The organism is Mucilaginibacter sp. P2_A4 (assembly GCF_056405015.1).
Genome location: NZ_JBFUCX010000006.1, coordinates 1 through 57,671, shown reverse-complemented (window position 1 = coordinate 57,671; position 57,671 = coordinate 1). Strand labels below are relative to the sequence as shown.

Here is a 57,671-nt window from a genome sequence, read left to right as displayed (position 1 = left end):
ATTACAAACCGGCAGGTATTGGGAGGCAATCTCCGTATTAAATAAAGATTTGGCTATTCACCCTAATAATGGTTGGGCATTGACCGGGCTTAAGCTGGCTTATCAGAACACAGGTGATGACTTCGCTTTGAACAAAGTAGAAAAGCAGTTAACAGCCGCCTGGAAAATAAAAGATGCGGCCATTGACAAACCTGTATTTTGATCAATTAACTAAGCTTTAAAAATCAAGACTGTATAACTATATAGCACACAGGTACATTTTTGCTGGAAACACCGGTGACTTATTTTTACCCAACAGTTATTCATCGTGGGAACCAAAAAAACAACGAAATTACTTTCAAATAGTAATATAAAGCATAAATATACCGAATGGTTTTATTTATAAAAGCCTGATATCATGATATTTATAAAATAAAACAGTGATTTTTATTTTCTGTTTTTAGCTTACAACTAATTGAAAATCAATAAGTTACTCCGACTATTTGCCGATACAAAACTTACTAAATATATTCTCCAGCAGATCATCGGTAGTTACCACACCAGTAATTTCGCCCAGGTAATGCAGGGCTTGCTTAATATCCATCGATAGGAAATCAGAAGTGATACTGCCATCTATGCCACCCAAAACTCTTACTAGTGCTTCTTCGGTTTTTTGAAGAGCCTCCAGGTGGCGAATATTGGTTACAAGGGTTTCGTCTCCGCTGAGCTGATCTTTGATAGCGGTGGTGTAGATCTTGTTCTTGAGGTCGTCTATATGCAGTTTTTCCTTGGCCGATATAAAAGTGGTTTGCATATCGGGCAATCCCGAGGTAGTGAAAAAAGCCTGGATGTTTTCCAACTTCAGTATATCCTCATCTAACAGGTCCATTTTATTGGCCACCATTAACATGCCCACGCCTGGTTTCTGCAGACTTTCCAAATCACTTTTAAGTTCGTCTAAGGTGATAAGTTCGGCATCAAACACATAGATCAATAATGCCGACTGGCTTATTTTTTCCATAGTGCGCTGTACTCCTATCTGCTCAATAGCATCTGTAGCTTCGCGGATACCGGCTGTATCTATCAACCTAAAATTGATGCCTTGTATATTTAAAACTTCCTCAATGGTATCGCGGGTGGTGCCCGGGATATGACTTACAATAGCTCGTTCCTCGTTTAGCAAGGCATTAAGCAAGGTTGATTTACCTGCATTTGGCCGGCCTGCAATAACCGTATTTACGCCATTTTTAATGGCGTTACCCAACTCAAACGATTGGATGAGCCGGCCTACTATTTTGGTGATTTCATGGATTAGGTGTTTCAGCTGGTCGCGGTTGGCAAATTCAACGTCCTCTTCGGCAAAGTCGAGTTCCAGTTCAATCAGCGAGGCAAAGTTTACCAGCTGTTCGCGCAGGGTTTGCAGCTGGGTGCTAAAGCCGCCCCTAAGCTGTTGTAGTGCCACCTGTTGCGATGCTTTGGAGTTGGAGGCTATCAAGTCTGCAACAGCTTCGGCTTGCGACAAATCAAGCTGACCGTTCAGGAACGCCCTTAGGGTAAATTCACCGGGCTTTGCAGAGCGTGCCCCTTTTTTGATAAACAACTTGATAATACTCTCGATAATGTAACCTGACGCATGGCAGGAAATTTCAACCACATTCTCGCGGGTGTATGATCGCGGCGCCACAAACAATGATGCCAGTACCTCATCCAATACCAGGTCGCCATCTACAATATGACCAAAATGAATGGTATGCGAAGCCTGCTTTGTTAAATCCTTACCCTTCCAAACGCTGTTGGCTATAGCAATGGCATCCAGCCCCGAAAGGCGGATCACCGCGATAGCGCCAATTCCGTTTGGCGTTGCAAGGGCAACTATTGTTTCCTGTTGTGGGTGGTGAGTGACTGCTGAGTTTTGATTATCCATAGCTAATTATCTGAACCTAAGTTTTCAGAATTATAGAATTTTCAGAATTTTAAATTTCTTATAATTCTATAATTCGATGAATTCCGGTTCAGAATGCAAAAGTAAAACAAATTACCATCAACTATGAACCATCCCAAATGAACTACTTTTCAATGACTTAATGACGCTTCAACAAATGACGAATGAACAGTAACCAATGGCTAAAAAGCTTTAGCTTTGCGCAAATTATGGTAACTTTTTTTGAAGCTTCGCTCGATACTATTTCGGTACATCATGTTGGCAACCCATTGCAGGATGAGATGTACTCTTTATCAGATAATCCGCTGGAATTGAAGGATGATATTATCCCCAACCTGCTGATGCAGTATTTTTTAAAACCGTTTGAAAAGGTTAACGAGGTTTATCACCTGATGCACAGCAGCGGCGATCTAGCCCTTAACGAGCTGCACCATTTTGCCACACAGGCATTTGATGATAAAGAGAAATTTCATGAGGCATCTGAAAAGATAGCCAAACACTTGTTTAAAGTAACCACCCACCCTAACATTAAAGGTGGCGAACTTTACGTGGTATACTTTAACAAGGTTCAAATTGAGGGCAACCCGCTGGATGCCATCGGCATATTTAAATCAGAAAATAAAGAAACTTACCTGAAAGTTTACCCGGATAAGGGTGGTTTCCAGGTTGATTATGAACAGGATGCCATCAATATCAACAAACTGGATAAGGGCGTTTTGATCTTTAATATCGAAAAAGAAAACGGTTATAAAGTAGTAGTGGTTGATAAAACCAATGGTGGCCAGGATGCCGCCGTATACTGGAAAGATGAGTTTCTACAGCTCAAGATCCGGAACGATAGCTATAATCAAACCAGTAATACACTGGGCATCTACAAAAACTTTGTTACCCAAAAACTCGACGACCAGTTTGAAATGAGCAAGGCCGATAAAATCGACCTACTTAACCGCTCCATGAAATATTTCAAAGAAAAAGAAACCTTTGATATGGATGAATTTGGCAACGAGGTAATTGGCAACCCGGAAGCCATAGAATCATTCAAAAACTTCAAAAATCAGTATGAGCAGGATTTTGACAGCCCAATCGCCAACACCTTCGAAATATCAGGCAACGCCGTAAAGAAACAAGCCCGCGATTATAAAAGCGTATTAAAGCTTGATAAAAACTTCCACATCTATATCCATGGAGATAAAGAACTCATTGAAAAGGGCTTTGATGATGGCAAGAATATGAACTTTTATAAGGTATTTTTTAAAGAGGAAGCGTAGGAATACGCTTATCAAATAAACTAAACTAAAACCACAAAGGTTTATCAGAAAAATATCTAATCTGATAAACCTTTTTTGTTGTTCCAAGTCCTACCCATAATACCGAAACAATTTTTAGTTAACCAAATCACAACATCTCAATGAAAAAATCACTTTTTATTTTATCACTGCTATTTATTATTGCAAGCTGCAAAGTCCCCAATTACGCTATAGGAATGAGTGAAAATGAATTTACCGCTTCTCAAAAATACAATTTAGCCTTAGTTGAGGCATCCCGGGGAAGATCCATTTATAAAAGGGCTGTTGAAAGTGACGGTAAAACAGTAACAGCAAACATGTACTACTATTTTGTAGATGGTAAATTAGTACGTATGGAACGGGTTGAAAACAACCCGGATATTATTATTGAACAAAGAAAAAGCTAAACATTTGTATAGCCTTAATGAACCAGGCTTACAGAATATCATATCCTGTAAGCCTGATTTATGTAAAGGTCTATTCTACCTCAACCAAACTACTTGCTCCGTAAGTAACGGGCTCCACCCTTTTCAAGTGTAAATTACTCACCGGCTTCACCACCAACGGTATTTTCTCAATCCGGGTTTCGCTGGTATCAAGACCAAATGCTTTAGCTTCTGACTGGGCCAGCTTTTTGATGGCGAAGTAGCTGTTCAAAATAAAGCCTTCGCTCACGCTGAACAGGTTGTTATAGCTCAGGAATTTTTCCATGATCACAAATCTGAAATCGGCCGCTATTTTATATCTATTAAGCGACGCATACTGACTGGTAATATCTATCTCCTGACGCTTCACCATATCCTCCACTACATTACGGAACAGCACGTTCACCCTGGGTTGTATCCTGAAACCTAAGCGGTACTCAATGCGGATCACCTTGCCGGGCTCTATCTGGTCTACGCTATACTCCATGGTGTACGGCTCGTCGGTACGTTCAATGTGCACAAACCAGTAGGTATCAGCACGTTTAGGGCGACGGCTCATTATAGAGTAAATGATCTTTTCTTCAATCTGTTTGCCGTTGTTGGCTTTAGTAAGGTAAATAAGATGGGTAGCGTATTTATTAACGGTAGTATCGGCGCTAAGCGCGTTTAACAGGGGTAATTGCTCTTTGATATCAATAAAATTCAGGAAACGGTTATTGATCTTACGGGCTCTAAACCAGATGTACATCGTAAATATCAATCCTACCTCAAACCCAACAAAGAATAAACGTTTTAATATTTTAACCGCGTTGGCTACAAAAAACGAGAATTCGACCGTTAAAAACACACACAATATAATAGTTACCAGCCATACAGGCCAGTGCTTTACATAGCGCATAAAATAGTACATTAAAATAGTGGTGCTCAGCATGGCTATAGTGATACTAAACCCGTAAGCAGCTGTCATGGCGCTGGAGGTACGAAAGTACAGCGAAACTAAAATACAGCCAACACACAAAATCCAGTTAATGCTGGGGATATAGATCTGCCCGCGAATGTTTGATGGGTACTTAATGGTTATCCGCGGCCAAAAGTTCATGCTCACAGCCTCGCTGATCAGGGTAAACGATCCGCTGATTAAAGCCTGGCTGGCAATGATAGTAGCCATAGTAGCCAGCGCAATGCTCGGTATCAAAAACTGGTGAGGCACAATCTCGAAGAAAGGATTCACCCCGGTAAAGTTTTTGCTTGGTGCCTGCGACAACACCCATGCACCCTGCCCAAGGTAATTGAGGATAAGGGTAGTTTTAACAAATATCCAGCTTACCTGGATGTTCTTCCGGCCGCAATGGCCAAGGTCGGAGTATAAAGCTTCGGCACCTGTGGTACATAAAAATACCGCGCCCAGCAACCAGAAACCTTTAGGGTGATCCATAAGCAAATGCGCCCCGTAATAAGGATTTAATGCTTTAAATATACTTGGGTAATGCATTACCTGGATGGTACCTAAAACTCCCAGCATTAAAAACCACATCAGCATCACCGGCCCAAAAGCCGCACCCACCACCTTGGTGCCAAACTGCTGAAAAAAGAACAGCAATATGATGATAACGATAACTATTAATAAAATAAGGTTATTACCCGGCACAATAACACTTGAAAAATACGGAACCAGGTTTAACCCCTCAATAGCGGACGTTACTGATATAGGCGGGGTAATAATACCATCGGCCAGTAAGGTGCCTGCTCCAATAATAGCCGGGATAGCCAGCCACTTACCATATCGCCTTACCAGGGCATACAGGGAAAAAATACCGCCCTCGCCTTTATTATCGGCTTGCAGGGTTATCACAATGTATTTAAAGGTGGTTTGTAGCGTAAGTGTCCAGAAGATGCAGGAGATAGAGCCTAAAACCAGATCCTGGTTAACCTTACCACCCTCAACCAGCAGGGTTTGAAAAACATAAAGGGGGGATGTACCGATATCGCCAAAAATGATACCGAGGGTAACTATCATACCCGCAAAAGTGAGGTGCTTAACGTGCGAATTCATTTAATAAGATAAAAAATAGGGGATTGGGAACGTGGCGATCCCGCTGCGTATTGAGCAATTGCCAGCCTTTCTGGTTTTTTTGCAGCAGCAACAGGAAATATTATCACCATAAACTAATTTTATTGATGAAATCGCTTAGCCAAAACACATGCCTGCCGCGGTTTTATTTTTGTAAACATCTATATTACAAATACTTGCACATTTAAAAGCAATTATAACTGAAATGATAAAACCTATCATTTTGATAGGTTTTATCATTTTGATACGAAAGTTTTGATTGAGAAATTAATTAAAAAACCCGTCATTTAACGTATGTACATTCTAAAAAAGGCTTGTCACCCTGAGCCTGTCGAAGGGTTGCGCGCAGAGGCCTTTGCCCGCATGCTTCGACAGGCTCAGCAAGACAGCCTTTTTAGAACATCATTTCTCCTTCGGAGTTTCGCGAAATTTCATCACTCGCAACGACGCATGGAGAGAAAGAGATGAAAACTGCTCCTAAAACTGCACTCCCCACCGCTCTTCAATACCTAATCCAAATAAAGCGAAATCATACTTCACCGGGTCGAGCGGATCAAACTGTTTTAGCCTTTGGGTTAGTTCAATGGTGGTTTGCCAGTCGGTTTGTTTGCGGGTGATAAGGAGGAGTTTGCGGGATACACGGTCGACGTGCAAATCAAGCGGGCAGATGAGATCGGCCGGATTAATGTGATTCCAGATACCGAAGTCTACACCGTTATCATCCTTGCGTACCATCCAGCGTAAAAACATGTTAAGCCTTTTACAGGTAGATTTTTGCGAGGGCGATGATACGTGCTTTTGGGTACGATGAGGGTAATCTGGCAGAGAGAAGAAATATTTCCTGAAATGGTTGAGATAATCTTCGACCCCCAACCCTCCCGAAGGGGGAGTTTCTTGATTTACCAGGAGTTTCGCTTGCTCCCCCTTCAGGGGGCTGGGGGGCTGCGGTAAAAAAGCATCCTCCAAAGATTCAAACTTTTCATAATGGTACCTGAAAAACGCTATAAAATACAGCGTATCGATATCATTAAACGTGCGGTGCTTAAAGTGCAGCAGCTTTTTAAGGTCAGTTTCTTCGTGGTTGATGATGAAATCATGTGGTGCACCATCCATCAATGTAATCAATTCCTTACATTTTTTTATGATGGTAACCCGCTGGCCCCAGGCCAGGGTAGCCGCCCAAAAACCCATGATCTCGATATCCTGCTTTTTGCTGAACAGGTGAGGGATCACGATAGGGTCGTTCTCAATAAACTCCGGGCGATTATATTGGGCAACTTTGGCGTCGAGAAAGGACTTAATGTTTTCTATCATAGTTACAAAGAATCAGGAGTCAAGAATCAAGAGGTAAGATTTTTCCCTTCTTGATTCTTGACTCTTGTCTCTTGATTCTAACTCAACGCTTGTTTCAAATCTTCTAATAAATCCTCAATGTCCTCTACCCCTACGCTGAGGCGTAAAAGATTATCTACCACACCAGCCTTTTCACGTTCCGACTTGGGGATAGATCCGTGCGTCATGCTTACGGGGTGATTGATTAAAGACTCCACACCACCTAAAGATTCTGCCAGTGAGAACACTTTGAAAGATGACGCTATGCGGAAGGTTTCCTGCAGATCGGCTCCTTTTAGCACGATGCTGATCATGCCGCCAAAATCAAGCATTTGTTTTTTGGCAACTTCATGATTTGGATGATCGGTAAAGCCAGGCCAGTAGATCTTTTCTACTTTTGGATGCGTTTTTAAAAATGCTGCTATCTGGCGGCCATTTTCGCAATGGGCTTTCATACGCAAATGCAATGTTTTTATGCCTCTAAGCACTAAAAAGCTGTCCATAGGACCTGGTGTAGCACCGCAGGCATTATAAATAAACCATAGCTTTTTGTACAACTCTTCATCGTTCAGCATCAGGGCGCCCATGACCACATCACTGTGGCCGCCAATGTATTTGGTTACCGAATGCATTACTACATCGGCACCAAGATCTATAGGGTTTTGCAGGTATGGCGAAGCAAAGGTATTATCAACTACAAAAAGCAGGTTTTTCTCTTTGGTTATTTCGCCGATAGCCGCTATATCCACAATTTGCATGGTGGGATTGGTAGGCGTTTCTATCCAAACCAGCTTAGTTTTATCGTTGGTGTACTGGCGGACGATCTCGGGATCAGAAAGATCAAGGAAATGAAATTTGATGCCGTAGTTGGCGTATATCTTGGTAAAAATACGGTATGAACCACCATAAAGGTCGTTCCCGGTTATCACCTCATCGCCCGGTGCCAGTAATTTCATTACCGCATCGGTAGCACCCATTCCACTTGAAAAGGCCAGGCCAAACTTTGCATTCTCCAATGCTGCCAAACAATCCTCAAGCGCCTTGCGGGTTGGGTTGGTACCACGTGAGTACTCATAACCCTTATTATCGCCCGGCGATTTTTGCCAGTAGGTAGATGTCTGGTATATCGGCGTCATGATAGCGCCTGTAGTTGGATCGGGCTCCTGCCCTGCGTGTATAGCTTTAGTTGCGAATTTCATGTTTGGTGAGTGGTTGATTGGGTTGATTAGGTGAGTAGTTGGTGAATGGTTGATTAAGTGAGTGGTTGGTTTGGTAAGCCACGTCATAAACCATCCACTACCCTTCTAATTTCTTACTTTTTAAATATTGAATATAACCGCTTATCAATCTCAAACAGCTTTCATATTCTGCTTGAAATGATTGCATTATCTCGTTTGTTATTATTTTTTCATCAAGTGCTATAATCAAATGATCAAGTGTTTCGGTTAACGAGCCTCTTGCCATTATACAAAAGCGAATATTATCCTGGTAATGAAACCGACCGTGTCCTTCGGCCAGATTATTACCATTAGAACGTGAAGACCTTATGATCTGGTCTGTTAATCTATACTTTTCTTCAACAGGGAACTTCTTTGCAAGATCAGCAACTGATACTCTGATTTTTCTTGATTGCTTCCAAACTTCAAGATCTGTAAATGAAGCCATGTTTTAAGTTAGTTGGTAAATAGTTGATTAGGTTAAGTAGTTGATAAAGTTATAAGAAATTTAATTCATAGGGATAAATAGCTCAAAAGCAACTTTCTCCAAAAAACCACTCACCTAATCAACCCAATCAACCACTCACCAGCCTTAATATGCCCGCGCAAACAGAACCCTCTGCGTCGATGGTTTACCGGTCAAAATGCATTTACCTTCTTCCAGTTTGTTATCCAAAGGTATGCAACGGATTGTCGCTTTAGTTTCCTCTTTTATCCTTTGCTCCGTTTCAGGCGTACCATCCCAATGGGCGCTCAGGAAACCAGGCTGCTCATCAAGCATGCGTTTAAACTCCTCGTAGGTGTCAACCTCGGTGGTATTCTCCGCTCTGAAATTGAATGCCTTTTTGTAAATATTATTCTGAATCTCTTCTAACAGGGCTTCAATATGCAGCGCCAAACCATCCTGGTTTACAGTTTCTTTGGTTTTGGTATCGCGGCGTGCAAGCTCAACGGTGCCATTCTGCATATCACGGCTGCCAATGGCAACGCGCAACGGAACGCCTTTTAATTCATATTCTGCAAATTTAGCTCCGGGGCGGTGGGTATCGCGTTTATCAAATTTAACCGATACTCCTTTGGTTTTTAATTCCTTAGTTAAGCCGGCAACAAATGTTGCAATGTTATCCAGCTCTTCCTGATGTTTATATATCGGCACAACAACTACCTGAATAGGAGCTAACTTTGGAGGCAATACCAGGCCGGCGTCATCGCTATGGGCCATAATAAGCGCACCAATTAAACGTGTTGATACCCCCCATGAGGTTGCCCAAACAAAATCTTGTTTATTATCGCGGGTTGTAAACTTTACGTCAAAAGCCTTAGCAAAATTTTGCCCCAAAAAGTGCGATGTACCTGCTTGCAGGGCTTTACCATCCTGCATCAATGCCTCTATGCAATAGGTATCCAAAGCACCTGCGAAACGCTCATTAGGCGTTTTGCGACCCTTTACTACAGGCAAAGCCATCCAGTTCTCGGCAAAATCCGAATAAATCTCCAGCATTTGCTCCGTTTCGGCTATAGCTTCATCTGCGGTAGCGTGAGCGGTATGGCCTTCCTGCCATAAAAATTCACTCGTACGCAAAAACAAACGGGTACGCATTTCCCAGCGCATTACGTTGGCCCACTGGTTAACCAGGATGGGCAAATCGCGGTATGATTGGATCCAGCCCTTGTAGGTGTTCCAGATAATGGTTTCTGATGTTGGGCGAATGATCAGCTCTTCTTCCAGTTTAGCATCTTCATCAACTATAATATTTCCGTCGCCATCGTTTTTTAGGCGATAGTGTGTAACAACAGCACATTCTTTAGCAAAACCCTCAACATGGCTGGCCTCTTTACTAAAGAAGGATTTGGGTATCAACAACGGGAAATAAGCATTGCTATGCCCTGTGTCTTTAAACATCTGATCAAGCACGGCCTGTATCTTTTCCCATATAGAATACCCATATGGTTTAATGATCATACAGCCCCTAACCGGCGAATATTCGGCCATGTCAGATTTAATTACTAAGTCGTTAAACCATTGCGAATAATCTTCGTCTTTACTAATAACACCTTTGCTCATATTGATTGGATAGAATTTGACTTTGCAATTATTGTATATTGCGCTCAAATTTATAAATTTAAAACTTATTCGAACCCGAACTTTTACAACCTGTATATGAAACGGAACATTGCAATAGGAATTTTTCTCATCAGTGCCCTTGCACTGAGTTCCTGCTCTACTCAAAAACTGGCTACTACCGCCAATAATGATGACGTTTATTTTTCAAATGCCAAGGCGGGCGATGAGCCTATCTACGCTGTACAGCCTGTTTACAATCAAAATGGGGATGAATATCAGCAAGATCAGCAGGATGATGATGATTACTTTTACTATGATGATTATGCATCGCGCATAAACCGTTTCAGTTACTACTCTCCGTTTAGTTATTATGATAATTTATATTACGGTTACAGTAATCCATATTTCAATAACGGCTTTAGCTTAGGTTTTAATTACGGCCCTTATGGCTATGGCTACTCTCCTTATGCTTACGGCGGCGGCTATGGTGGCTGGGGCTTAGGATATGGTTATGGTGGCTGGGGCTTAGGTTTTGGCTCTGGATACGGCGGATACGGTTATGGAGGCTACGGTGGTTTATACGGCGGCGGCTTTTATGGTGGCGGCGGTTACGGCGGCGGTGGTTATGTATCATCGGGTACGCCACGCCCGGTTCGTGGCACAGGCAGCCCTTTAAGTGGCCGTGGTACACCGGCAAATAGTGCTTATGGTCGTGGCACCCGTGTTGGCGGCCCGGCGCAAAGCTCAAGAACAGGTATAGGCTATATACCAGGTGGCCGAGCAAACCGGACTACTGACGGCCTCACCCGCGGCAATTCAAATAACAGCAATAGCAGTTACTCACGCGATTCGCGCCCGGTAAGGCAACAAGATACCAGGCCGGCAACACAAAGTGTTGAACGTTCACAACCTGCACAATCACCTTCGCCAAGTTCAAGCGGTGGCTCAAGCAGCGGTGGTGGCTCAAGCAGTGGCGGCGGTGGCGGCAGACCAGTTAGACCATAATTTTATCAGCTTATATCTATGAAGATTAAATATTTACTCAGTGTAATTGCTATAGTAGCATTTACAAAAGATAGTTTTGCGCAATATTCGCAGGATGCCATCCGCTTCAGCACCTTTCAAACGGGGTCAACTTCGCGCATCAAAGCAATAGGCAATGCAGGGACAGCTGTTGGTGGCGACCTAAGCTCGATAAGTGGAAACCCTGCAGGCCTTGGTTTTTTCACCCACTCGGAAATAAGCATAACGCCCGAGTTTAATGGCTCAAAGGTAAACTCAACTTACCTTGGCCAGTTTGGCACCGACAGCAAAAGCAACCTTAATTTCAATAACGCTTCGGTAGTAATTTACCAGCGATTGAATACACCAAAGGGCCGCGACAAAACAAAAGGATGGTTAAGCTTTAATTATGGAGCTGCCTACAGCCGCACCAATAACTTTTACGAAAACATAACCTATGGCGGTAAAAACGCATCAAACTCTATTGGTGATTACTATGCCAGCCTTGCCAATGCAAATGGCCAGGTAAACCAGGGCGGACTTGACGATTGGGCTTACCAGCAAAACCTGATAGATAGCTATAGTACTACCGGAGGCGGATCTGAATACCGCAGGAATGCATTTGGCACGGTTGACCAGTTAAGCAATACCATACGTTCTGGAGGCCAGTCAGAAGTAAACCTTGCATTTGGAGCCAATTACAGCAACAAGCTGTATTTAGGTTTAGGTTTGTCGTTATCAGATATCAGGTACAACTCATACAGCGTATTTAACGAAACCGGTAACGCAAACATACTGGTGAATAATATCGGCACAAATGTTGGCTTTAATTCGGGCTTTGTTCAGGACCAGATCACCAAGGGTTCTGGCGGTAATGTTAAGCTGGGTTTAATTTATAAACCGGTTAATACCCTCCGTTTAGGCTTTACAGTTACTTCGCCAACGTTTTATAGTATCGATGACTCTTACGATGAAAGCCTTGCAACCAAATTTAATAATGGCAGCGCTTTTGCAAACGGTCCGCAGGATTATTCTTTATCCTACAATATGCGTACACCCTTTAAATTTACCGGTGGTGCCGCTATCTTTATTGGCAAATACGGCTTCATATCCGGCGACGTAGATTATATTGACTATAAAACCACCCACATCAGCAGTAATGATAGTTATACTGCCGATTTTGACAATGGCAATATTAAAGCGCTTTACCGCTCAACCATTAACGCGCATGTTGGCGCCGAAGCCCGTTTAAACAGCATGCTTTACCTGCGTGGTGGTTACAGTATACAGGGAAGCCCGCTTAAACAAAATGGTAGCGATATTAAAACAGTAACCGGTGGTATTGGTGTAAGGTTTGGTAATTATTATGTAGATGCAACCTATGCACATTTAAGTGGTTCGCAAACTGTTTACCCATATGAGATAGCCGCTGCAAGCCCATCTGCATATTTAAAAAAGACAAATAACAATGCCTTCCTTACTTTAGGATATAGCTTTTAATTATCCAAAAATATTTTTTTTTAAAAAGCCTTCCGGTAATCCTGGAAGGCTTTTTATATTTAAAACTGGATAGCCGACCGGCGTTTTGATGGATAAAATACTTTAAAAAAGACAATTAATATCCCCCAATAATAGTTTTTTCATTTTGTAAAAGGATAGTATTAAATTGCTCTTACCAATTATTCAATTCCATTATGAAAAACCTGCATGTTACCTTAATCATTGTTTTTATGCTGATGGGAGCTGTATCCAACGCGCAACAGCAACCCTTAACGGCCAAAGCCGCACATCAATGGGTTAAAAGTGGCATATGGAAAAATGGGCTAAAGATTTCACTGCATTCAACGGCCAACGAACTTGAATTTGCCAAACAATATAAAGCCAATAAAGCTGCCTGGGATAAGGCGATTGATTTTCTACGCGATCGTAACCTCGATCTCATAGCTCCAGGCAAATACTCCATTGATGGCGAAAATGTGTACGCATCAGTAACCGAAGCACCTTCAAAAACATTTGAGCAATCGGCATGGGAATCCCACAAGAACTATATTGACCTTCAATATGTGATCAGGGGTAAAGAAAAAGTAGGAATAGCGCCTGTTGATAGCGCCGCAGTAACCGAGCCTTACGATGCTGCTAAAGATATAATTCATTACAACTTTGAAGGCAAATTTTATACTGCCGCGCCAAATGCGTTTTTCCTGTTTTTTCCGGGTGATGCACACCGCCCCAACGTCAAAGTTAATGGTTATGATACCGTTAAAAAGCTGGTTATCAAGATCAGGGTAGTAAATTTACCAGATTAAAAGCCCGATAGATCACCTATCTGCTCTGTCTTTTCCAGGTGCCTTACATCAAACCCTTTGTTGGCTGCGCGTACCACCAGTTGGTTATAAGTTTGATCATCCAGTGTTGGGCGGCGGCTCAAAATCCAAAGAAATCTGCGGTTTGGATGCCCGACTACAGCATAGCTGTAATCTTTTGCCAAATCAATTATCCAGTATTTGCTTTTACAAGGCCAGGAAAACTGAACGGCCAGCTTGGAGTTAGTGCCCTTATCAGTAACAAAAGCTTTTCCTTCAGTTACTTTAAGGCTATTATTTTTTATGCAGCGATTTTTTACAATGATGCTGCCATCTTTATTTAATCCGTAAGTTGCCGAGGTACATGAGCACCCCTTCTCAAAAGGTTGAGGGAAAGCGGCTATTTCGAACCAGGTACCCAGGTACTTTTTAAGGTCGACATAGTTAACAGTTTCCAATGGTTTTTCCCGGGCTTGCAGTGCCAATGCAGCCAAACCCAGTACAACAGAAGTTGCCAAAATCTCTTTCTTCATACAACCATAACGCCCGGTACACCCAAAAAGTTTAAACAATAAGCACATATTTACCCCTCGCACCTCCCTGAAATATTTAATTACCTTTGCCACAAAACATTAAAATTGGGTACAACAGCCACATTTCAGGATAAAAAAGTCATCAGCATATTAGGCTGCGGCTGGTACGGGCAGGCATTAGCCAAAACATTGATCAATGATGGTATACAGGTAAAAGGATCAACCACATCCCCTCAAAAAATGGAGCTACTTTTGGCTGATGGCATTGAACCGTATTTGATCGATTTGTCTGTTGATGATAAACCTTACGATGCCGAATTTTTCAATTGCGATGTACTTTTAATTGCTATTCCGCCAAAAGCGCGGTCGGGCCAGGGAGCAAATTTTATTGATAAGATCAAGGCCATCATCAACGCTATAAACCAACATGACGTTAAAAAAATAGTGTTCATCAGCTCTACCGGTGTTTATGCCGATTTGAATATGGAGGTTGACGAAAACACACCACCGCAACCCAATACCGAAGCCGGTAAAATATTATTTGCTGCCGAAAACCTTTTCAGGGAAGAGGAAACGTTTAAAACTACCATTATCCGCTTTGCAGGATTGATAGGACCAGGACGCGATCCGGGCCGATTTTTTGCGGGTAAAAAAGATATCCCCAACGGAGAGGCACCAGTAAACCTGATACATTTGAATGATTGCATCGGATTAACCAGGGCCATTATCGATAAAAATGCTTTTGCGTATTTGTTCAATGGCTGCTCGCCGAATCATCCTGCAAAATCTATTTTTTACACCAGCGCCGCCTTAAATTCAGGATTTGAAAAACCGGAGTTTATTCATGAATTAAAGGAATGGAAGATTGTTAAAAGTGTACATGTGGAGCCGATATTGAATTATCAATTTAATACCGGTATTCAATAGTAAATACCAATTTAGGGTACAAAAATTATCAGGCTTTTAAAAGATTAATCGGGCTTTGCCGCCAGGGGCTTATCGCCCATCACAAAAACTAATTTTCCGCCGTTCATTATATCCTGATGACTGATATAATTTTTTAAATAGGGCTTACCATTTAAGCTGATACTCTGGACATACTTGTTAGTTACTGATAAGTTTTGGGCCACAATAACAAAACTTTTATTGCCGGGTAAGGCAAGGCTGATCCGGCTCAATTGTGGTGCGCCAAATACGTACCTGCCATCGGCAGGGTTAACAGGATAAAAGCCAATTGCAGTAAAAATATACCAGGCCGACATTTGCCCGCAATCATCATTTCCCGATAGCCCATCCGGTTTGTTCTGGTAAAACTGATCTGCTATCTGCCTTACCAGCCGCTGCGTTTTAGCCGGGTAACCGGCCAGTGTGTATAAATAGGCAATATGATGATTGGGTTCGTTACCATGCGCATATTGGCCTATCAGCCCGGTAACATCAAGCGTTGAACTTTTGCCAAACACTTTTGAATCCATGCTGAACAACGAATCGAGTTTGGCTATGAAGTGCTCCTTCCCTCCCATCAGTTTTATTAGCCCCGGAATATCATGCTGTACCTGCCAGGTATATTGCCATGCGTTCCCCTCGGTATAATCACCACCTATAGCTAGTTGCCCGCTATCCAGGTTGGAAAAAGGCTGCACCCAGTTACCATCTGCCAGCCTCCCCCGCATCAGACTGGTTGATCTGTCGAACAGGTTTACATAGAACGTAGATCGTTTATGAAAATAGTTGTAATCTGCCGTTTTGTTAAGTGATTTAGCCAGCTCAGCAGCACACCAATCGTCATAAGCGGCTTCAAGCGTGCGGGAGACTGCTTCACGTTTTACACTATCTGATGGCAGATAACCATGCTGCATATAAAGCGCCCAGTTGTACTTTGGATTTTTATTGGTAGTGAGTGTGGCTTTTATGGCTTCAAACGCCTGCTCTTTATCAAAACCTTTAATACCTTTCAGGCTGGCATCCACAATCACGGGGATGGCGTGGTTACCTATCATGGCGTAACTTTCCTTGCCAAACAAGGTCCATACCGGTAATAGTTTGGTAACGCCAAAATGCCGCAACATGGTTTCAACCATTTGGCCATCTTTATCGGGGCAAATGAGAGTATACAAGGGGTGTGCGGCGCGGTAGGTATCCCATAAGGATAGCGTTGAATAATACACTTTATCGGCAGATTGATGTACCCGGCCATCAGCACCACGGTATTTTCCATCTACATCGGCAATGTTATTGGGTTGAATTAAGGCGTGATAAATGCTGGTATAAAAGGCTATTTTCTGTTCTTCGGCACCCTCAGATTTTAGTTTGGCGAAGTAGCTTTCCCAAATTTTTGCGGCATCTGTTTTAACCTGTGTAAATGTTTTATTTGCCGTTTCGGCATCCAGGTTTTTGCGGGCGCCGTCGATACTTACAGCCGATAGACCAACTTTAGCTTCCACCGCTTCGCCGGGATGGGTATCAAAATCAACTACCAAACGACGATGGGTATCCCCGTCAATAAAATGATGACCGGTAAATGGCTTGCTAAACTTCGCCGTAAAAAACACCTTCTTATCTACCCATTGGCTCGAATACGCGTAGGCGCTGATGGTGGTTTTATTATTGATAGTGATGTTGCCTTCAGATACATGTTCTTTTAATTGTTCGGCATCCTCAACCAAACCACTTTGCATATCTATCAGCAAATGCGATTTGCCGGCTTTGTTAAAAACATAACGGTGCAAGCCCGTGTGAGCCGAAGCCGTAAGCTGCACTTTAATGTTATGATTAGCTAAAACCACCTCGTAATAGCCCGGTGAAGCTTTTTCTGTTTGATGAGAGAAAGCACTGGTAAATTTGACCGGATCGTTCCCCTGGAAAGGAAAAAACAAAACATCGCCCAGATCAACCCCGCCTGTGCCACTTAAGTGTGTATGTGCAAAACCTGTGATAACCCGGTCTTCATACCGGTAACCGGAACAATAATTCCAGCCGAAATTGCCGGTTTCCGGGCTTAACTGAACCAAACCAAATGGCACCGTAGCACCGGGAAAAGTATGCCCTGTTGCTGATGTACCTATAAATGGATTAACATATTTACCATAAGTTTGGGCATAAGCAATAACGCTTGTAAACAAACAGCTGAGTGCCAAAAGTATTTTAAACAAGCTTTTCAATTGCATCATAAACCTGTTATTAATGGAACATATATTTTCCGGGGTCAATCAATTTATCGGTAGCAGCCTCCTTTAACAATAACAAATCCTGCATGCGGTTTATATTATCGGCTATATAATATCCACTTAAATTGTAAACGCCTTTTTTAAGGTGCAGCAGCGCTTTTTGAGGTTCAACGTACGTATTTTTATTTTTATATATCACCGGCTTACCATCCAAAAACAAAGCCGGACTAACCTCAAAACCCGAAGTTAGCTCATAATCACCGTCGACATCAATTTTTAGGTAGCCGCTCATTTTTACCCAGGTAAGGTCGCCATCGGTAACAGGTAAAACCATTGGATTGGTAGTGTTTACTACCGCGCTTGTTGCAATAACAGTAGTATCCAGTTTGGCGAAATTGGTTTCTTTGCTTTTTATGAGTTCATAGCTTAAGCCGGGGATTAGTCCTGCCTGGTCAACATTACTTGCGGTAATGTTGGCGTGCTTTATAGTTGCTACCTGGAAAATGTGTTGCTTATTCAGGGTCCAGGTAGTGTAGGTTTTTAGCACTAAACTATCTTTAAGCATAGCACTGATATTAACAGGAAACTCCTGGGCTTTTGCATTGCTATCGGGCATTTTACCGTTAACGGAGTAGCGTATTTGTGCACCCAACAAAGGGTATTGAAGTACCAGCCCAAACTGGTTGCTATTGGTAACAATATTGTCTACACCTACAATGTTGGGCAGGCGGGCGTTTAAGTTCCATAATTTAAAGTAGCCATATTGCTGCTTCATTTTATACTCAAAGAGATTGATATTCTTGTTTGCTTTTGACGACCACGTGAGCTCGGCCACGGCCAGCGCACGGGGATAAACCATATATTGGAGGTGCAGTGCATTCGGAACTTTTTCGGCCCAGATATTACCCTGTGCACCTAAAATATATTCGGCCTCCTGCGGACTTAACTCTTTTGACTGCGGCTCATAATTGTAAACCATTTGCCACGTTACCGGCGGATTCCAGCCAACAGGCTCAAGCTCCTCGTTGGCCTGCGGCGCATCAAAATACATGTATGGCAATGGTGTCATCACCACATGATGGTGCATTTGAGCCGCTGCTATGCCCCCTGCTTCACCCTGCCAGCTCATTACCGTAGCCGACTCGGCCAACCCTCCCTGCAAGATCTCATCCCAACCCACCAGTTTTTTATTTTTGGAGAGCAGGAATTTTTCTATCCTTTTGATGAAGTAGCTTTGTATTTCCTTTTCATTTTTCAGGCCTTCCTTTTTCATCAGCGCAACGGCAGCAGGACTTTTCAGCCAGGCTACCATTTCAGCTTCATCGCCCCCTATATGGATGTATTGATTAGGAAAAAGCGCAATCACCTCGGTAAGCACATCTTCCATAAAACCGAAAGTATGTTCGCTGGGGTCCAGCATACGCACGCGGTGTTTGGCCCCGGTTGAGTCCTGGCAGCCCAGTTCGGGATAGGCGAATATGGCAGCTTCGCTGTGACCGGGCATTTCAATTTCGGGTAGTATGGTTACGTACCTGGCTTGCGCGTATTTGATCACCTCGCGGATATCATTTTTGGTATAAAAACCATCGCGACCGCCATCAATCAAATTATCCAGCTTGCGAAACTTGCCCAGCTTTTCATAAAAACTAATCTTTGAACCTACCTCGGTTAGTTTGGGATATTTATCAATCTGGATGCGCCAGCCCTCATCATCAGTTAAATGCCAATGAAATACATTCAGTTTGTAATGCGCCATTACATCAATGTATTTTTTTACTTCCTCAACTGTAAAAAAATGACGACTAACATCCAGGCTCAAACCTCTCCACTGAAAACGCGGCTCATCGGCAATAGCACATGTAGTTATTTTTAAGGGCGCAATAGCTTTTGCAGGAAGCAATTGTAGCAGCGATTGCACGCCATAAAATACACCCGCGCCATTGCCTGCTATTTTAACGCTGCCTGGTTTAACATTAAGGCTGTATGCACCTTCTTTGTTACTCACCGTAGTAACCAACTGTATGGCGGTAGCAATCGGTATTTTAGGATAAACCTTCAATTTTAAATTCAGCTTATAATTTGTTGCAACGTAATCCTGCAGGTATTTACCTACGGATTCGCTTTCTTTATCAACCCCGATAACTGCCTTACCGCTTAAAACAAACGCACCTTTTTGCTCAGTTAAATGCAGCGGCTGCGGGATAATATGCAACTGGGCCTTTACAGATACTGATAAACATAGGCTGAAAATTGCGGCTATATATTTTATTTTGAAGCGAATAATATTCATTTATGAGGTGGCTTAAATTTTAACAGTGATCTTTTTGGCGTACAATATCCAAACTGGTATGAATATGATGAAAACGGTAAGTATAGCTGATATCAATGATGCATTCTCTGGCGAAAAATTTGGCGTAAGCAGGTGAAGGTACATGTACGACCATACATTAGTTTTATGCCCGTTGTTCATAACCGGGATAATGGATAAAACTTCGGGAATTACATCGACCAATACATAAGCGGCAATGGCATTACGGCCAAATGCCAGGAATGGAGGCAGGAGTTTTTTATAGCCCTTTACATCAATAAGCCAATAGGAAACGGAAAGAATAATGATAGCCAGCCCCGCGGTGAAGAGTACAAAGGAGCTTGTCCATAATTGTTTATTGATTGGAAAAAACAGGTTCCATATTAAACCGGCAATCACCAGTAATACGCCTGTTCCGGTGAGTTTAAAGATCTCCTTACTATTTTTAAGTTTATCGCTTTTGAGCCAGGTACCTGTAAATACCCCCAATAAACAGGTAGCTATGGCGGGAATAGTTCCCAGCAAACCTTCGGGATCCCAGGTTTTTGATTGCGCCCACAGATGGTTACCGGTAAAAACAATTCTATCAATATAAGCTCCCAAATTGGTTTCCTTTTCTAAATTAGGATGATCAACGCCCGGTACAGGAACAAACGTCATTATTAAATAGTAGCCTATTAAACAGCTTGCCGCAATGATAATTTGTGTGCGGGTACTGGTTTTCAGGTACATTATAGCCGTGATGCCAAAAACTATACCTATCCGCTGTAATACACCTGGAAAACGCAGGTGAGCAAACTGAAAATCGCTGATGAGCGGTAAGCAAATGCCTAATAACACAATAATAAGTGAACGGCGCAAAATGGAAAGGATCACTTTGTTGTGATTGACTTCATTTGCTTTTTTTGCCTGCATCGCGTAAACAATAGATACGCCTACCATGAACAGGAAGAAAGGAAATACCAGGTCGGTTGGGGTGCAGCCATTCCATTTGGAATGCTCCAGCGGCCAGTAAATATGCCCCCAATCGCCGGGGTCATTTACCAGGATCATGGCAGCTACAGTAAATCCACGAAAAAAATCGAGCGAAAGCAGCCTTGGTCTGCTGGTGCTTGTGGCCTTATCGCCAACTACCGTATTTGCCATCTTTTTATTTGATCATCAATAGATTAACCCCGATGAATTAGTTCTTTTTCCCGGTAACTTTAAGGTTATAAACAAAATGATAGGTGCCCGATACAATATTCACCTGTTCGTCATTACCAACTTTTTTAATTTCTGTAATATCTTCTATCGAGTTTATATCAAGTCCACTCTCGGTAATTTGGTCGGTTACTGATGGCAACACTACCTTAGCTGTGGTATTGGGTGGAATGATAACATCCAAAGTAAAAACGCCGTTATCTACACTCCATGCCGACTTAATTTTACCATACAATGTTTCCAGTTCGGCCTGCGCGCTGGTTAGTTTACCCCCAAGATGCGGCGCGATGATGATCTTGTGAAATCCCGGATCATTTTCATCGGTATTAATACCGGCAATTACCCGGTACATCCAATCGCCAATGGCACCGTAGGCATAGTGATTAAATGAGTTCATCTCCGGATCTTCAAAAGTGCCATCGGGTTTAATACCGTCCCATCGCTCCCAAATGGTAGTGGCGCCATTTTTTACCGGGTATAGCCATGAAGGGTACGATTCCTTCCTCAGCAAACCATAAGCTACATCACTATATCCAAACCGGCTTAATACGTGGCAAATATAAGGTGTACCCAAAAAGCCGGTTGTGATGTGCTCATCATAATCATCAATATTTTTCACCAATCTTTTCGCGGCCGACTGCCTCAGCTCTTCGGGCAGCATATCAAAGTTAAGAGCCAATACGTAGGAGGTTTGCGTACCGGATATCATGCGCCCATTTGGCGTTACATACTCGCTATTAAATGCTTTTTTGATATTGTAAAGTAATTGCGAGTATTTTTGCACATCATCGCTTTTGCCCAATACTTTAGCAGCATTGATAACCAATTGCGTTGAATGCGCGTAAAATGCCTGCGCTATCAAATTTTTATCGGTAAGGGCTGCGCCATCTTCATAGTTGGTACCGGCATAAAACAGCCAGTCGCCAAAGTGATTCCCGGTATCCCAAAGGTAGTTGCGGCTATGCACCTGAATATAGCCTACCCATGCTTTCATACTTTCATATTGCTCCTGCAAAATCCGTTTATCGCCGTAGGCCAGATAAATGTTCCATGGGGCAATAGTGGCCACATCGCTCCAGCCCGACGCCGCGGCAGAAGCGCTATCCAGCATGCTTGGTATTACATAGGGCACTGCTCCATCTTTATGCTGATCGGCAGCAAGGTCTTTTAGCCATTTGGTAAAAAAACCGGCAACATCCATATTGAAGGTTGCGGTACGGCAAAAAGCCTGGGCGTCACCCGTCCACCCCATGCGTTCATCCCGCTGAGGGCAATCTGTAGGTACATCAATAAAGTTTCCTTTTTGTCCCCATTGAATATTATGCTGCAACTGGTTAATAAGCGGGTTTGATGTGGAGAACTTACCCGTTTGCGCCATATCTGAGTACAGTGCGTAAGCCGCCAGATTAGTTGAATCAAGCGGACCATCATAACCAACTACCTTCAAAAACCGGAACCCCTGGAAGGTAAAATGAGGCTCAAAGGTGGCGACACTATCATCCTTAAAAACATAGCTGATCTCCTGTTTGGCAGTGCGCAGGTTTTTAGTGTAAAAATTCCCTTTCTGATCAAGTACTTCGGCATGGAACAGCCGGAGGGTATCACCCGCTTTTGCTTTAAGTTTAAACTGCACCCAGCCTACCAGGTTCTGACCAAAATCAACTACCCGCTCGCCGGCTGGTGTAGTAAATACTTTAAGCGGTAAAAATTTTTCATGTTTTTTTACCGTTGGCCCGGCGGTGGCTATTAGATTATCTTTAATAGTTTCATCTGTTTTAACCGTATCCCAGGTAAGGTCGCGATAGGCGGGGTTTGTCCAGCCTGGTTTATCTTTGCGTGCATCGTAAACCTCACCATCAAAAAACGATGAAGACTGGATAGCGCCGTAACTTACCTTCCAGCTTTTATCGGAGTTGATGACCTCACGCTTGCCATTGGTATATAATATCTCCAGCTGGCAAAGTAAAGCCAGTTTTTTACCATATACATCCTTTTTACGGTTATAGGTGTAGCCACGGTACCAACCATCGCCAATGGTTACCCCAACGGCATTACCACCCTTTAGCAACATAGATGTAACATCATACACGTTGTATTGAATGCGTTTGTTATAGCTTGTCCAGCCGGGTGCAAAGTAATCGGCACCTATCTTTTTTCCGTTTAGCTGCGCTTCAAAAACGCCGTGTGCGGTTATATACAAATGAGCAGCGCGTACTTTATGCTCCAGTTTAAATGCTTTACGGAACATGGGGGCAGGCCCTCCTGTTGTATCAGATAAATAAGTATCCTGGATCCATTTGGCTGTCCAGTCGGTTGGTTTTAGCAAACCCATTTTCCAAAAGTAAACCATACTCCAGGGGCTTACCTGGTTTTTATTGTTCCATACCCTTACCTGCCAGTAAACTTTTTGTCTTGACGTTAGCATCGGGCCGCCATAATAAATTTGTACCGACTGATCTGAATAAATTCTGCCGGTACCCCATATAATATCTTTGCCTTTGGTTAATGATACCGCGTTACTACCTACCCTGATTTCATAAGAAGTTTGCTGAATACCGCGATCCTGGGTCACCAGTTTCCAACCGAGGCGGGGGTTGGCTGCATCAACAGATATTGGATTGGTTTTATATTCACATATCAGTTTATCAACACTAAAAGGAACGGGGACGGGCTGAACCTGAGTATAGCCCCGGGGTTGTAAAAAAAGTAATAAAACGATACTTAAACATGTTTTTTTGAACACGCTTATGAGTTGAGTATAATTCATGCCATTAAATATAGCTTTACAACGATTTTGTTTTAACGTGCATTACTTTTTTATCGCCAAATTGAGTAAAAATGATGTGGTAATTGCAATACCTGTATATAAACGTAATATGGCCCTGTAAAAGTTTCACAAGGCCACAAATACAGGTGTTAATGTTCTAAGGCTGCTTCATTTGCCGGATATTGAAAAAGCAACCGGATGTTGGTGTAAGCAGCCGGGTTGATAGTCCATGAATCCTTTTTCCCTGCCTTTTCCCTGGCGCCATGGGCTGTCATCACTGCAGCTGCCTTTCCTGTGCGTAAAAGATCAAACCAGCGATGATTTTCAAAGGCTAACTCCACCTGCCTCTCATGCGCGATAGCTGCACGAAACCCATCCTGACCGGAAACATTTAACGCCGGATCTGCATTGCCAACAGACATATGTTCCAAACCGGCGCGTTCCCTTACCATGTTTAAGTATTTAAATGCATCGCCGCCACCTGCAAAACCCTGTTCATTTAAACATTCAGCAAGCATCAGGTAAACATCAGCGTAGCGGTATACCGGGAAATTTTTACCTGTTACACCCTGCACAGCGCTTGTAGTTTGAAATTTCCTGATAAAGGGTAAATCGATACCATATTCATCAGATGTAAAATCGATTAACGAAGCATCTCTCCTGCTATCGCCCTCTTCATAAGCGTTTACAAGGTCTTGCGTTGGGATATTCCAGCCATTTTGCGCGCCGTTGGCTATTTCGAAGCCGGTTACGTCACTGTCATAATAATCCCAGGGAATAAAAGTATCCATAAAATTGCTGCCCAGTCCGTTGGGGCCTTCAATATACTGGATCTCAAATATCGATTCGGGACCGTTCTCTTTAGTAATATCAAAGTTATCGGCATAATCGGCATTCAGGCTATAAGCGTTTGATGTGATGATATTGCGTAGCAGCGGTATAGCCTGGTCAAATTTCTTTTGGGTCATGTACACTTCGGCAAGCATCGTTTCTGCGGTACCCTTGGTTACCCTTCCTTTATTGGCCGCACCGCTATACCTTACCGGTAGTTTGGCAATAGCTACCTGGGCATCCGCAATAATAGCAGCATAAACGGCATTAATATCGGCTTTGGTAGCTACCTTAAAGGCATCACTTACCGATTCTACTTCATTAAGCACCAACGGAACCTGGCCAAACATACGCACCATATTAAAATAATTAAATGCCCGTAAAAAGCTGGCCTGCCCGGCTATGGTATCGGCAACAGCTGCATTAAGTTTGGCTGCTGGCAGCCTGCTTAAAATAGCATTACACCGGCCAATGCCTGTATAGCTGGCCTCAAAAAAAGCGCCAACCATATCGTTATTGCCCGCTTCCCTGAATTCGTCTATTTCCTCTTTGTTGGTACCGGAGCGATCATAAGGGTCAAATTCATAGGAGGTATTATCAGACCGCATTTCGCCCATGGCCCAAAAACTGCCCTTGTATAAACCCTGCAAAGGCGCGTAAGCACCATTTACAGCCTGGGTAAACTGCGCGGGCGTTTTAAAAAAAATGGTTGTATTTTGAGTTCCTGTTGGCTGCAGGTTAAGGTAATCTTTTTTACAGCCGGCTAAACCAACTGCTGCAAGAATAAGAAAAGCATATATGTTAATTTTCATGATTTCAGTTGTTATGGTTTCACCATCGTTCTTTTCAATTCTCATTTTAATTAAAATGTTACGTTGCACCCCAGCGTATAAACCGCAGAAACCGGGTAACCCGTAAAATTCACATTTGGTGAAAGTGAGCGGTTACCATCCTGCCCATCTATGCCAACTTCGGGGTTACCGCCTTTATAACCTGTTATGAGGATGGCATTTTGCGCACTGAAATAAACCCTGAAATTTTTACTGAATTTGGTTTTAAAATTGTACCCGATATCAATATTCTTAACAGCTAAATACGAGTTACTTTCAACCCAGTAGGATGGGTAATAATCGCGGGCCAGGTTGGTGTTTGAAACGGTTGTAGGCAACAACCCATCGCCGGGATTGCTTGCAGAACGCCAGCGATGAATAACAGATTCTTCCACATTAAAAACACCATCAAGGTTGGTGGTAAACTGTTTGTACATATCAAATACATGCCCGCCTACCGAACCCGCAGAGATAATGTTCATATCAAAGCTTTTGTATGAAAAATGGTTATTGAAACCAAATGTAAACTGTGCCCAGGGGTTGCCAATATTGGTTTGGTCGTTACCATCAATTACCCCATCCTTATTAATATCCTTGTACCTGATATTTCCAACCTGCTCACCATCAAAATGCGCGTATTTATCAAGCTCGGCCTGGTTCTGGAATATCCCTTCAAAAATATATCCGTAAAACTGGCCCAGTGGCAAGCCTACCTTAGTAATACTGGTAGGGTTATCATTGGCCGGCGCATCATATATATACGGGTTTGGGCCTAAACTTAATACCTTGTTGCGGTTAAAGGAGATGTTAAAATCTGTTGACCAGTTAAACGCGTGCCCAACAATATTTTTGGTGGTTAAGGTAAATTCCCATCCACGGTTGCGCACATTACCAACGTTTGTTAAAGCTGAGCCATGGCCGGATACAATAGGAATAGGGATGTATTGCAGCATTTTTTGCGTAAAACGGTTGTAGTACTCTGCAATTAAATAAATGCGGCCTTTAAGTAATGAAAGGTCCAAACCGATGTCAAGCTGGCGGGTGGTTTCCCATCCAAGTTCTTTATTTCCAATCAGGTCGGTTTCTGAAGCACCGGGAGCAAGCGCGCCGCCAAATGTATAGTTGGCCGCATCAACAGATGGTATATAGTCATAGTAGCCAACGTTGTTGTTACCCGCAAGGCCATAGCTGGCGGTAAACTTCAACTGGTCAATAGCTGCTGTTTTAGGAAAAAATGATTCATCAGAAATACGCCAGCCGCCAGATACGGAAGGGAAGGTACCCCACCTGTGCCCCGGGGCAAACCTGGATGAGCCATCACGGCGGATAGATCCGCTTAACAGGTATTTATCTTTATACGCGTAGTTCACCCTGCCAATTAAGGATAGTAAACGCCATTCTGCATCGGTGGCGTTGGCGGTAATAATCGTTGCATTATTAACCGACCGTATAGCATCATCCGGAAACCCGGTGCCGAAGGTTAAACGATTGTGGGAATTTTCCTGTTGGATAGAATAATCGCCCAGTACCGTTAAAGTATGGCTACCCCAGGTTTTTTTGTAGTTAATACTGTTTTCATTAAGCCAGTTAAAAACATTGCTTGAAGTAAAAGAGCCTACTGCCTTCTGTTGGTTTCCATTGCGATTGGGTACGTTGAAACCACCAAGAAAAGATGGCCTGAAATAGTCCTGCGATTTGGTTTGATAGTCGACCCCAAAAGTTGATTTAAAGTTTAAGCCTTTAAGAATTTCCCAATCAGCATAAACATTAGAAAGTACCCTAAATTCATTGCGATTATTGGTTGTATTTACCAATTCACTTACCGGGTTAACATTTTGAAATGTACCGGGCGAGCCAACAACATTGGTATATGATCCATCGGGCTGTTTTACCGGGGTGAGTGGGCTTTCCAGGTAGGCCTGGCTTAAAGCACCCGAAATAAAATGGCCGTCGGTTTCCTGTAAGTTCCTTAAACTATAGGTAGGCGCTATACTAAGGCCAACTGTAAAATTTTTGGCTACATCGGCATCCATATTAGCCTTTAATGAATACCTTTTAAAAGCTGTGTTTATCACAGTGCCCTGCTGGTCAAAAAACCCCAAAGAGAATAACGACCGCATTTTTTCGGTACCATTGGCAATAGTGACATCATAGTTTTGCATGGGGGCAACTCTTGTTACCGCATCAAACCAGTCGGTTCCCACACCCAACGATTTAGGATTTTTGTAAGCGGCGGGGATGGGGTTATTTGTGCCATTAACCGCGTTGGCATCCTGTATTGCTTCTGTTCGCCATTGGGCAAATTCAGATGCTGTCATCATTTTAAGCTTGCTCTTAGGGAGGATGGTTTGTATACCGGTTGACGTATTTACCGTAACGCTCGATTCGCCTTTTTTGGCCCTTTTAGTAGTGATGAGGATAACGCCATTTGCACCGCGAGACCCATATATTGCTGTAGATGCAGCATCTTTAAGCACACTGATGCTTTCAATATCATCAGGATTAATAGTGCTTATGGGATTTGAATATTGGTCAAAACCGGGAGAAATTGGAAATCCGTCAACCACATAAAGCGGATCATCACCCGCGCCTACAGAACCCGCGCCACGGATGTTAACAGAAACACCGCCACCCGGGGTACCTGTAACCTGGTTTACGGTAACACCTGCAAGCTGCCCGGCAAGCTTCAGATCAATACTGGCGGCCTTTATCTCTTTGATGTTTCCCATTTTAACGGTACCTATGGCGCCGGTAACATCTTTACGTTCCTGGTTACCGTAACCAACAACCACAACCTCGCTCATCTCCTGGTTATCTTCCTCAAGGGATACGTTAATGACGGTTCTTTTGCTAACCGGCTCTTCCCTGCTTTTAAAGCCCACAAACCTAAAAATCAATACCGCGTTATCATCAACCTGGATGCTGTATTTACCATCGCCGCCGCTTATTACACCGGTATTAGTTCCCTTAACGGTAATGCTTACACCCGGTAAAGGCTGTTTAGCATTATCCAGTACGTGCCCGGTTACAGTTATCTTATCAGGTACAACCAGCTCTTCATCTTTCTTATTTACAATGATGGTTTTGTTATCAATAGTATAAGTAAAAGGCTCGTCTTTAAAGCACAAGCGCAGCGCTTCATCAAGTGTGGCGTTTTTTAATGATAGGGTAACAGGTTTGGCCTGCTTAATTTCTTTGTACTTGTAAAAAAAGTAAAAGCCGCTTTGCTTTTCAATAGCGGTAAATACTTTATCAATAGCAGTATTGGTTGTGCTTAACGTTATAGTTTGCGAGTAACTTTTAGCGCTAAGCTGTAAACAGCCAATAAAAATCAGAATAACCGTTAACTTCATAGTCAAAAACAGCTTGGAGGTTAGTGTACCGGGGACATAAAATACTTTCCCCCTAAAGTTTAATTGCATAACTTTATTGCGTTTTGGGTTAATGTGTCTGTTAAGGAAACTCAGGAAAAACTTGACCCATACATTTTAACCGGGGGTATTGCAGTACCCCCGGTTTTTTTATAGGTAAGGTAGGTGTAGGGTGTTAATGGAGAGGTCTGTTTTTTTTCATAGGTAAACGATTTAATTTCAAGTGATTGTTATTAATCGATATGGTTAAGGTGATACTATTATCTTTTTGTCTTCTATTTTAAAATGGACATGGCTAAGTTCCAGTATGTGCAATACCTGCGATAGTTTTGCATTCCGCTCAATTTTGCCCACAAACTCGTCATCGGGCATTTTCCCTGTATAAACTACCTCAATATCGTACCAGCGCGAAAGCTGTTTCATGATATCCTGGATGCCAGAACGGTTAAATTCAAAAATGCCGTTTTTCCAGGCGACGGATCTTTCTGCATCTACATCAACAACCTGTATATTATTTCCTTTTATTATGCCCTGCTGATCTGGTTTTAACAAGCTACTCGCCGGGCCACTGGTTAATTGCACAGAACCTTCCAGTAAGGTAGTCCTTATGGCATCCTCATCGCTATAGGCATTAATATTAAAGTGTGTGCCTAATACTTTTACATTAAGCGTATTAACATTTACGGTGAATGGTTTTGATGGGTTTTTACTGACCTCAAAATAAGCTTCGCCAGTTAATTCAACATGGCGCTGGTTACCTGTAAAAGCGGTTGGAAATTTAAGAGATGATGCCGCATTAAGCCAAACTTTACTGCCATCGGGCAATATTACCTGGTACTGGCCGCCACGGGGTGTGGTGATGGTGTTATAGCTCACAACATCATTTGCCGGTGAATTGCTGTCGCTTTCAACCATATAGATCAGCTGCCCGTCTTTGGTTTTTTTTATGTTGATGTTACCTTTTTTGGCAAGGGTGCCGATTCTTGCGGAATCGAGCACCACTTTGTCGCCGTTATCTAAGGTTAGGATTGCTCTATTTTTACCCGGATCAACATCGTGCTTAACAGCGGTTTTATTTTGAGCTGTTAAAGGACTTTTATCAGCGTGTTGAAAGCTGTAATAAACCCCGGCACTGATCAACATGACCACTATAGCAGCGGCAATATTCCGGTAGGCAAAAAGCCTGAATACTTTTGGTTGATCTTGCTTTTTTGATTGCTGAACGGCGCTTTGCAAACGCTGCAACATTTTATCTTCCAGTTGTTGCTTTACGCCAAGGACCCGTTCATCCCAATCTTCATCAGTTTGAAAACTATCAAACAGATCCATTAACAGCTGAATTTCTTCGTCAGATGCCTCCCCGCTAAGGTATTTATCAATTAACTGTTGAAATTCTCGCTTTTGCACAACCCTGGTTTTTATAGGGAGAGTATAAAAATGGGGGTATCCCCTATTAGGAGTGAAAAAAAATTATGGGTTACCTCCCGGCAACAAACCCCGTCTACAACACGCTACTGTGCGTTCACAAGTTTGTTAGCATGGCTATGATTTGACTAAAGCCACCCGGGCTCTTTATTTACCCATCCCATAAATGGGACGGCAATGAATTAAACCACTGTTTGCCTTCAATTCTTCATTGCCGTTGGTTTCAACCAACAGATAGAAAGCATGTGCAATGATGGCTTTAGCCTAAATAATCGGCATTTTATGGCCAATGCAATCTTAATTATTATACCGGTCGCGTGAAAAGATGTGTACACAAAGTAGCTACAGCAAGATCAAACTACCTAAAGAAGTACGTAATTGTTTAAGTGCTTTGGTCAGATGGTTTTCGACGGTTTTGGTGGAGATGTTTAGTCGTGAAGCAATTTGTTTATGACTCAGGTACTCTTCCCGGCTAAGTTTATAAACTTCGCGGCATTTTTGAGGGAGGGCATTTACTGCCGAGCTTACCTGGGCTATTAGTTCTTTATATTCGATATTTTCATAATCAACCGGTGTTTGCAGCCGATCAAAAAGCGTGTCAAAAACATCGCTGGTTGACATGCTATTGCGTACCTGCCTATACACCTCATAACGGATAGACGCATATAGGTAGGCTTTTAATGATACCGATATTTGAACGCTGCTCCTGTTATCCCAAAGCTTTATGAATAATTCCTGGATGATATCCTCGCAAGCCTGTTCATCCTTCAAAATATGATAGGCCGATAAATATAACTGTTGCCAATATTTTTTATAAATAGCCGATAACGCGCCATCATCGCCCGATTTTAATCGATCAATCAGTTGCACATCGCTTATGACTATTTTATCGGCCATCCTAAAAGGGAGTTAATATATCACTGCGCTAAATTTAATAAAAAAATAATTAGCGATTTACTCGTCAAATGAATCATCAATTAACTATCAATTCATTATCAACCCTTTAAATACCAAAATCAAGCCACTTTTTATAAGCGTTGCGCATACAATGCCCACAGGGGCGGTAGTTTTTTTCTATTGCCTCGGTTTCTGATAAAAAAAACACCCGGTTTTTGGCCTTCATCCTTTTACCGGAGCCACAACCGAGTGTACCATATATTTTGAGTTTGGCATTACCCGCCAATTGAATTTCGCCGGTATCAAGCAGGTATTTTAGCCTTTTGCTCCTTGAAAAATTAGTATCACCCAATGCCAGATGTTTTATCATTTGGCATCGTGAAAAATAATGCCCATGCTGCGGCGTTCACCTTCGGTAATTTCGCCGATGCCATGTTTCATGTTTACCCGGTGATACCCCTTGCTTCCCTTTGCAGGCCGGTAATTGGTGGTGAACAATACCATATCACCTTTGGCTGGCTTTAACACCATCGCTCTTGATTGTTCTCTTGGCTTTTGTTCCAGCAAAATAAATTCGCCGCCCTCATAATCCACACCCGGTTCATCCAACACAAATACCGATTGGATTGGAAAAAATACTTCACCATATAAATCCTGGTGCATGGCATTGTAGCCGCCTTTGGTATATTGTAATATAAGCGGTGTAGGGCGTAATTGTTCATGCTCATGGCAGTGCTGCAATAGTTCATCCAACGTAGTGGCAAAACGCAGCTCTTTATTCAATAATTCCATCAAGTTATTAGCTATTGGGGATAAGTGTGGGTAAATATCTTGCCGCAATTGCTGAATGAGCGCCGGCAGCGGATACTTAAAGTACTTATACTCGCCCCGCCCGTAGTGGTGCCGCTCCATCACTACGGTTTTACGGTACAAATTTTCATCAGCATATTGGGCTACCAGGCTGCCACACTCATCGGCCGTTAAAACATTTTTAACCAGCGCATATCCTTTGCTATCCATTTGGGCTTTAATATCAGCCCAGTTTAAACCGTCAATTCTTTCTTTAATTTCCATAGCCATTTATATTGATACCGGTTGATTTAGCATTGCTGCTTCCCAGCCTATTATGGCCGATTTACGGGTTGAGCCCCAATGGTATTGCCCCGACTCGCCCGTGGCACGGATAACCCTGTGACAGGGAATCAAAAATGCTACAGGGTTGGCCCCTATCGCGCTGCCCACCGCCCTGCTGGCATTGGGTAGTTGTATATTTTGTGAGATATCTCCATAACTGCATAATCCACCCATGGGTATTTTAAGCAAGGCCTCCCATACTTTCAGTTGGAAACTACTACCTTTAAGGTGCAGTTTAATAGCAGGCAATTGCGACCAATCTTTTTTAAAGATAAATAAAGCATCCTGCTGAGCCAGGTCAACCACCTGTGTATAAGTGGCGTTGGGGAAGTGTTGTTTTAACTGATCAAACGCTTCGGCATGATCGTCGGCAAAAGCCATATAGCAGATCCCTTTGGGGGTTGATGCTACAATGATATTACCAAACGGACTTTGCGCAAAACTATAGTTGATGCTCAATTCTTTACCTCCGTTTTTGTATTCGGCCGGGGTCATGCCTTCAATGTTAATAAACAGATCATGCAACCTGCTGGTTCCTGATAGTCCGGTTTCATAAGCGGTATCAAACAAAGTGGCCTGCTTATCCTTCAATATTCCCTTGGCATATTCCAGGCTCAGGTATTGCAAAAACTTTTTAGGGCTAATACCTACCCAATCGGTAAACAAGCGTTGAAAATGGAAGGGACTTAGATTTACCTTTTCGGCAACCTCATCCAAATTTGGCTGGGCTTTAAAGTTGAGTTTTATATAATTTATTGCCTCGGCAATACGCTCATAATTAATGTTTTCTTGTGTGCTCATCATGTTATTTGTTATTTACACCACAAATGTAGGCTGATAAGGAACGCTATAAAACCCGGAACTTGCTCAATAATCTGAATGGAATTTACAGAGTTAATTTTTAACAGACTATAAAGCAAACTTCAATAATTTTTATGCAATTAAAAATTATTGCCGATCTAAAACTCTTTAAATTATCATTCAGATAACTTACCAACTGTCTGCCGTTTAGTGATCAATAACCCCAGGCTCAATATCAAACTTGTACCCAGCACCACTATAAAAAGCAGACCGGTGCCAACCTGTGGTATTTTCAAATTATCGGGCAGGTTGTAGTATAACAAAACGCTGATAAGTCCGCGGGGCACTATCACCAGTTCGGGCATCAGGTCGGTTTTGGATACTAGTTTGATATATAAAAAACGCACCAGGTAAATACACAACAGTATGGCTCCGCCGGTTAATAAAAGCGTAACATTCTGTAGCTGAAAAACATCTATAGAATACCCAAACACAATAAAAAAGAAGGTACGCATCAGGAAGGCGCTTTCGGCCGAAAGCTGGAACAGCTGTTTAATATCGTGCTGAAAGGTTGGATAGATAAACAATTTTTTGAACCATGGAAATGTGATCTGGTTGGCATTGTTCAGGAACAGGCCTAAAGCCAGCACAATAATCAAAGCCGATAAATGGTATGATTGCCCAACCGAATAAACTAATATCAGCAGTGAGATGATAAGAAACGACTTGATATGGTGCGTTAACCTGCCAATTAAATAAAGCAGCAACAGGCATGATATAATGGCAACCAATATGATACCTGCCAGTTCGCCCCCAAGTTTGGCAAAGGATACCACATCAATGTGTGGGTTACGTATAATGAAATTAAACAAAACAACCGTAAGAATATCAGAAAACGAGGATTCATAAATAATAAACTCCTTTTTACTTTTGCTGAGGTTTGATGCCGAAGGAATAGCCACTGCCGAACTTACCACGCAATACGGAATAGCATTTACAAAACAGAGATAAATACTTTGATTGGTTAAATAGTAAATAATGAAGGTGATGGCAAAAGCGCTTATAAGCAAAATGCTTAAAGCCGAAAAGAATGCCTTTTTGATGATGGCATTTTTGTTACTGTTGTACCTTAATTCAAGCGCGCCTTCAAATACAATAAGTATCAGCCCCAATGTTCCCAGCGTTGGCAGGATCAGTTTAAAATCAAACATCTTCAGTCCAAAATAGTCCACACCCTGCCTGATGCCAATGCCGAGCAGCAACAGTAAAATAACTGAGGGAATTTTTGTTTTGCCGGCTATCAGATCAAACAGGTAGGAGAAAATTACCAGTCCGCTGAGTATAATCAGGGTTGTGTATGTAGTCAAATTAAGGATAGCTTAACAGGGTGAATACCTAAATCAGCCTTAACGTTCAAATTGAAGTATTGTTTGTGAGGAAATAACAGGGATTAAAATTGCGGCCTTGACCGAAACCCGGGATACTGTATATTTACTTTATACAAATTCATGAATGAACCAGGCACAAATTTATAGTTTAAAGGTATGGCTTACTATGGTGGTATTTGCGCCGGCTTTGCAGATGTCATCAAACGCGATTGTGTTTAATTTAACAACCAACACAAGAGAATATATTGTCGCTTATCCTTTATCTATGGGCATCGTATTTTTATGCACTTTACCGGTAGGGCTTCTGCTTATCTTAACCATTAGTAAATTAAGCAAAAACATTAAACCCATCCTGTTAAAACGATGGACCACATTAATTATTAGCTTATTAACTGTCCTTACATTCCTGGTATGCATTGTGGCAAAAGATGCATATCCACCCCTGGTTTTATCCATGCTCCTGTTACCTTACTCACTCCCGCTGATATTGGGTGTATGGATTTTTAAGCTTGATGATGACGACGATGAAGAACTGGCATCCTGATTTATTCTATATGTAAATACATTTTGAATTTCTGTTTCCTGTTTCTTTTCCTATTATTACCTTAATTTTAACCTGCCCACCCTGCTTTGAGATCTATTTTTACGTTTCTTACCTGCTTATTGCTGCAATTGAACCTGCATGCACAAATAAAACTTACAGGCACCATTACCGATGATGCCTCAAAACATGCGCTAAGCTTCTCCTCCGTCAGCATCATAAACCTGGCCGATCAAAAAAAAATATCGACACAAACAGACGGCGGAGGCCGGTTTAAATTTGATCAGCTTAGCGTTGGCCAATACCTGCTTAGCGCATCCTTTTCAGGCTTTCAACCCTTTGAAAATAAATTAAACCTAAATTCCGATACTCTTTTAAATATCGCGCTGCAAGCCTCCAACACGCAGTTGGGCGAGGTGGTTATTACCGCAACTAAGCCGGTTATCCAAAACAACCAGGAAAAGCTGGTATACAACGTATCGGCGAGTGTTACTGCAACCGGCAGCGATGCCCTCGCGGCCATTGGCAAAGTGCCCGGCATCAAAGTATCCGGCGATGATATCAGCATTGCCGGCAAAGGATTGGTGAAAGTAATGGTAAACGACAGGATCATCCAAATGGCAGGTACTGACCTGATCCGTTTTTTAAAGTCAATGTCGGCCAATCAAATTTCGAAAATCGAGCTGATCAAAAACCCTTCAGCTGCCTATGACGCCGAAGGGAACGCGGGCCTCATCAATATTACTACCAAGCACACCACCCAACATGGCTTCTCGGGCAATGTACAGTTTAATGACAGGCGCTGGTTACAAAGCCCCGCAACCGTTTATGGAAACAGCAACTGGTGGTTGGCCAGCGGCAGCGCAAATCTTAATTACAACTCCAATAAGTGGTCGGCATACGGAAGTTTAAATATTGCTGCAGATCATGAACTGGAAGGTTTTGAAACGGACGTATTTTATCCTAAACAAAGCTGGATGCAAACTGATACCGGTGATTATAAAATGCATAGCTATAATATTGTAGCCGGTGTTGACTATAAACTTAGCTCAAAAACCACTATCGGGATCAGTTACCTGGGCGGCCGGGAAGTTTACATCGGATCTGACAATGTAAACAATCCTATTTACAACAGGGCCGGCGGTTTAGATTCAATTTTAAGAACCTATGCAACTTATCATCCCATCGCACTCAGCAATTCGGGCAATATGCACGCGTTGATCAAGTTTGACACTACCGGCACAAAGTTACTGCTCAACGCCGATTACTTTAATTATTACCGTACCGACCGATCGGACTTTGAGGGGAACAGCTATTTGCCCAACGGCCAGCTCATTCCGGCCTCTACAACCCGATATTACGATACCAACAAACAAAACATCAAGATATTTACCTTTAAAGCCGATGCCGATATACCGACTTCGTTCGCGAAAATAACATTGGGTACCAAGCTTAACTTTATCAATAATTACAGCAACGCATTTTATTACGATAAGGACACCAATGATAAGCTCAGCTACAATACTAACCTGAGTAACGAATTTCGGTATATTGAAAACACACAGGCCGCTTATGTCAATATCAACAGAGAGAAGGGCAAATGGAAATACCAGGGCGGCTTACGGGCCGAATACACAGAAACAAAAGGTCAATCGATAACCCTGAACCAAACCACTCCAAAAAAATATCTTAAACTGTTTCCGTCTGTAGCACTAACCTTCCAGGCAGATACCAATAACACGTTTGGCTTTACATTTGGCAAGCGCATTAACCGCCCTACTTTCTGGAACCTGAACCCGTTTAAATCACTATTTACAGCTTATAGCTATGGCGAGGGCAATCCCTTTTTACAACCGGAATACAACAGTAATTTCGAGCTGTCGCACGTTTATAAAAGCGTACTTACCTCTTCTATATTTTTTAATATTACGGATAATGGTTTCAATAATATAGTTATTGCCAGTGTTGATACCAACCTGGTGCGTACATTCCCGCTTAACTTTATAAAAACCTACCGCCTTGGTTTATCAGAAACTTTAACCCTCCACCCTGCTTCCTGGTTTGATAATAATAACCAGGTCACTTTTTACCATACAGATGCTAATTCCTCCCTATCGTATATCAAAAGCATCAAAGGCTACGGTTTGTATATTGCCGCTAATAACACCCTTTATTTTAATGCCAATAAAACTTTTGCCGCGGCAGTAAATTTCTGGTACCAATTCCCGGAGGTTGATCATATCGGCCGATCTGAAAGGTACTATAAACTGGATCTTGGGCTTACCGCCATTGCACTGAAAAAGAAACTGAATATAACTCTAAACCTCAATGATGCTTTCCACAGTAGTGCATCAGCAGTAAGCTATACGGTAAATGGCATTAATACCAGGTTTACCAATTTTCAGCTTAACAGGTTTGTACAACTAACTCTCAGTTACCGCTTTGGTAACGAAACCAGCACCCAAAGCCGGGATACCGGTAATGAAGAAGAGCGGAATCGTATCCATTAAATTTTGATGGATGAAATTTCCGTTCTTACACTTAACTTTTTACCTGTTATTCTTTAAAAATGCCAGTGTTAATGCCCACGCTTCATTTGATGCCGCTTCGTTGTAGCTGGGGCGCTCATCGCAGTTAAAACCATGGTCGGCGTATGATATTTTTACGTTGATATAATCCTTGCCGGCCTCATCAACCGCGTTAATGATGGTGTTGATATTTTCGGTTTTGATGTGTGCATCCTTTCCTCCCCAAAAAAACAGGTGTTTGCCATGTATATCCCCAGCCATTTGGGCAACTTTATCTAAACCACCGCCATAATAAGATACTGCGGCTTTTAATGGTAATAATGCATTGGCAATAAAAGCTACCCTACCGCCCATGCAATAACCTATAGCATAAACGGCATTAATATCTACGTTGGTTTGTGTACTCAACCATTGCCAGGTTGCTTCAAGATCGGCCTTAAAACCCTCATTAGTTAGTTTAGAAGTATGCGGAACTACCGTGTTAAAATCAGCATAGTCGCCTGCAAAACCTTTTGGGGCTGTACGGTGAAAAAGTTCGGGGGCAATGGCAATATAGCCTTCGCTTGCAAACCTATCCGCAACGCTCCGGATATGATGATTCACCCCAAATGCTTCCTGCAATACTATGATTGCCGGAGCAGGCTGCTTAACATCAGCAGGAAACGCGGTATAAGCAGACATGGTACCTGCATCAGCCACCGGTAGTTCTACATAGTTTTGTTGATTATTCATGATATTCACAAATTGGCTTAATATTCAAAGTTAATCCATTTTACAAAATTACCACAGGCGGCAAGGTGCTTTAAGCTCCCGCTTTATGGTTATTACAGCTCTTTGCGCCCTTCACCTTTCAATCGCATCAATAATTTACAAAACACTGAGGCTGTAATGGATGTTACTTACCATATTTGTAAAAAAGCAATTTATGGCGCATCTATTCTCCCCCCTGAAAATAAAAAATATCGAACTTAAAAACCGTATAGTGGTATCACCCATGTGCGAGTATTCCAGCGAAGACGGCTTTGCTAACGACTGGCATTTTGTACACCTGGGCAGCCGCGCTATCGGCGGCGCCGCTTTAATTATTACCGAAGCCGCCGCGGTATCGCCCGAGGGACGCATCACCTTTGCCGATCTGGGGATCTACAAGGATGAGCATATCGAAAAATTAAAACAGATCACCGATTTTATGCATGCGCATGGCGCTTACGCCGGTACACAACTGGCTCATGCAGGCCGGAAGGCAAGTCACCAACAACCATGGACCGGAGGCAAACAGGTTCCTTCCGGTGAGCCGAACGGATGGAAATCCTACGCGCCAAGCCCGGTAGCTTTTATCGAAAGTGAAGAAGCACCGCTGGAATTGGATAAAGCAGGAATTGAAAAAATAAAGGCCGATTTTAAGGCCGCTGCTGCAAGGGCGGTAAAAGCAGGGTTTGATGTGATAGAGTTGCATGGCGCTCATGGTTACCTGATCAACGAGTTTCTATCGCCGGCAAGTAATAAACGTACTGATAACTATGGGGGCAGCTTCGAAAACCGGATCCGCTTTTTGTTAGAAGTTATCGAAAGTGTTCAGGAAACCTGGCCTAAAGAAAACCCGCTCTTTGTACGCCTTTCAACAACAGAATGGACGGAAGGCGCATGGACAGCCGATGACTCTGTAGCGCTGGCCAAAATACTAAAGGATAAAGGTGTTGACCTGGTAGACTGCTCAACAGGCGGAAACATTGCAGGTGTTAAGATAGCGTTAAAACCAGGTTATCAGGTTGAATTTGCAGAGAAACTTAGAAAAGAAAGTGGTATACTTACAGGTGCTGTAGGTTTAATAACAAAATCGCACCAGGCCGATGAAATTATAAGAGAAGGTGAAGCCGACCTCATATTTTTAGCCCGCGAAATGCTGCGCGACCCGTATTTTCCACTGCGTGCTGCGCATGAGCTGGGTCACGAGGTAAAATGGCCGGTTCAATATGAACGTGCTAAATGGTAATTCTTTGGAGCAAGGATTTTTAGATAAAGGACAAAAGACTTTTTGATTGCTTTGACAATAATCAATAACACAACAAAAACCATAAACAACAAAAACCACAAACTATGAAACGTACAGCAAACGCCCATTGGAATGGCACTTTACAAGCCGGAACCGGAGAGATCACCACTCAAAGTACCGTACTTAACAAAACCAACTATTCATTTAAAACCCGTTTTGCCGATGGCATTGGCACCAACCCCGAAGAACTTTTAGCCGCAGCTCATGCAGGTTGCTTTACTATGGCAGTTAGTGCGGCTCTTACACAAGCCGGCTTTACCCCAGGCGACCTGACAACTAACGCCATCCTTGACTTGGACATGCAAGCGCTAAGCGTTACCGGCATCCTTCTGGAGCTTAACGGAGCGGTTATTGACGGTGTTGACGAAGCTACATTCAAAGGCATTGCCGAAGGCGCAAAAGCTAATTGCATCATTTCAAAAGCACTAAGTGTGCCTATTACCCTGAGTGTTACTTACGCGTAAGTAATATCACTTGTAAAAAAAACTTTTTGTCAGCCTGAACGGAGTGAAGGATCTATTATGCGCCACGCTTCTTCGCCCTGTAAATCGGCGAATAGTTCCTTCACTCCGTTATGGATGACAAACCTTTTAAAACCTCATTTCAAACAAAAACTTACGAAGTTTTAAATTACTTCGTAAGTCTTTCGCTGCTTGTTACAAACCTTTTAAAATGTCAGTTCATTGAATCGTTTTTTCTCTGACCTTATGCTTTATTAATTTTGTCTAACACATCCATAACGCCATCTATTACTCTCAGCACATAAAATTGCTTGCCATCTTCAATATTAACAATCCAAGCACTCTTTTCTTCAAAATCTACTTTAACAGTGGAGTTAATTTTATAATCGAAATATTTACTTTTTACAATAGTTCTGATATCGGCAGGCATCTGATTTTCGCTCCCAAAAGCCATATGATACACTAAATTGCCTTTTTTTGTAAATTCCGCCTTGTTTGACTGGTTATTCAGAATAAACCTAACCACGTAATTTTTATTAGACTGAAACCATTTAGGTTCTTCAGCGCCTTTAAATAACTTGGAGAATGAATCTGATACTTTTTTTGATACCTCAACTCTGGTTGCACCACCCGAAATAGTAACCTCTTTCAGTTGGACTTGCGCAGACGCAGTGTTGACCCCTATTGCTAATATTAATCCGCTTAACAAAAAGGGAATAATTATTTTTTTCATGGTGTCTTAATTTTAAATAAAAAGATTTAACATTTAACGCAAAACTAAATCACTTTTGAGAGGTTAAATTATAGTGTATATAGATGCCGGAAATCTGGATTTATACGACAAGATTATGTGGATTGAATACGTTATTAATTGGTAAACACAGTTTATCCGTCGAAATAGGTTGTTGGCTTTACTTTTTAGTTATTTGTCTAAAATCAAAGGCATTCTGTAACTATTTATCAGTTGATGCGTCATATAGATGATTAATACAACTGTGTTTATTTTAAGTTAAGCGGGTTCTCTTTTTTTTAATTTCGATTCTTATTAAATGCAAATACATCAACACGAAAAACAATAATGAGAACATCTTTGAAGAGCCTATTTTAACTTTTGCAATAGTTTAAATACTGCCTATTTTTATTTACTCCTTGTATGCATATACAATAAGTAAATAAAATAAACTGATTAAAATATGCGGTGGAGATGTTTAATCGTAGATGATGATCCAATTATTTTAATGATAATTAAAAAATGGACCGACATGGTAGAGCAGCTTGAAGTTGTAGCTGTGTGCAACAGCGCCTTACAGGCAATGGAGACCATGAAAACAGAAAAGATAGATTTACTCTTTCTTGATATACAGATGCCTGAATTATCGGGCATTAGCTTTCTAAGAAGCCTACAAAATCCCCCCAAAGTAATTTTTATAACTGCTTATAAAGAATTTGCTGCCGAAGCTTTTGATTTAAATGCGGTGGATTTTTTACTAAAGCCAATAAGCCTGGAGCGTTTTTTTAAAGCTGTTAATAAGGTCATCGAGGCCGGCATTTCTCCTGAAGAAGGACTGAATATCCATGTAGAACGCGAATGCTTGTATCTTAAAGCAAACAGAAAAACAGTTAAGATTTTTTTGGACGAAATTATTTACATAGAGAGCGCTAAAAATTACATTAAGATTTACAGACAGCTTAATGCACCTTTAGTAGTTAAGTATTCTTTAACAGCATTGGAAGCAAAGTTACCGCATAATTTATTTGCCCGGGTCCATCGGTCTTTTATTGTCGCGGTCAGCAGAATTACTGCCTTTACCAATTACGATGTTGAAATTGGTAAAATCGAAATACCAATAGGAAGACAATATGTGGGGCAATGGAAAAGATTATCGAAGAAGAGTAAGGTTTTGGCATAAAAACTTAGGGGCAGTTTAAATTTCATTTTGAAATAATCTTACAAAAAACACCACATTCAAAAAACTTTTGTCATCCTGAACGCAGTGAAGGATCTGTTATGCGCCATGCATTTTCGCCCTGTGCAGTCTGCGAATAGAACCTTCGTTCCTACCCATGACAAGTTGTAAAATCCCAGACTTACGAAGTTTTAAAAACTTCGTAAGTCTTTCGCCGCTTGTCATTTCACGTTCAGAATTTCACCGATTTTAAAACTTGCAAGGACATGTTTTTTTAGGAAAACCTCTACTTCAACACATCCAAAACCCTGAACATTTTCTCCTTTATCCCCCTGCCAGATCCATTGTAGTTGTTAACCATGATAGAAAAACAAAGCTCGCGCCCGTTGTGGTTTTGGTAACCGGCATAGCACAGCACGCTGTTGATGCTGCCGCTTTTCATTTTCATGTTGCTGTAAACGGGCAGACTCTCATACAGATCATTAAACCAACTTTCCTTTTTGGCAGATTGCAGAATTTTGGCCAGTGTATTGGTAGTTACCCTATCTCCGGGCGATAGTCCGCTGCCATCATAGGTATTGATGCTGTTAGGGTCGATGCCGCGTGCCTGCCAAAATTTTCTGACTTCCTCTGCACCATTGGTCGTGGTTGGCTTTTTGCCCTGCTTCCAGGCAATGGTTTTAAGTAATTGCTCGGCATACAGGTTTATACTTTTTTGGTTGAGCCAGTAAATGATCTTACTCAACGGCGGCGACTGAATGGTTGCCAGATTTTTTGCAATCAGCGGAGCCTGTAATCCTTTAGCGGTTAGTGTTGTAACCGATTCCGGATCATTGCTTATGGTGATACCTAATTTTTTCAGCGTATCCGCCAAACGCAGGGCGGCATCATAGGCAGCATCGGGCAGGGCGGCCGAGATACTTTTTTTCTCCTGGTCTGTAGCGTAGCTCCCCCGCAAGTACATTACTTTGCTGCCAACCGGTAAAAAGGCATAGGCGTTATCCCCACTCCCTGCCGAACCATTCAGCAATTCGCTTTTAAAGGTAAGGTATGGGATGTTGGGTACGGTGTGCGAGATACCAATCAGGTTACCGGCAATACCTGTGCGCAATTTAATATCAAACTGATTTTCGCGCCAGCAAAGGCCAGATGTTCCGGCACCGTAGTAGTTGCCTATATCCTGCCATATCCAGCCTTCGGGGATTGATTGTGTGCCGAAGATACTGTCATCGCCAATAATTCGTCCGTTTATTTTTTTGATGCCTGCGGTTTTCAGTGCATCGGTCATTAAAGCCAATACGTGCGCTTCTTTGGTTTGCTCGTAACGCCAGCTGCCCAGGGTTGGGTCGCCGGCACCTTTGATGATGACATCGCCGTTGAGGGTACCATCGGTGGTGATCTCTCCACTGTAACCCAGTTGGGTTTGGTATCTGAAATCGGCACCTAAAACATTAAAAGCGGTGATGCTGGTGATAGTTTTAAGTGTTGATGCCGTAGCCAAACCCATGTTAGGGTTTGCGGCAAACACCTGCTCGCCGGTTTTAGCATCAATAACGGTTAACGACAGCGATGCATAAGTACACTGGCTATCGGCCTGTAACCTGTTAAAAGCTGTCGCTAATTTTTGCTGAAGATCCTGGGCGTAAACCCTTCCGCTTAAAATAAATAAACTAACTATTAATAACCGCTTCATCCTCATGCTTAACGTTCCTTTGCGATATATAATATATTGGGATACCTATCAACACGATCCCTAAACCAAATACCGAATAAGTACTTTTGTAAACCAGCAATAAAATACAAAATGCTATACCCATTAAAATGTAAATGGCAGGCAATACAGGATAGCCAAATGCTTTGTAAGGGCGTTCGGTGTTAGGTAGTTTAGCCCTTAAAATGTAGATACCTACAATAGTAAGTACATAAAATATAACAACTACCAAAGATATCATATCCAGCAGATCGCCATAACGGCCGCTTAAGCAAAGCACTGATGCAACTAAGGCCTGAATCCATAAGCCAAATTCCGGAACCGCAAATTTATTGAGCGTGCCGGTACGTTTAAAAAACACACCATCCTTAGCCATGGTATAATAAACCCTTGCGCCTGATAATATTAAGCCGTTGTTGCAGCCAAAGGTTGATATCATAATCATCACTGCAATAATGTAGGTACCTACATTACCAAAAATAACGTGCGATGCTGCTACAGCTACCCTATCCTTATCGGCCACAGAAATTTCATGCAGCGAAAGCACACCGGTGTAAACCACATTGGCCAGTACATAAATCAATGTAACAATGATGGTACCAAACATCATGCTTAGCGCCACATCGCGTTTGGGGTTCTTCATTTCGCCGGCCACAAAGGTTACGCTATTCCAGGCATCACTGCTAAAAATAGAGCCTACCATAGCCGCGGCTACAGCGCCCAAAGCAGTACCTACGGTTAATTGAGTAATGGTGCCATCCTTGTTGAGGTTGTGCAAATCCCAGGCATTTGTCCAGTTGGCTGTCCAGATATCTCCTTTAAATGCCAAAAATCCAAAACCTATCAAACCAAAAAGGCTGATGAGTTTGGTCATAGTAAAAGTTGTTTGTATCAGCTTGCCACCTTTTACACCACGGGTATTTATGAATGTGAGGATGATGATCAGTATGATGGATACTACCTGTGCGGCACTGATTTTGATAGAGCCTAAATTGAATAGAATATTATCCTCGCTAAAAGCAGGGATCAAATAAGCCGTAAATTTTGAGAAAGCCACACCTACGGCAGCAATAGTTCCGGTTTGGATTACCGCGAAAAAACTCCATCCGTATAAAAAAGCAATGAGTTTATTATAGGCTTCCTTCAAATAAACGTACTGCCCGCCTGCTTTGGGGAACATACCGCTGAGCTCGCCATAACTTAAGGCAGCGGTTAAAGTCATAAAGCCAGTGATAACCCAAATTGCTATAAGCCAGCCTGCTGAGCCAACATTGCGTATAATATCTGCACTAACTATAAATATACCTGAACCTATCATGGAGCCTGATACCAGCATGGTACCATCCAGCAGGCTCAGTTCATGTTTCATTTTGGGTTGTCCGGGATCTTTTGCCATAAATTGTTTTAGGGTTTAAAGTCCTAAACTATTCAAAAACTTTAATATTGACAGGCTATTGTAAAGAAAATAAAATCACTATTTTGCAACCACCAATTACACCTGTTATACTTAACACCAAAAAGTACTACATTATAAACCAAACTTGTGACTATGGATTTTCTGAACAATTACTTAATTTATTTGATTCCGGTTTTTGGGCTCATCGGCATTGCCGCAATGGCCATTAAAGCCGCGTGGGTTACCAAACAAGATGCCGGCGATGGCGATATGGTAAAACTATCGGGCTATATTGCTGATGGGGCAATGGCCTTTTTACGTGCCGAGTGGAAAGTACTGAGCTACTTTGTAGTAGTTGCCGGTGTATTACTGGCCTGGAGCGGCACTACGGTTGCTACCTCAAGCCCGGTTATTGCCGTGTCATTTGTAGTAGGCGCATTTTTATCGGCCTTTGCAGGTTATATGGGTATGCGTATTGCTACCAAAGCTAACGTGCGTACTACACAAGCTGCGCGTACCAGCCTTGCACAAGCTTTAAGGGTTTCTTTTACCGGGGGTACCGTAATGGGCCTTGGTGTTGCCGGCCTGGCCATTATTGGTTTAGGCTCGCTGTTTATTGTGTTTTATACGGTATATGTTAAAAACACAGGGGGCACCGTTAATGGCGAGGCCATGGCTAAAGCACTTGATGTTTTAGCCGGATTTTCGTTAGGATCTGAATCCATAGCCCTATTTGCCCGTGTGGGAGGTGGTATTTACACCAAGGCCGCGGATGTTGGCGCCGACCTTGTGGGTAAGGTAGAAGCCGGAATCCCCGAGGATGATGTACGTAACCCTGCTACTATTGCCGATAACGTAGGCGATAACGTAGGTGACGTTGCCGGTATGGGTGCCGATTTATTTGGATCATACGTAGCAACTATGCTGGCTACCATGGTTTTGGGCCGCGAAATTGTATCGCACGACAAATTTGGTGGTATTGCCCCAATATTGCTCCCTATGGTTATTGCAGGTTTAGGCCTGATATTCTCCATAGTTGGTGCATCACTGGTGAAGATTAATAAGGAAACTGATAGTGTACAAAAAGCTTTAAACATAGGTAACTGGGCATCTATCATTTTAACTGCCATTGCTACTTATTTTGTGGTACAATGGATGTTACCTGCTGATAGCTTCCACATGGTACGTGATGAGGATGCCAACCATGCTATAAAAGCAGGGTCGTTGGTATTTACTAAAAACGGTGTATTTATGTCAATTGCGGTAGGTTTAATAGTAGGTACATTAATGTCTCTTATTACCGAGTATTACACGGCTATGGGTAAACGCCCTGTACTGAGCATCATCCGCCAGTCATCAACCGGGCATGCTACCAATATTATTGGCGGCTTAGCTGTAGGTATGGAATCAACCGTATTGCCTATCCTGGTTTTAGCATCGGGGATTTATGGGTCATACCATTTTGCAGGATTATACGGGGTTGCTATCGCTGCAGCAGGCATGATGGCCACTACAGCCATGCAATTAGCCATTGATGCTTTCGGACCAATTGCCGATAATGCCGGTGGTATTGCCGAAATGAGTCGCCTGCCCGAGGAAGTACGTCACCGTACAGACAATTTAGATGCCGTAGGTAACACTACCGCCGCTACAGGCAAGGGTTTTGCCATTGCTTCGGCTGCATTAACCTCACTGGCCTTATTCGCGGCATTTGTGGGTGTTGCAGGTATCGAGCATATTGACATTTACAAGGCTGATGTTTTAGCCGGTTTATTTGTGGGTGGTATGATCCCTTTTATCTTCTCGGCATTGTGTATCTCAGCAGTTGGCCGTGCAGCTATGGCGATGGTTGAAGAAGTTCGCCGCCAGTTCCGCGAGATTCCGGGCATTATGACCTATGAAGGCAAACCCGAATATGAAAAATGCGTAGCTATATCAACCAAAGCGTCTATCCGTGAAATGGTTGCCCCTGGTTTGATAGCGCTCATTACGCCAATTATTATCGGTTTCTCTTTCGGCCCCGAAGTGTTGGGTGGTTTATTGGCCGGCGTTACCGTATCCGGCGTACTGATGGGCCTTTTCCAGAGCAACGCCGGTGGTGCTTGGGATAATGCTAAAAAATCATTCGAAAAAGGTTGTTTGATCAATGGCGAGATGTTTTACAAAAAATCAGAACCACATAAAGCATCAGTAACCGGTGATACGGTAGGTGATCCGTTCAAGGATACCTCAGGCCCGTCAATGAATATTTTGATCAAGCTGATGTCTATCGTTTCGTTGGTTATTGCACCACATTTAAACGCAAACCGCGTTGCTCCAACGGCGATGAAAAACGAAGTTAAAAAACAAATTACGGTACAGGCTTTTGTATCGCCTATAACTAAGGTTGATAAGAAAGGCTAATAACCAGTTTGGGATATTTAAGAAAAGCCACCTGATGAGGGTGGCTTTTTTTGTAAGTGATTGTTTTAAAATTTCAGGAAACGCTGAAGGTAATATGACGTTTTTAAAGGTTTGTCATCCTGAACGCAGTGAATGATCTATTCACAGACTGTACAGGGCGAAGAAGCAGGGCGAATAACAGATCCTTCACTGCGTTCAGGATGACAAAAAGTTTTTTTTCGAAAACATCATCCGTAGTTGATAAAACTTTTAAAACGTTGAAGGATGAAATGACGTTTAAAAAAGAGTTGTCCTGCTGAGCCTGTCGAAGCATGTGGGCAAAGGCCTCTGCGCGCAACCTTTCGACAGGCTCAGGGTTGACAGGCCTTTTTTAGAATAGAGCACTAAAATATTTTTAATTACATTCGTTCATAATGGAAACCGCTGAAAGTATAAGCATTAAATACATAGTACTTCTCACTGCTTCTTTGCTATTTGAGTACTATATTTTATTCCTTTCTTCATTGCATATTCCAGAATTTATTCCTTTTACACAAATAAACCTAAATGGACTTGTACTGATGATTATTTTCATAAGTATACTTATCTTTTTTTTAAAGGAATTAATTAAAATAAACCAGCAGCTTTCCGTAACCTATTTAACCCTCTATGGGGCCGCGATCTGTTTTCTTTCCTAAGTACTATTTCAAGGATATCAATGGCATCTTTTTCCCGAAGATGGGTTTCTTGCTTATCTAAAACGAGCTATTGTACTTACAGTTTATTTAGCAATCGTTTCTTTTTTTATAGCATTTCAATTAAAAACAAAGCGTACAGGCAGGCTAATATCATTTATCGTGGCATTTATGCTCTTACTTAAGTTGATAGACTATATTTCTCCAACGTTTTTTAAAGTCAAATAAAAGGAAACTATATGTGAGGCGTTAAACTCCTGTTACGTAGAAAGCTAAACAGCCTTTTCCATCACCCTTGAGTATTGTTATCGGCAACAACAGCTCCGGGTATTAAGATTAATTTGTATAAACAAAACAAGGTTCGGTCAACATTTGCGCTCAAATCTTCTTTATTTACCAAACAATTTCCGCCCAGTTTCCACAACACAATTAAATATTTTTTCCTTAAAAACAGGAGTGTTATCAAGACACTATTATTTATCCAATTGCACAATAAATGAGGCACTTACTCAGCTACAAGCAAAATCAATCCTGTCCGCTTTTCCCAACTTTAATTGGGGTAATTTATGCGCATCCATTCTTACATTCGGCCCTTTATCTTTTCAATAAATTTAAGTACGTTTGGGGAAATGTAAATTTTTAATTTTTTAGACTGATCTTACTAATTTAAAATGAAGTTATTTATTAAAAAACCTATTGCGCAATTGATGGCTGCTTCGGCAGAAACGGAGAAAACGCTGAAAAGGACTTTAGGCGTTGGATCGCTTATAGCTTTGGGTATTGGTGCAATTATCGGCGCCGGTATCTTTGTGCGAACGGCAGCAGCCGCGGGTGAACATGCCGGTCCGGCTGTTACCATTTCATTCCTTATAGCCGCATCTGGTTGCGCGCTGGCCGGTTTATGCTATGCAGAATTTGCCAGTATGATCCCTATTGCCGGTTCGGCTTACACCTATTCATATGCCACCATGGGCGAGTTTATTGCCTGGATAATTGGATGGGATTTGGTATTGGAGTATGCATTAGGTGCAGCAACAGTATCCATTGGATGGTCGCAGTACTTTAACGAGTTTTTACACACCTTTTTTAATGTGCACATACCCTATCAATGGGCGCACTCGTTTTTTGAAACATCCAATACAACCGCTGGTATGTATGCCGCAGAAGTGGGCACCAGGGGTATTGTCAACTTACCAGCTATCCTGATCCTGTTCCTGTTAACCTTATTGCTTATAAAAGGTACAGCAGAATCTGCCATGGTAAACAACATTATTGTGGTTATTAAAGTTGCCATTGTATTAATGATCATTGGGTTAGGCTGGCATTTTATCAATCCGGCATTACACACTCCATACATGATCCCTGCTGATGCAGGCACGGTAAAAGTGAGCACAGGTGTTGTAAATTATGGCGATACCTTTAATCATGGCTGGCTTGGTGTATTACGTGGTGCCAGTGTGGTATTCTTCGCTTTTATTGGTTTTGATGCCGTTTCAACTGCCGCGCAGGAAGCAAAAAATCCGCAAAGAGATATGCCTAAAGGTATCCTGATATCATTGGTTATCTGTACTGCACTTTACATCTTGTTCTCTCACGTATTAACCGGTTTGGTATCATACAAAGAATTCCTTATCCAGGGTAAAGAAGCATCTGTAACTTATGCTATTAAAGCTGCTATGGGTCCAAGCTACCATTGGTTGGCTAACCTGGTAACAGTGTCTATCCTTGCAGGTTTCTCATCAGTTATCCTCGTGATGTTAATGGGCCAAACCCGTGTATTCTATACCATGAGTACTGATGGTTTAATCCCTAAGATCTTCTCCAAACTACACCCTAAATTCCAAACACCTTACAAATCACAATGGTTATTCTTTGGTTTTGTGTCCTTGTTTGCAGGTTTCATTCCTGACAGAATAGTGGGTGACATGGTAAGTATAGGCACCTTGTTTGCATTCGTACTGGTTTGTTTTGGTATCATGATCTTACGTAATACCGATCCACATTTGGTTCGTCCGTTCAAAACACCTATTTATTACATTGTTTGCCCGCTTGGCGCGCTGATCTGCTTAGGTATGATTGCTTCTGAAGGCTGGGAAAACTGGGCAAGGCTAATAGTTTGGTTGCTTATAGGCTTTGTGATCTATTTTGGTTACAGCATTAAACGTTCGCACGTTAGGCATGGCAAGGTTGAAGCCGCCGTTGATCCTATTAATCCAAAATATGTTGAATAACATAGAACTATATTAATAATAACAAAAAAGGTTCTGGATTTTTCAGAACCTTTTTTGTTACCCTATATTTATTAGTTCGTAGTATTTTCTTATTATCTTCATACTGATTTTAATTGTAACAGCTTTAAGTTTCCGGTCAAAGTCAAAATAAACAAAACACTATCACCATGCAGCCACTAATTTTCAGGGAAATATTATCCGTTACGATGATCCTCTTTGCCATTATTGATATACTGGGCGCTATACCTGTAATTATCCAGGTGCGTCAACGTGTAGGGCATATCGAATCGGAAAAGGCAAGTATAGCAGTGTTGGTTTTAATGGTTGTTTTTTTGTTTGTTGGCGATGAACTATTAGCTATTATCGGTTTAGATATATCATCTTTTGCCATAGCAGGTTCGCTGGTGATATTTATTATAGCCATGGAGATGGTGTTAGGGGTTGACTTTTTTAAAGAAGAGATCCCGCAGTCAGCCTCCATTGTGCCTATCGCCTTCCCGCTTATTGCCGGTGCAGGAACCATGACCACCCTGCTTTCGTTAAAATCGCAGTATCAAACGCAAAACATTATAGTTGGCATTATACTCAATACCATCGTTGTTTACATCGTATTAAAAAATGTAAAATTCCTGGAAAAGCTACTAGGCCCCGTGGGCTTAAGCATCCTGCGTAAATCCTTCGGAATTATTTTGCTGGCTATCGCGATAAAGCTGTTTAGGGCTAATACGCATTTGTAGATGTGCAGATGATAGATTTCAGATGTGCAGATGGGGCTGAAAAAATGCCTGCTTGCGAGTGAACTCGAGGTCCACAAAGTAATTTTTCAAATTTAAAAAAATAGAACCTAACCTGATTATTTTCAACTCCCTATGAGCTTTGACACCAACAAAATAAATAAGTTTTGGGATTGGTTTAAACCCATATCAGATGATCTGTTAGATCACACCACCAATGAAAATTTAATAAGTCTGTTGGATGGCCAAATTAATAAACTTGGTCCGGTTGATTGGGAAATTGGGCCATGGGAAGATGGCTTACAATTTTTGGCCATTTCTCCTAACCTAAATATTGATATGTTGGTGTTTACTCAACAGATAATTGCATTGGCGCCACCTTGCGAAGGCTGGTATTTTCTACCTTCAAAACCACCCAAAGATTGGATGGGCATTTGGAAGATGAATAACGAGAGAGGTGCAAAAATATTGGTTGACTCCAGTGAATGGCAATATATCCTTTATCAATTTGATGATGAAACATTTGATATAGACATCAAAACAACCGAATTTGACGGCAATTGGGAAACCAAAAGGCTTGCCGTTGATATTGCTCTAACAGGATATTTAGGTGAAGAATGCTTTATGCTGATGATACAGGATATTCAAATAGTTAATGCATTTGACGATGCTGTTAAAAGCAAAGCTACGCTGCTTAGAAACATAAAAAAGCATGTTGAAAATATCCAATGAGCACTGAATTAAAAAACAAAGCTTACCTCCTTGCCTCAAGACTAATGCACCAGGGACATGATTATGAAGTTATCCGTGCCCGGATGGATAAAGAAGGCATACCGGAAGAGCTGATAGAGCAGGTATTTATAAACCTGGTTAAACAGAAAAAGGTTGAAATAGCCAAAGAACAAAAGCCTTTTTACAACATTGCACTAATAAAAATAGGTATCGGTATTTTGTTGGCCATTGTATCAATGATAATAGTTCCAGGTTATATTGTTCTTCCTATCGGCTTAATAGTCGGTGGTATTGCTTCCGCTATTTTCTTTAAACCAAACAAAAAATAAACGCTACTATCAGCTTACAGCGCTGTAACTTTCTTTCCTTTGCTAAACTTTTCCCTTAATGCGGTCATTTTACGCTCGAAGAAATGATATTGCAGATAAGATACAACTATAGTTAATACCCAAACTACAGTAATATAAGCATAGCCGTTCAGCTTCCAGTTAAACTTGTTAGAAAATATGAAAACCACCATGATAACAATAGGATGTAACAGGTAAAGCGAATACGATATGAGGCTAATAAAGGTAACGGGGCCCCGAATAAACTTACTGATCTTATCTACTTTTATTTCATACATCAACGGAATGAGCGCGGCAAGGGACACACTCAAAAAAGTAAACACAACTGTTTTTTGTAAAATATCTGAGTAAGGAATATGAAGTAAACCAGAACTATAAAAAAAGCTTATAACTCCAATAAACAAGGCTAATCCAATGGAGAAAAATAAGCCTTTATATTTATAAAAAAAGTCTGCGTGGTAATATTTCAGGTAAGATAACAACACGCCTGTACCAATGGCATCAAGCCTAAGCGGAACCATTTTTCTGAAGCCCTGATCCCATTTTAAATCCATATTATTCAACGCTAAATAAACCCTGAGTAAAAGCGGGAACAAAACAAAAACGAGAGCGACAACTAAAAATGCTTTTGATTTACTTTTAATGAGGTATTGCATCCCAAACAGGAATAACGGAAACAGTAAATAAAACCACTCCTCTATACTTAAACTCCATGATACACCAAATATATTTTCGGGCATTGGGGTAAAAAAGTTCTGTAAAAAAACCAAATAAGTAAAATTATTACTTACGCTAAAAATAAGGTGATGGTAACTTGGATAGTACAACAATTCATAAATGATGATCACCAGGTAATAGTTGGGGAGCGTTCTGAACCAGCGCCGGATCCAAAATAACTTTATGGAAGAAAAGCTTGTAATGCCCGAATAATTATGGGTCTTTATTAAAATACTTCCGATTAAAAAACCGCTCAGTACAAAGAAAGCTTCAACGCCTATTAAGCCCCAATAGCGAGTTATGATTTCAAGGGTAGGATTTGCGAATTTTAAAGAAAAAGTATGCGCTATTAATACTAAAATTATCGCGATGCATCTTAAAAAATCAAGCCCGAATACTCTTACTTTTTGATCACCCATGCAGGCCTAAATATAACAGAAGCAAATCATTTTCAAATCCTCCAATCAGCCATTTTTCAAACTCCTAACAACCTTGCCACAAACATGGTATCAGCCTTATGCTCGTATCCTTTCAGCACCTTGCTTTCTTCAAGCTTTAAACCCAATTCCTTTACCAGATAATCAACTACTTGCTCATTCTCGCCTTTAAAGGCCGAGCAGGTGATATAAATCAATGGCTTGCCGGCTTTTAAGTATTTCACCACGTTTTGCGCGATACTTTTTTGCAGGCGCTGAAAAAATTCAATTTTGGGTGGCATAAACTGGGCTATCATTTCGGGTGTTCGGCCCCAGGTGCCCGATCCGCTACAGGGAGCATCTAAAATAATGCCGTCAAATTCATAGTCATGCAGGGATTGGTCAATGTTGGTAGTCAGGTCCAATACCTTTTTCTGATACTTGGTTAGGCCCGCCAATTGGAAACGCTCATCCAGGTTAGCCAGTACCGACTCCCGGATATCCGATACAACCAATTTTATATTTGGCTCGTCCTCATGCAATAACAGCGATTTACCGCCGGATGCAGCGCAGGCATCCCACCAGCTATCCCAGCGCTTTGGCTTAAAAAACCCGCCAGTTTGCTGCGATGAAAGATCCTGCACTTCAAACCAATGCTGTTTAGGAAATATGGTTTCTAAGCGGGTACCGTTGGGTAATGAATAACATCCGTTACTTTCATCCTTAAACGCTATCTCGGCTTTAGTTAGTTCGGCCTTTACCAGGTGATCGTAATTATTACGCACACGTATAAAAAGATCGGGCTGGCAAAAAAAAGATTTTAAAAACGCGTCTTTGTCTATTCCGTCAGAAACCTGATCCATCCACGGAAACACATCCTCCAGCTTAAAAGCCGGGTACGCATTTTTTACCAGGGCAAGCTTGTCATCAACATTAAAATTAATACAAGCGGCCCAATCGGGTTTAAAATGCTGTAAAAAGGAATTGCTTTGGGTATTGCATAAAAATTCGGCAACAATCAACCGTTCATCTGTAGCCAGGTTGGGCAAGGCCTGCCCTATACGGAAATAGTTATATATTAAACGATTGGCTACCCGCCTATCGGTAGATCCCATCTGCTTGTTTTGCCTGTAAAACCCTGGTAAAAATTTACTTAATGGCGTATCAACCGGGTATTCACCTATTATTCGCTGAAACGTTTTAAGTTGATTTATTGCCTTCATTCTACCTGTTTTAGCTCAAAGTTACTGTACATTAATATATTGACATGCGTGTTCACCCACCCTAATGGTCCCTTTTTTTCAAAGTGAAAATTATTGTGCAAGCCGGTAAAATCCGCCTTATCCAATGCTTCAAAATTACTATCAATCAGCTGTTTACCAAAAAACAAACCTTCATCAAACCCCTTTATGGCATAATCGGTAGGTTCAACATGGTAAAGCCGATGATATACCCTGATAAACTCCATACTGGCATCAGACTTGTAATCAACCTGATCTGCAGATGTTATATGGGTTTTTAAGCGCTGCAAAATATCCACTTTCAAAAAACTGTATTTCTCCCAGCTTGGGTGCCCAAACAGCACCACCGGATAATGCCTGTTCAACGTATCTAACGACCGGAGGGTTACGCTTAAAAACGCCTGATCGGTAGCGGCTACAACAAATACATTTTGCTCAGTTTTTGAAAGCTGGGGAATTAGCCCGGCCAACTGCCCTTTTGATATGATAACCGTAATTATTTTAACCTTCTTTTTGGTTAAGCTATCCGTAGCATTTTTAAAGCCCCTTACATAATCTTGCTCCTGACTGAATCCCGAACGTAGAATAAAGATTTTTTTAGGCTTTAATTTATTGCAGATATATTGCGCTGCGCCCCAGCCATGATACTCCAAAGGCGGCATTACAGTGATCAAATTACGGCTGTTGATGGTGGCAGGCGATGCAGGCGAAAGCGGTGAAACAATTGGTGCTTTTGTATTAAGCACCTCTGCAAATACTTTTATGCCATCAGGAAAAACAGGACCAACTATCAAGTCGCTATTTTTAATGAGCGGATTAAAGGCAAGGCTGTGAGCCTGCGCGGCATCATCCTTTGAGTCGTATAAATGCAGTTTAAAATTAGCGCCGGCAGCAGTTAATGAATCCAAAGCCATTTTAAAACCCTGGTAATACTCCACGCTCATGTTGGCTTTTGTCAAGCCCGCCGAAGTATATTTTGCCCCCGGTTTCAGGTGATCCAGGCCCATAGGCAGAATCATGGCTATATTTAGCTGTTTTGCCTCCGCCGGTTTGGTAGTTGCTTTTTCGGCAACCTTCTTTTCGGGTTCTTTTTCAGTTTGTTTTTTTACGGGTGCAGTTACCGGCCGCAGTTTTGGAGAACATGCAGCCAGTAACATTACCGCTATAAAAAATAATAACCATTTATTCCCACTCAATTGTTGCAGGCGGTTTCGAACTGATATCATATACTACCCGGTTAATTCCTTTTACGTTATTGATGATCTCGTTACTGATCTTGGCCAGCAGATCATAAGGTAAATGGCACCAATCGGCTGTCATTCCATCCAATGACTCTACAGCGCGCAGGCAAATTACGTTCTCGTAAGTACGCTCATCGCCCATTACCCCTACCGACTGTACCGGCAAAAATATTGCGCCGGCCTGCCAAACCTTATCGTAAACACCATATGACCGTAAATTGTTGATATAAATCGCATCAGCCTCTTGTAATATAGCAACTTTTTGCGGGGTTACATCACCTAATATCCTGATTGCCAGCCCCGGACCAGGAAAAGGATGCCTGCCTAAAATATTAGGATCAATACCTAATGCCTTACCAACACGCCTTACTTCGTCTTTAAACAGGGTATTTAAAGGTTCAACAACCTTAAGTTTCATAAAATCGGGCAGCCCGCCAACGTTATGGTGTGATTTGATGGTAGCCGACGGCCCCTTAACAGAAACCGACTCGATAATATCCGGGTAAATAGTACCCTGGCCAAGCCATTTAACATCCTGAACCTCGTGAGCGGCATCATCAAATACCTCGATAAACACACGGCCTATTGCCTTACGTTTCTTTTCAGGATCGCTTAAGCCTGCCAGCGCATCGTAAAAACGAGTCTTGGCGTCAATACCTTTTATATTTAAGCCCATGTGTTTGTATGAATCAAGCACCTGCTCATATTCATCCTTACGCAAAAGGCCGTTATCAACAAATATACAATGCAAATTTGTGCCGATGGCATGGTGCAGCAATACCGCGGCTACTGATGAATCAACACCACCAGAAAGACCTAATACTACTTTATCATCGCCTAACTTTTCTTTTAAGGCAGCAATAGTGGTTTCGATGAACGAATCGGGAGTCCAATCCTGGTGACACCCGCAGATATCAACTAAAAAGTTCTCCAACAACTGCTTCCCATCAATACTATGGGTCACTTCCGGGTGAAACTGGATACCGTAAGTTTGAGTACCGGTTACCTGGTAGGCCGCAATTTTTACGGTATCTGTACTGGCTATGATCTCAAAGTTATCGCCAATGCTCGATATAGTATCCGCATGCGACATCCAAACCTGCGAGTTCTCAGGTATATTTTTAAACAGCGGATTTGCCTTGTTAACGTATTCTAAATTAGCCCGGCCATACTCACGGGTGCTTGATGGCAATACCTCGCCACCGTGGAAATGTGCCACATATTGTGCTCCGTAACAAACACCTAAAATAGGCCTTGTGTTATGAAATTGCTCAAAATCAAACCGGGGAGCATCTTCCTGGCGTACAGAATAAGGACTGCCGGAAAGGATGATACCTTTTACAGTGCTGTCAATTTCGGGATAATGATTGAAGGGGTGGATCTCACAGTAAATATTGAGCTCCCTGACACGGCGCGCTATAAGTTGGGTAAATTGCGAGCCAAAGTCAAGAATGAGGATTTTTTCTTGCATGGGCAAAGATAGGATTTTGATATGAGATGTGAGATATGAGATTTGAGATTTTTAAAAATGGCGTGTTTTGGTTTCAATTTTTTGTCTGAACTGGAATTTTTAGAATTAAAGAATTATTTGAATTTTATCTTGAGGCTGAATATTCAACGTTCAAATAATTCTATACATTCCTAAATTCGTTTAATTCCGGTTCAGACAAAATCATTTGCGCTATGCAAGTCAGTCTTGATACCTGATACTAACTACTCGATACCATTTTCATGGTGTTGCCTGCGGCCCGGGCTGTCCGCTAATACGCCTGCAGGCATTACGCTCATTGGCCGGTACCGCTACCATCCCTAACACATTGTCTGAATCAGAATTTTCAGAATTAAAGAATTAACAGAATTTTACCTAACTTGATTACCCATTTTCCAAAACTGGCAACTGGCAACTGGCAACTGGCAACTGGCAACTGGCAACTGGCAACTGGCAACTGGCAACTGGCAACTGGCAACTGGCAACTGGCAACTGGCAACTGGCAACTGGCAACTGGCAACTGGCAACTGGCAACTGGCAACTGGCAACTGGCAACTGGCAACACTGGCAAC

At 42.0% G+C, this 57,671-nt stretch carries 45 protein-coding genes (1 of these 45 running past the window's edge); 18 read left to right on the top strand and 27 right to left on the bottom strand.

Going from position 1 to position 57,671, the window contains the following annotated elements:
• Positions 1–202, top strand: partial view of a tetratricopeptide repeat protein gene (locus tag AC1DYB_RS12905; RefSeq protein ID WP_477435426.1) — the end only. 1,541 nt of this gene lie to the left of the window's left edge; the window shows 202 of its 1,743 coding nt (coding positions 1,542–1,743); the start codon falls outside the window, past its left edge; it ends in the stop codon at positions 200–202.
• A gap of 276 nt (positions 203–478) precedes the next feature.
• On the opposite strand, the gene mnmE is transcribed toward AC1DYB_RS12905, so the two are convergent.
• Complete coding sequence (gene mnmE, locus AC1DYB_RS12900) at positions 479–1,903, bottom strand: tRNA uridine-5-carboxymethylaminomethyl(34) synthesis GTPase MnmE (protein WP_477435424.1); 1,425 nt, start codon at positions 1,901–1,903, stop codon at positions 479–481.
• A gap of 227 nt (positions 1,904–2,130) precedes the next feature.
• On the opposite strand from mnmE, the gene AC1DYB_RS12895 reads away from it, so the two are divergent.
• Positions 2,131–3,189, top strand: a complete 1,059-nt coding sequence (locus AC1DYB_RS12895; RefSeq protein ID WP_295713456.1) for a nucleoid-associated protein — start codon at positions 2,131–2,133, stop codon at positions 3,187–3,189.
• Positions 3,190–3,329: 140 nt separating this feature from the next.
• Complete coding sequence (locus AC1DYB_RS12890; RefSeq protein WP_477435422.1) at positions 3,330–3,614, top strand: hypothetical protein; 285 nt, start codon at positions 3,330–3,332, stop codon at positions 3,612–3,614.
• A 70-nt stretch (positions 3,615–3,684) separates the two neighbouring features.
• On the opposite strand, the gene AC1DYB_RS12885 is transcribed toward AC1DYB_RS12890, so the two are convergent.
• The 5 genes from AC1DYB_RS12885 to proS form a co-directional block, all read right to left on the bottom strand.
• Positions 3,685–5,685 carry a KUP/HAK/KT family potassium transporter gene (locus tag AC1DYB_RS12885; protein WP_477435420.1) on the bottom strand — a complete coding sequence of 667 codons (2,001 nt, stop codon included), beginning with the start codon at positions 5,683–5,685 and terminating at the stop codon, positions 3,685–3,687.
• A 495-nt stretch (positions 5,686–6,180) separates the two neighbouring features.
• Positions 6,181–7,017, bottom strand: a complete 837-nt coding sequence (locus AC1DYB_RS12880) for a TIGR02757 family protein (RefSeq protein ID WP_477435418.1) — start codon at positions 7,015–7,017, stop codon at positions 6,181–6,183.
• 77 nt (positions 7,018–7,094) lie between these two features.
• Positions 7,095–8,234, bottom strand: a complete 1,140-nt coding sequence (locus AC1DYB_RS12875) for a cystathionine gamma-synthase (protein ID WP_477435416.1) — start codon at positions 8,232–8,234, stop codon at positions 7,095–7,097.
• A 97-nt stretch (positions 8,235–8,331) separates the two neighbouring features.
• The gene (locus tag AC1DYB_RS12870) at positions 8,332–8,700 is read right to left on the bottom strand and encodes a four helix bundle protein (RefSeq protein ID WP_477435414.1); all 369 of its coding nucleotides are present in this window, start codon (positions 8,698–8,700) and stop codon (positions 8,332–8,334) included.
• Between the two features lie 144 nt (positions 8,701–8,844).
• Positions 8,845–10,317, bottom strand: a complete 1,473-nt coding sequence (gene proS / locus AC1DYB_RS12865; RefSeq protein ID WP_295713436.1) for a proline--tRNA ligase — start codon at positions 10,315–10,317, stop codon at positions 8,845–8,847.
• Between the two features lie 96 nt (positions 10,318–10,413).
• On the opposite strand from proS, the gene AC1DYB_RS12860 reads away from it, so the two are divergent.
• The 3 genes from AC1DYB_RS12860 to AC1DYB_RS12850 all read left to right on the top strand — a co-directional run bounded on the left by AC1DYB_RS12860 (position 10,414) and on the right by AC1DYB_RS12850 (position 13,625).
• On the top strand, positions 10,414–11,322 hold the full coding sequence (locus AC1DYB_RS12860) for a hypothetical protein (protein WP_477435411.1): 909 nt from the start codon (positions 10,414–10,416) through the stop codon (positions 11,320–11,322).
• An 18-nt stretch (positions 11,323–11,340) separates the two neighbouring features.
• Positions 11,341–12,819: an OmpP1/FadL family transporter gene (locus AC1DYB_RS12855; protein WP_295713430.1), complete on the top strand. Its 1,479-nt coding sequence runs from the start codon at positions 11,341–11,343 to the stop codon at positions 12,817–12,819.
• A 194-nt stretch (positions 12,820–13,013) separates the two neighbouring features.
• Positions 13,014–13,625 carry a NanQ anomerase/TabA/YiaL family protein gene (locus AC1DYB_RS12850; RefSeq protein ID WP_477435409.1) on the top strand — a complete coding sequence of 204 codons (612 nt, stop codon included), beginning with the start codon at positions 13,014–13,016 and terminating at the stop codon, positions 13,623–13,625.
• Here the strand turns inward: AC1DYB_RS12850 and AC1DYB_RS12845 are convergent.
• Positions 13,622–14,155, bottom strand: a complete 534-nt coding sequence (locus AC1DYB_RS12845; RefSeq protein ID WP_295713424.1) for a lipocalin family protein — start codon at positions 14,153–14,155, stop codon at positions 13,622–13,624. The two genes, AC1DYB_RS12850 and AC1DYB_RS12845, sit on opposite strands and share 4 nt — an antisense overlap.
• Before the next feature lie 105 nt (positions 14,156–14,260).
• On the opposite strand from AC1DYB_RS12845, the gene AC1DYB_RS12840 reads away from it, so the two are divergent.
• Positions 14,261–15,082, top strand: coding sequence for an SDR family oxidoreductase (locus tag AC1DYB_RS12840; RefSeq protein ID WP_477435407.1), 822 nt, complete (start codon positions 14,261–14,263; stop codon positions 15,080–15,082).
• A gap of 44 nt (positions 15,083–15,126) precedes the next feature.
• On the opposite strand, the gene AC1DYB_RS12835 is transcribed toward AC1DYB_RS12840, so the two are convergent.
• The 12 genes from AC1DYB_RS12835 to AC1DYB_RS12780 form a co-directional block, all read right to left on the bottom strand.
• The gene (locus AC1DYB_RS12835; RefSeq protein WP_477435405.1) at positions 15,127–17,325 is read right to left on the bottom strand and encodes a GH92 family glycosyl hydrolase; all 2,199 of its coding nucleotides are present in this window, start codon (positions 17,323–17,325) and stop codon (positions 15,127–15,129) included.
• A gap of 10 nt (positions 17,326–17,335) precedes the next feature.
• Positions 17,336–19,612, bottom strand: a complete 2,277-nt coding sequence (locus AC1DYB_RS12830; protein ID WP_477435403.1) for a beta-N-acetylhexosaminidase — start codon at positions 19,610–19,612, stop codon at positions 17,336–17,338.
• Positions 19,613–19,624: 12 nt separating this feature from the next.
• Positions 19,625–20,776 (bottom strand): acyltransferase family protein, encoded by a 1,152-nt coding sequence (locus AC1DYB_RS12825; RefSeq protein ID WP_477435401.1) that lies wholly within the window; start codon positions 20,774–20,776, stop codon positions 19,625–19,627.
• A 37-nt stretch (positions 20,777–20,813) separates the two neighbouring features.
• A complete protein-coding gene (locus AC1DYB_RS12820; protein WP_477435399.1) occupies positions 20,814–23,600 on the bottom strand; it encodes a family 78 glycoside hydrolase catalytic domain in 2,787 nt (928 codons plus the stop codon).
• Between the two features lie 149 nt (positions 23,601–23,749).
• The gene (locus AC1DYB_RS12815; protein WP_477435397.1) at positions 23,750–25,243 is read right to left on the bottom strand and encodes a RagB/SusD family nutrient uptake outer membrane protein; all 1,494 of its coding nucleotides are present in this window, start codon (positions 25,241–25,243) and stop codon (positions 23,750–23,752) included.
• Positions 25,244–25,293: 50 nt separating this feature from the next.
• The gene (locus tag AC1DYB_RS12810) at positions 25,294–28,614 is read right to left on the bottom strand and encodes a TonB-dependent receptor (RefSeq protein WP_477435395.1); all 3,321 of its coding nucleotides are present in this window, start codon (positions 28,612–28,614) and stop codon (positions 25,294–25,296) included.
• A gap of 264 nt (positions 28,615–28,878) precedes the next feature.
• On the bottom strand, positions 28,879–30,039 hold the full coding sequence (locus AC1DYB_RS12805; protein WP_477435393.1) for a FecR family protein: 1,161 nt from the start codon (positions 30,037–30,039) through the stop codon (positions 28,879–28,881).
• 360 nt (positions 30,040–30,399) lie between these two features.
• Positions 30,400–30,954 (bottom strand): RNA polymerase sigma-70 factor, encoded by a 555-nt coding sequence (locus AC1DYB_RS12800; RefSeq protein WP_477435391.1) that lies wholly within the window; start codon positions 30,952–30,954, stop codon positions 30,400–30,402.
• A 106-nt stretch (positions 30,955–31,060) separates the two neighbouring features.
• Positions 31,061–31,324: an Ada metal-binding domain-containing protein gene (locus AC1DYB_RS12795; protein WP_477435389.1), complete on the bottom strand. Its 264-nt coding sequence runs from the start codon at positions 31,322–31,324 to the stop codon at positions 31,061–31,063.
• Positions 31,321–32,028 (bottom strand): 2OG-Fe(II) oxygenase, encoded by a 708-nt coding sequence (locus AC1DYB_RS12790; protein ID WP_477435387.1) that lies wholly within the window; start codon positions 32,026–32,028, stop codon positions 31,321–31,323. The genes AC1DYB_RS12795 and AC1DYB_RS12790 overlap by 4 nt, the downstream gene beginning before the upstream one ends.
• A gap of 6 nt (positions 32,029–32,034) precedes the next feature.
• Positions 32,035–32,889 carry a bifunctional helix-turn-helix domain-containing protein/methylated-DNA--[protein]-cysteine S-methyltransferase gene (locus tag AC1DYB_RS12785; protein ID WP_477393812.1) on the bottom strand — a complete coding sequence of 285 codons (855 nt, stop codon included), beginning with the start codon at positions 32,887–32,889 and terminating at the stop codon, positions 32,035–32,037.
• 176 nt (positions 32,890–33,065) lie between these two features.
• Entirely contained in the window at positions 33,066–34,256 is a 1,191-nt protein-coding gene (locus tag AC1DYB_RS12780) for a cation:proton antiporter domain-containing protein (protein ID WP_477435385.1), read from the bottom strand.
• A 145-nt stretch (positions 34,257–34,401) separates the two neighbouring features.
• Here AC1DYB_RS12780 and AC1DYB_RS12775 point away from each other — a divergent pair, with 145 nt between their 5' ends.
• A complete protein-coding gene (locus AC1DYB_RS12775) occupies positions 34,402–34,821 on the top strand; it encodes a hypothetical protein (protein WP_477435383.1) in 420 nt (139 codons plus the stop codon).
• An 86-nt stretch (positions 34,822–34,907) separates the two neighbouring features.
• Positions 34,908–37,328, top strand: a complete 2,421-nt coding sequence (locus tag AC1DYB_RS12770; RefSeq protein WP_477435381.1) for a TonB-dependent receptor — start codon at positions 34,908–34,910, stop codon at positions 37,326–37,328.
• A 39-nt stretch (positions 37,329–37,367) separates the two neighbouring features.
• On the opposite strand, the gene AC1DYB_RS12765 is transcribed toward AC1DYB_RS12770, so the two are convergent.
• Complete coding sequence (locus tag AC1DYB_RS12765) at positions 37,368–38,078, bottom strand: dienelactone hydrolase family protein (protein ID WP_477435379.1); 711 nt, start codon at positions 38,076–38,078, stop codon at positions 37,368–37,370.
• Between the two features lie 193 nt (positions 38,079–38,271).
• Here AC1DYB_RS12765 and namA point away from each other — a divergent pair, with 193 nt between their 5' ends.
• Positions 38,272–39,339 carry an NADPH dehydrogenase NamA gene (namA, locus tag AC1DYB_RS12760; protein WP_477435377.1) on the top strand — a complete coding sequence of 356 codons (1,068 nt, stop codon included), beginning with the start codon at positions 38,272–38,274 and terminating at the stop codon, positions 39,337–39,339.
• 104 nt (positions 39,340–39,443) lie between these two features.
• Positions 39,444–39,863, top strand: a complete 420-nt coding sequence (locus tag AC1DYB_RS12755) for an OsmC family peroxiredoxin (RefSeq protein ID WP_295713374.1) — start codon at positions 39,444–39,446, stop codon at positions 39,861–39,863.
• Between the two features lie 241 nt (positions 39,864–40,104).
• Here AC1DYB_RS12755 and AC1DYB_RS12750 read toward each other — a convergent pair whose 3' ends face one another.
• On the bottom strand, positions 40,105–40,593 hold the full coding sequence (locus AC1DYB_RS12750; protein WP_477435375.1) for a hypothetical protein: 489 nt from the start codon (positions 40,591–40,593) through the stop codon (positions 40,105–40,107).
• Positions 40,594–41,053: 460 nt separating this feature from the next.
• Here AC1DYB_RS12750 and AC1DYB_RS12745 point away from each other — a divergent pair, with 460 nt between their 5' ends.
• Entirely contained in the window at positions 41,054–41,770 is a 717-nt protein-coding gene (locus AC1DYB_RS12745; RefSeq protein WP_295713369.1) for a LytR/AlgR family response regulator transcription factor, read from the top strand.
• 283 nt (positions 41,771–42,053) lie between these two features.
• On the opposite strand, the gene dacB is transcribed toward AC1DYB_RS12745, so the two are convergent.
• Positions 42,054–43,460, bottom strand: a complete 1,407-nt coding sequence (gene dacB, locus AC1DYB_RS12740) for a D-alanyl-D-alanine carboxypeptidase/D-alanyl-D-alanine endopeptidase (protein ID WP_477435373.1) — start codon at positions 43,458–43,460, stop codon at positions 42,054–42,056.
• The gene (locus AC1DYB_RS12735; RefSeq protein WP_477435371.1) at positions 43,438–44,874 is read right to left on the bottom strand and encodes an APC family permease; all 1,437 of its coding nucleotides are present in this window, start codon (positions 44,872–44,874) and stop codon (positions 43,438–43,440) included. The genes dacB and AC1DYB_RS12735 overlap by 23 nt, the downstream gene beginning before the upstream one ends.
• Before the next feature lie 153 nt (positions 44,875–45,027).
• On the opposite strand from AC1DYB_RS12735, the gene AC1DYB_RS12730 reads away from it, so the two are divergent.
• The 5 genes from AC1DYB_RS12730 to AC1DYB_RS12710 all read left to right on the top strand — a co-directional run bounded on the left by AC1DYB_RS12730 (position 45,028) and on the right by AC1DYB_RS12710 (position 51,977).
• The gene (locus AC1DYB_RS12730; RefSeq protein ID WP_477435369.1) at positions 45,028–47,277 is read left to right on the top strand and encodes a sodium-translocating pyrophosphatase; all 2,250 of its coding nucleotides are present in this window, start codon (positions 45,028–45,030) and stop codon (positions 47,275–47,277) included.
• Positions 47,278–48,622: 1,345 nt separating this feature from the next.
• The gene (locus AC1DYB_RS12725; protein WP_295713354.1) at positions 48,623–50,182 is read left to right on the top strand and encodes an amino acid permease; all 1,560 of its coding nucleotides are present in this window, start codon (positions 48,623–48,625) and stop codon (positions 50,180–50,182) included.
• Positions 50,183–50,349: 167 nt separating this feature from the next.
• Positions 50,350–50,919, top strand: a complete 570-nt coding sequence (locus AC1DYB_RS12720; protein WP_295713351.1) for a MarC family protein — start codon at positions 50,350–50,352, stop codon at positions 50,917–50,919.
• A gap of 132 nt (positions 50,920–51,051) precedes the next feature.
• Positions 51,052–51,648, top strand: a complete 597-nt coding sequence (locus AC1DYB_RS12715; RefSeq protein WP_477435367.1) for a hypothetical protein — start codon at positions 51,052–51,054, stop codon at positions 51,646–51,648.
• A complete protein-coding gene (locus AC1DYB_RS12710; protein ID WP_477435365.1) occupies positions 51,645–51,977 on the top strand; it encodes a hypothetical protein in 333 nt (110 codons plus the stop codon). Before AC1DYB_RS12715 ends, AC1DYB_RS12710 begins: the two co-directional genes overlap by 4 nt.
• A gap of 14 nt (positions 51,978–51,991) precedes the next feature.
• On the opposite strand, the gene AC1DYB_RS12705 is transcribed toward AC1DYB_RS12710, so the two are convergent.
• The 4 genes from AC1DYB_RS12705 to guaA are packed head-to-tail and all read right to left on the bottom strand — an operon-like array spanning position 51,992 to position 57,081.
• Positions 51,992–53,131: an acyltransferase family protein gene (locus tag AC1DYB_RS12705; RefSeq protein ID WP_477435363.1), complete on the bottom strand. Its 1,140-nt coding sequence runs from the start codon at positions 53,129–53,131 to the stop codon at positions 51,992–51,994.
• 56 nt (positions 53,132–53,187) lie between these two features.
• Positions 53,188–54,351, bottom strand: coding sequence for an RsmB/NOP family class I SAM-dependent RNA methyltransferase (locus AC1DYB_RS12700; protein WP_477435361.1), 1,164 nt, complete (start codon positions 54,349–54,351; stop codon positions 53,188–53,190).
• Complete coding sequence (locus tag AC1DYB_RS12695; protein WP_477435359.1) at positions 54,348–55,595, bottom strand: ABC transporter substrate-binding protein; 1,248 nt, start codon at positions 55,593–55,595, stop codon at positions 54,348–54,350. The genes AC1DYB_RS12700 and AC1DYB_RS12695 overlap by 4 nt, the downstream gene beginning before the upstream one ends.
• Positions 55,552–57,081, bottom strand: a complete 1,530-nt coding sequence (gene guaA, locus AC1DYB_RS12690; RefSeq protein ID WP_477393751.1) for a glutamine-hydrolyzing GMP synthase — start codon at positions 57,079–57,081, stop codon at positions 55,552–55,554. The genes AC1DYB_RS12695 and guaA overlap by 44 nt, the downstream gene beginning before the upstream one ends.
• 398 nt (positions 57,082–57,479) lie before the next feature.
• Here guaA and AC1DYB_RS12685 point away from each other — a divergent pair.
• On the top strand, positions 57,480–57,671 hold a 192-nt coding region (locus tag AC1DYB_RS12685), incomplete at its 3' end, for a hypothetical protein (RefSeq protein WP_477435357.1).

Excerpts from the sequence above, each read along its gene's own strand:
- mnmE (WP_477435424.1), bottom strand. The coding sequence starts at position 1,903 with ATGGATAATCAAAACTCAGCAGTCACTCACCACCCACAACAGGAAACA.
- AC1DYB_RS12895 (WP_295713456.1), top strand. The coding sequence starts at position 2,131 with ATGGTAACTTTTTTTGAAGCTTCGCTCGATACTATTTCGGTACATCAT.
- AC1DYB_RS12890 (WP_477435422.1), top strand. The coding sequence starts at position 3,330 with ATGAAAAAATCACTTTTTATTTTATCACTGCTATTTATTATTGCAAGC.
- AC1DYB_RS12885 (WP_477435420.1), bottom strand. The coding sequence starts at position 5,685 with ATGAATTCGCACGTTAAGCACCTCACTTTTGCGGGTATGATAGTTACC.
- AC1DYB_RS12880 (WP_477435418.1), bottom strand. The coding sequence starts at position 7,017 with ATGATAGAAAACATTAAGTCCTTTCTCGACGCCAAAGTTGCCCAATAT.
- AC1DYB_RS12875 (WP_477435416.1), bottom strand. The coding sequence starts at position 8,234 with ATGAAATTCGCAACTAAAGCTATACACGCAGGGCAGGAGCCCGATCCA.
- AC1DYB_RS12870 (WP_477435414.1), bottom strand. The coding sequence starts at position 8,700 with ATGGCTTCATTTACAGATCTTGAAGTTTGGAAGCAATCAAGAAAAATC.
- proS (WP_295713436.1), bottom strand. The coding sequence starts at position 10,317 with ATGAGCAAAGGTGTTATTAGTAAAGACGAAGATTATTCGCAATGGTTT.
- AC1DYB_RS12860 (WP_477435411.1), top strand. The coding sequence starts at position 10,414 with ATGAAACGGAACATTGCAATAGGAATTTTTCTCATCAGTGCCCTTGCA.
- AC1DYB_RS12855 (WP_295713430.1), top strand. The coding sequence starts at position 11,341 with ATGAAGATTAAATATTTACTCAGTGTAATTGCTATAGTAGCATTTACA.
- AC1DYB_RS12850 (WP_477435409.1), top strand. The coding sequence starts at position 13,014 with ATGAAAAACCTGCATGTTACCTTAATCATTGTTTTTATGCTGATGGGA.
- AC1DYB_RS12845 (WP_295713424.1), bottom strand. The coding sequence starts at position 14,155 with ATGAAGAAAGAGATTTTGGCAACTTCTGTTGTACTGGGTTTGGCTGCA.
- AC1DYB_RS12835 (WP_477435405.1), bottom strand. The coding sequence starts at position 17,325 with ATGATGCAATTGAAAAGCTTGTTTAAAATACTTTTGGCACTCAGCTGT.
- AC1DYB_RS12830 (WP_477435403.1), bottom strand. The coding sequence starts at position 19,612 with ATGAATATTATTCGCTTCAAAATAAAATATATAGCCGCAATTTTCAGC.
- AC1DYB_RS12825 (WP_477435401.1), bottom strand. The coding sequence starts at position 20,776 with ATGGCAAATACGGTAGTTGGCGATAAGGCCACAAGCACCAGCAGACCA.
- AC1DYB_RS12820 (WP_477435399.1), bottom strand. The coding sequence starts at position 23,600 with ATGAATTATACTCAACTCATAAGCGTGTTCAAAAAAACATGTTTAAGT.
- AC1DYB_RS12815 (WP_477435397.1), bottom strand. The coding sequence starts at position 25,243 with ATGAAAATTAACATATATGCTTTTCTTATTCTTGCAGCAGTTGGTTTA.
- AC1DYB_RS12810 (WP_477435395.1), bottom strand. The coding sequence starts at position 28,614 with ATGAAGTTAACGGTTATTCTGATTTTTATTGGCTGTTTACAGCTTAGC.
- AC1DYB_RS12800 (WP_477435391.1), bottom strand. The coding sequence starts at position 30,954 with ATGGCCGATAAAATAGTCATAAGCGATGTGCAACTGATTGATCGATTA.
- AC1DYB_RS12795 (WP_477435389.1), bottom strand. The coding sequence starts at position 31,324 with ATGATAAAACATCTGGCATTGGGTGATACTAATTTTTCAAGGAGCAAA.
- AC1DYB_RS12790 (WP_477435387.1), bottom strand. The coding sequence starts at position 32,028 with ATGGAAATTAAAGAAAGAATTGACGGTTTAAACTGGGCTGATATTAAA.
- AC1DYB_RS12785 (WP_477393812.1), bottom strand. The coding sequence starts at position 32,889 with ATGAGCACACAAGAAAACATTAATTATGAGCGTATTGCCGAGGCAATA.
- AC1DYB_RS12775 (WP_477435383.1), top strand. The coding sequence starts at position 34,402 with ATGAACCAGGCACAAATTTATAGTTTAAAGGTATGGCTTACTATGGTG.
- AC1DYB_RS12765 (WP_477435379.1), bottom strand. The coding sequence starts at position 38,078 with ATGAATAATCAACAAAACTATGTAGAACTACCGGTGGCTGATGCAGGT.
- namA (WP_477435377.1), top strand. The coding sequence starts at position 38,272 with ATGGCGCATCTATTCTCCCCCCTGAAAATAAAAAATATCGAACTTAAA.
- AC1DYB_RS12755 (WP_295713374.1), top strand. The coding sequence starts at position 39,444 with ATGAAACGTACAGCAAACGCCCATTGGAATGGCACTTTACAAGCCGGA.
- AC1DYB_RS12750 (WP_477435375.1), bottom strand. The coding sequence starts at position 40,593 with ATGAAAAAAATAATTATTCCCTTTTTGTTAAGCGGATTAATATTAGCA.
- AC1DYB_RS12745 (WP_295713369.1), top strand. The coding sequence starts at position 41,054 with ATGCGGTGGAGATGTTTAATCGTAGATGATGATCCAATTATTTTAATG.
- dacB (WP_477435373.1), bottom strand. The coding sequence starts at position 43,460 with ATGAAGCGGTTATTAATAGTTAGTTTATTTATTTTAAGCGGAAGGGTT.
- AC1DYB_RS12735 (WP_477435371.1), bottom strand. The coding sequence starts at position 44,874 with ATGGCAAAAGATCCCGGACAACCCAAAATGAAACATGAACTGAGCCTG.
- AC1DYB_RS12730 (WP_477435369.1), top strand. The coding sequence starts at position 45,028 with ATGGATTTTCTGAACAATTACTTAATTTATTTGATTCCGGTTTTTGGG.
- AC1DYB_RS12725 (WP_295713354.1), top strand. The coding sequence starts at position 48,623 with ATGAAGTTATTTATTAAAAAACCTATTGCGCAATTGATGGCTGCTTCG.
- AC1DYB_RS12720 (WP_295713351.1), top strand. The coding sequence starts at position 50,350 with ATGCAGCCACTAATTTTCAGGGAAATATTATCCGTTACGATGATCCTC.
- AC1DYB_RS12715 (WP_477435367.1), top strand. The coding sequence starts at position 51,052 with ATGAGCTTTGACACCAACAAAATAAATAAGTTTTGGGATTGGTTTAAA.
- AC1DYB_RS12710 (WP_477435365.1), top strand. The coding sequence starts at position 51,645 with ATGAGCACTGAATTAAAAAACAAAGCTTACCTCCTTGCCTCAAGACTA.
- AC1DYB_RS12705 (WP_477435363.1), bottom strand. The coding sequence starts at position 53,131 with ATGGGTGATCAAAAAGTAAGAGTATTCGGGCTTGATTTTTTAAGATGC.
- AC1DYB_RS12700 (WP_477435361.1), bottom strand. The coding sequence starts at position 54,351 with ATGAAGGCAATAAATCAACTTAAAACGTTTCAGCGAATAATAGGTGAA.
- AC1DYB_RS12695 (WP_477435359.1), bottom strand. The coding sequence starts at position 55,595 with ATGATATCAGTTCGAAACCGCCTGCAACAATTGAGTGGGAATAAATGG.
- guaA (WP_477393751.1), bottom strand. The coding sequence starts at position 57,081 with ATGCAAGAAAAAATCCTCATTCTTGACTTTGGCTCGCAATTTACCCAA.